The 57,671-nt window shown below is 65.0% G+C and carries 53 protein-coding genes (1 of these 53 cut by a window edge); 42 read left to right on the forward strand and 11 right to left on the reverse strand.

From position 1 onward, the window contains the following. Positions 1-126 precede the first annotated feature (126 nt). The gene (locus tag A9Z00_RS09115) at positions 127-744 is read right to left on the reverse strand and encodes a DedA family protein (RefSeq protein WP_296976155.1); all 618 of its coding nucleotides are present in this window, start codon (positions 742-744) and stop codon (positions 127-129) included. Between the two features lie 206 nt (positions 745-950). Here A9Z00_RS09115 and A9Z00_RS09120 point away from each other — a divergent pair, with 206 nt between their 5' ends. From A9Z00_RS09120 to A9Z00_RS09135, 4 genes are all read left to right on the forward strand, one after another. Continuing rightward, on the forward strand, positions 951-1,328 hold the full coding sequence (locus A9Z00_RS09120; RefSeq protein WP_296976156.1) for a DUF6220 domain-containing protein: 378 nt from the start codon (positions 951-953) through the stop codon (positions 1,326-1,328). 126 nt (positions 1,329-1,454) lie between these two features. Beyond that, on the forward strand, positions 1,455-2,522 hold the full coding sequence (gene uxuA, locus A9Z00_RS09125; RefSeq protein ID WP_296976159.1) for a mannonate dehydratase: 1,068 nt from the start codon (positions 1,455-1,457) through the stop codon (positions 2,520-2,522). A 4-nt stretch (positions 2,523-2,526) separates the two neighbouring features. Then, positions 2,527-3,372, forward strand: coding sequence for an SDR family oxidoreductase (locus tag A9Z00_RS09130; RefSeq protein ID WP_296976163.1), 846 nt, complete (start codon positions 2,527-2,529; stop codon positions 3,370-3,372). Between the two features lie 83 nt (positions 3,373-3,455). Continuing rightward, positions 3,456-4,292: a GNAT family N-acetyltransferase gene (locus A9Z00_RS09135; protein ID WP_296976166.1), complete on the forward strand. Its 837-nt coding sequence runs from the start codon at positions 3,456-3,458 to the stop codon at positions 4,290-4,292. Between the two features lie 52 nt (positions 4,293-4,344). On the opposite strand, the gene A9Z00_RS09140 is transcribed toward A9Z00_RS09135, so the two are convergent. Then, positions 4,345-5,286: an amidoligase family protein gene (locus A9Z00_RS09140; RefSeq protein ID WP_296976168.1), complete on the reverse strand. Its 942-nt coding sequence runs from the start codon at positions 5,284-5,286 to the stop codon at positions 4,345-4,347. Positions 5,287-5,683: 397 nt separating this feature from the next. On the opposite strand from A9Z00_RS09140, the gene A9Z00_RS09145 reads away from it, so the two are divergent. The 10 genes from A9Z00_RS09145 to zapA all read left to right on the forward strand — a co-directional run bounded on the left by A9Z00_RS09145 (position 5,684) and on the right by zapA (position 18,465). After that, positions 5,684-6,667 carry a diaminopimelate dehydrogenase gene (locus A9Z00_RS09145; protein WP_296976171.1) on the forward strand — a complete coding sequence of 328 codons (984 nt, stop codon included), beginning with the start codon at positions 5,684-5,686 and terminating at the stop codon, positions 6,665-6,667. 243 nt (positions 6,668-6,910) lie between these two features. After that, positions 6,911-8,287 carry an NADP-specific glutamate dehydrogenase gene (gene gdhA / locus A9Z00_RS09150; RefSeq protein ID WP_296976174.1) on the forward strand — a complete coding sequence of 459 codons (1,377 nt, stop codon included), beginning with the start codon at positions 6,911-6,913 and terminating at the stop codon, positions 8,285-8,287. Between the two features lie 186 nt (positions 8,288-8,473). Beyond that, positions 8,474-8,689: a cold-inducible protein YdjO-related protein gene (locus A9Z00_RS09155; RefSeq protein ID WP_296976176.1), complete on the forward strand. Its 216-nt coding sequence runs from the start codon at positions 8,474-8,476 to the stop codon at positions 8,687-8,689. A gap of 129 nt (positions 8,690-8,818) precedes the next feature. After that, positions 8,819-10,468, forward strand: coding sequence for a copper resistance CopC/CopD family protein (locus tag A9Z00_RS09160; protein WP_296976179.1), 1,650 nt, complete (start codon positions 8,819-8,821; stop codon positions 10,466-10,468). Between the two features lie 59 nt (positions 10,469-10,527). Then, the gene (locus tag A9Z00_RS09165; protein WP_296976182.1) at positions 10,528-11,370 is read left to right on the forward strand and encodes a sensor histidine kinase; all 843 of its coding nucleotides are present in this window, start codon (positions 10,528-10,530) and stop codon (positions 11,368-11,370) included. Positions 11,371-11,386: 16 nt separating this feature from the next. After that, positions 11,387-12,379, forward strand: coding sequence for a response regulator (locus tag A9Z00_RS15875; protein WP_483316289.1), 993 nt, complete (start codon positions 11,387-11,389; stop codon positions 12,377-12,379). 223 nt (positions 12,380-12,602) lie between these two features. Then, positions 12,603-13,268, forward strand: coding sequence for a YcnI family protein (locus tag A9Z00_RS09180; protein WP_296976185.1), 666 nt, complete (start codon positions 12,603-12,605; stop codon positions 13,266-13,268). Positions 13,269-13,728: 460 nt separating this feature from the next. Continuing rightward, positions 13,729-14,763: a phenylalanine--tRNA ligase subunit alpha gene (pheS, locus tag A9Z00_RS09185; RefSeq protein ID WP_296976188.1), complete on the forward strand. Its 1,035-nt coding sequence runs from the start codon at positions 13,729-13,731 to the stop codon at positions 14,761-14,763. A gap of 22 nt (positions 14,764-14,785) precedes the next feature. Continuing rightward, positions 14,786-17,224, forward strand: a complete 2,439-nt coding sequence (gene pheT / locus A9Z00_RS09190) for a phenylalanine--tRNA ligase subunit beta (RefSeq protein WP_296976191.1) — start codon at positions 14,786-14,788, stop codon at positions 17,222-17,224. 149 nt (positions 17,225-17,373) lie between these two features. After that, complete coding sequence (zapA, locus tag A9Z00_RS09195) at positions 17,374-18,465, forward strand: cell division protein ZapA (protein ID WP_296976194.1); 1,092 nt, start codon at positions 17,374-17,376, stop codon at positions 18,463-18,465. Between the two features lie 89 nt (positions 18,466-18,554). Here the strand turns inward: zapA and A9Z00_RS09200 are convergent, their stop codons facing one another. Further along, entirely contained in the window at positions 18,555-18,947 is a 393-nt protein-coding gene (locus tag A9Z00_RS09200; RefSeq protein WP_296976205.1) for a cupredoxin domain-containing protein, read from the reverse strand. A gap of 370 nt (positions 18,948-19,317) precedes the next feature. Next, the gene (locus A9Z00_RS09205; protein ID WP_296976208.1) at positions 19,318-19,680 is read right to left on the reverse strand and encodes a phage holin family protein; all 363 of its coding nucleotides are present in this window, start codon (positions 19,678-19,680) and stop codon (positions 19,318-19,320) included. Between the two features lie 219 nt (positions 19,681-19,899). On the opposite strand from A9Z00_RS09205, the gene A9Z00_RS09210 reads away from it, so the two are divergent. The 4 genes from A9Z00_RS09210 to A9Z00_RS09225 all read left to right on the forward strand — a co-directional run bounded on the left by A9Z00_RS09210 (position 19,900) and on the right by A9Z00_RS09225 (position 24,851). Further along, positions 19,900-22,248 carry an endonuclease MutS2 gene (locus tag A9Z00_RS09210; RefSeq protein WP_296976211.1) on the forward strand — a complete coding sequence of 783 codons (2,349 nt, stop codon included), beginning with the start codon at positions 19,900-19,902 and terminating at the stop codon, positions 22,246-22,248. A 43-nt stretch (positions 22,249-22,291) separates the two neighbouring features. Beyond that, a complete protein-coding gene (locus tag A9Z00_RS09215; protein WP_483316290.1) occupies positions 22,292-22,723 on the forward strand; it encodes a DUF350 domain-containing protein in 432 nt (143 codons plus the stop codon). A 154-nt stretch (positions 22,724-22,877) separates the two neighbouring features. Further along, on the forward strand, positions 22,878-23,453 hold the full coding sequence (locus tag A9Z00_RS09220) for a hypothetical protein (protein ID WP_296976217.1): 576 nt from the start codon (positions 22,878-22,880) through the stop codon (positions 23,451-23,453). 51 nt (positions 23,454-23,504) lie between these two features. Further along, positions 23,505-24,851, forward strand: coding sequence for an MFS transporter (locus A9Z00_RS09225; RefSeq protein WP_296976220.1), 1,347 nt, complete (start codon positions 23,505-23,507; stop codon positions 24,849-24,851). A 114-nt stretch (positions 24,852-24,965) separates the two neighbouring features. Here A9Z00_RS09225 and A9Z00_RS09230 read toward each other — a convergent pair whose 3' ends face one another. After that, positions 24,966-26,144 (reverse strand): CotH kinase family protein, encoded by a 1,179-nt coding sequence (locus A9Z00_RS09230; protein ID WP_296976223.1) that lies wholly within the window; start codon positions 26,142-26,144, stop codon positions 24,966-24,968. A 935-nt stretch (positions 26,145-27,079) separates the two neighbouring features. On the opposite strand from A9Z00_RS09230, the gene A9Z00_RS09235 reads away from it, so the two are divergent. From A9Z00_RS09235 to A9Z00_RS09280, 10 genes are all read left to right on the forward strand, one after another. Further along, positions 27,080-27,745: a hypothetical protein gene (locus A9Z00_RS09235; RefSeq protein WP_296976225.1), complete on the forward strand. Its 666-nt coding sequence runs from the start codon at positions 27,080-27,082 to the stop codon at positions 27,743-27,745. A 106-nt stretch (positions 27,746-27,851) separates the two neighbouring features. Further along, positions 27,852-28,004, forward strand: coding sequence for a hypothetical protein (locus A9Z00_RS09240; RefSeq protein WP_296976227.1), 153 nt, complete (start codon positions 27,852-27,854; stop codon positions 28,002-28,004). Then, complete coding sequence (locus tag A9Z00_RS09245) at positions 27,997-29,421, forward strand: arsenic transporter (protein WP_296976230.1); 1,425 nt, start codon at positions 27,997-27,999, stop codon at positions 29,419-29,421. Before A9Z00_RS09240 ends, A9Z00_RS09245 begins: the two co-directional genes overlap by 8 nt. A 16-nt stretch (positions 29,422-29,437) precedes the next feature. Then, positions 29,438-30,097, forward strand: coding sequence for a DUF2642 domain-containing protein (locus tag A9Z00_RS09250; RefSeq protein WP_296976233.1), 660 nt, complete (start codon positions 29,438-29,440; stop codon positions 30,095-30,097). 227 nt (positions 30,098-30,324) lie between these two features. Continuing rightward, positions 30,325-30,819 carry an Lrp/AsnC family transcriptional regulator gene (locus tag A9Z00_RS09255; RefSeq protein WP_296976236.1) on the forward strand — a complete coding sequence of 165 codons (495 nt, stop codon included), beginning with the start codon at positions 30,325-30,327 and terminating at the stop codon, positions 30,817-30,819. A gap of 12 nt (positions 30,820-30,831) precedes the next feature. Then, a complete protein-coding gene (locus A9Z00_RS09260; protein WP_296976238.1) occupies positions 30,832-32,052 on the forward strand; it encodes an aminotransferase class I/II-fold pyridoxal phosphate-dependent enzyme in 1,221 nt (406 codons plus the stop codon). 54 nt (positions 32,053-32,106) lie between these two features. Beyond that, a complete protein-coding gene (locus A9Z00_RS09265) occupies positions 32,107-32,340 on the forward strand; it encodes an aspartyl-phosphate phosphatase Spo0E family protein (protein WP_296976240.1) in 234 nt (77 codons plus the stop codon). A gap of 113 nt (positions 32,341-32,453) precedes the next feature. Then, complete coding sequence (locus A9Z00_RS09270) at positions 32,454-33,041, forward strand: cob(I)yrinic acid a,c-diamide adenosyltransferase (protein WP_296976241.1); 588 nt, start codon at positions 32,454-32,456, stop codon at positions 33,039-33,041. Between the two features lie 18 nt (positions 33,042-33,059). Beyond that, positions 33,060-34,016: an RluA family pseudouridine synthase gene (locus A9Z00_RS09275; protein ID WP_296976394.1), complete on the forward strand. Its 957-nt coding sequence runs from the start codon at positions 33,060-33,062 to the stop codon at positions 34,014-34,016. 27 nt (positions 34,017-34,043) lie between these two features. Beyond that, complete coding sequence (locus tag A9Z00_RS09280) at positions 34,044-34,418, forward strand: Spx/MgsR family RNA polymerase-binding regulatory protein (protein ID WP_296976244.1); 375 nt, start codon at positions 34,044-34,046, stop codon at positions 34,416-34,418. Positions 34,419-34,458: 40 nt separating this feature from the next. Here the strand turns inward: A9Z00_RS09280 and A9Z00_RS09285 are convergent, their stop codons facing one another. The 3 genes from A9Z00_RS09285 to A9Z00_RS09295 form a co-directional block, all read right to left on the reverse strand. Then, the gene (locus A9Z00_RS09285; protein WP_296976247.1) at positions 34,459-34,734 is read right to left on the reverse strand and encodes a hypothetical protein; all 276 of its coding nucleotides are present in this window, start codon (positions 34,732-34,734) and stop codon (positions 34,459-34,461) included. Positions 34,735-34,786: 52 nt separating this feature from the next. After that, a complete protein-coding gene (locus A9Z00_RS09290) occupies positions 34,787-35,080 on the reverse strand; it encodes a DUF3055 domain-containing protein (RefSeq protein WP_296976249.1) in 294 nt (97 codons plus the stop codon). Between the two features lie 137 nt (positions 35,081-35,217). After that, positions 35,218-37,533: a helix-turn-helix domain-containing protein gene (locus tag A9Z00_RS09295; RefSeq protein ID WP_296976252.1), complete on the reverse strand. Its 2,316-nt coding sequence runs from the start codon at positions 37,531-37,533 to the stop codon at positions 35,218-35,220. 126 nt (positions 37,534-37,659) lie between these two features. Between A9Z00_RS09295 and A9Z00_RS09300 the strand changes: the two genes are divergently transcribed. From A9Z00_RS09300 to A9Z00_RS09330, 7 genes are all read left to right on the forward strand, one after another. Next, on the forward strand, positions 37,660-39,192 hold the full coding sequence (locus A9Z00_RS09300) for an extracellular solute-binding protein (RefSeq protein ID WP_296976256.1): 1,533 nt from the start codon (positions 37,660-37,662) through the stop codon (positions 39,190-39,192). 164 nt (positions 39,193-39,356) lie between these two features. Then, entirely contained in the window at positions 39,357-40,928 is a 1,572-nt protein-coding gene (locus A9Z00_RS09305; RefSeq protein ID WP_296976257.1) for an extracellular solute-binding protein, read from the forward strand. A gap of 112 nt (positions 40,929-41,040) precedes the next feature. Continuing rightward, a complete protein-coding gene (locus tag A9Z00_RS09310; protein ID WP_296976260.1) occupies positions 41,041-41,994 on the forward strand; it encodes an ABC transporter permease in 954 nt (317 codons plus the stop codon). A gap of 34 nt (positions 41,995-42,028) precedes the next feature. Then, positions 42,029-42,907 carry a carbohydrate ABC transporter permease gene (locus A9Z00_RS09315; RefSeq protein WP_296976263.1) on the forward strand — a complete coding sequence of 293 codons (879 nt, stop codon included), beginning with the start codon at positions 42,029-42,031 and terminating at the stop codon, positions 42,905-42,907. A gap of 8 nt (positions 42,908-42,915) precedes the next feature. Next, positions 42,916-44,031: a prenyltransferase/squalene oxidase repeat-containing protein gene (locus A9Z00_RS09320; RefSeq protein WP_296976266.1), complete on the forward strand. Its 1,116-nt coding sequence runs from the start codon at positions 42,916-42,918 to the stop codon at positions 44,029-44,031. 57 nt (positions 44,032-44,088) lie between these two features. Then, positions 44,089-45,162 carry a glycoside hydrolase family 88/105 protein gene (locus A9Z00_RS09325; RefSeq protein ID WP_296976396.1) on the forward strand — a complete coding sequence of 358 codons (1,074 nt, stop codon included), beginning with the start codon at positions 44,089-44,091 and terminating at the stop codon, positions 45,160-45,162. Positions 45,163-45,308: 146 nt separating this feature from the next. Beyond that, positions 45,309-46,301: an HRDC domain-containing protein gene (locus A9Z00_RS09330; RefSeq protein WP_296976268.1), complete on the forward strand. Its 993-nt coding sequence runs from the start codon at positions 45,309-45,311 to the stop codon at positions 46,299-46,301. Positions 46,302-46,308: 7 nt separating this feature from the next. On the opposite strand, the gene A9Z00_RS09335 is transcribed toward A9Z00_RS09330, so the two are convergent. Continuing rightward, positions 46,309-47,328 carry a zinc dependent phospholipase C family protein gene (locus tag A9Z00_RS09335; RefSeq protein ID WP_296976271.1) on the reverse strand — a complete coding sequence of 340 codons (1,020 nt, stop codon included), beginning with the start codon at positions 47,326-47,328 and terminating at the stop codon, positions 46,309-46,311. 194 nt (positions 47,329-47,522) lie between these two features. Between A9Z00_RS09335 and A9Z00_RS09340 the strand changes: the two genes are divergently transcribed. The 6 genes from A9Z00_RS09340 (at position 47,523) to A9Z00_RS09365 (ending at position 54,741) form a co-directional block, all read left to right on the forward strand. Continuing rightward, positions 47,523-48,305, forward strand: coding sequence for an SDR family NAD(P)-dependent oxidoreductase (locus A9Z00_RS09340; protein WP_296976272.1), 783 nt, complete (start codon positions 47,523-47,525; stop codon positions 48,303-48,305). Between the two features lie 60 nt (positions 48,306-48,365). Next, positions 48,366-49,820 carry a DEAD/DEAH box helicase gene (locus tag A9Z00_RS09345; RefSeq protein WP_296976275.1) on the forward strand — a complete coding sequence of 485 codons (1,455 nt, stop codon included), beginning with the start codon at positions 48,366-48,368 and terminating at the stop codon, positions 49,818-49,820. 132 nt (positions 49,821-49,952) lie between these two features. After that, positions 49,953-51,182: an S-layer homology domain-containing protein gene (locus A9Z00_RS09350; protein WP_296976278.1), complete on the forward strand. Its 1,230-nt coding sequence runs from the start codon at positions 49,953-49,955 to the stop codon at positions 51,180-51,182. Between the two features lie 174 nt (positions 51,183-51,356). Then, entirely contained in the window at positions 51,357-52,112 is a 756-nt protein-coding gene (locus tag A9Z00_RS09355; RefSeq protein ID WP_296976280.1) for an ABC transporter ATP-binding protein, read from the forward strand. Further along, a complete protein-coding gene (locus tag A9Z00_RS09360) occupies positions 52,102-53,343 on the forward strand; it encodes an ABC transporter permease (RefSeq protein ID WP_296976283.1) in 1,242 nt (413 codons plus the stop codon). The genes A9Z00_RS09355 and A9Z00_RS09360 overlap by 11 nt, the downstream gene beginning before the upstream one ends. Positions 53,344-53,673: 330 nt before the next feature. Continuing rightward, on the forward strand, positions 53,674-54,741 hold the full coding sequence (locus A9Z00_RS09365; RefSeq protein WP_296976286.1) for an aminopeptidase: 1,068 nt from the start codon (positions 53,674-53,676) through the stop codon (positions 54,739-54,741). Positions 54,742-54,918: 177 nt separating this feature from the next. Here A9Z00_RS09365 and A9Z00_RS09370 read toward each other — a convergent pair whose 3' ends face one another. Continuing rightward, entirely contained in the window at positions 54,919-56,226 is a 1,308-nt protein-coding gene (locus A9Z00_RS09370; RefSeq protein WP_296976399.1) for an aminotransferase class I/II-fold pyridoxal phosphate-dependent enzyme, read from the reverse strand. A 212-nt stretch (positions 56,227-56,438) separates the two neighbouring features. Here A9Z00_RS09370 and A9Z00_RS09375 point away from each other — a divergent pair, with 212 nt between their 5' ends. After that, entirely contained in the window at positions 56,439-57,224 is a 786-nt protein-coding gene (locus A9Z00_RS09375) for a helix-turn-helix domain-containing protein (protein WP_296976289.1), read from the forward strand. 36 nt (positions 57,225-57,260) lie between these two features. Here the strand turns inward: A9Z00_RS09375 and A9Z00_RS09380 are convergent, their stop codons facing one another. After that, positions 57,261-57,671 carry the 3' portion of a pyridoxamine 5'-phosphate oxidase family protein gene (locus tag A9Z00_RS09380; RefSeq protein ID WP_296976292.1) on the reverse strand. It continues 210 nt past the right edge of the window, so 411 of the gene's 621 nt are visible here — the last part of the coding sequence; its start codon lies beyond the right edge, outside the window; it ends in the stop codon at positions 57,261-57,263.

Consider the following 57,671-nt stretch of genomic DNA (forward strand, 5'->3'; position numbering starts at 1 on the left):
GCGAAACCGGGCCGCATGCGGAGCGGGACGGAAGAAGGCCCTGCCGACGGTTCCGCGCCCGATCCGATCCGCCCGGTCCGCCTTCCGATCCGCCCGGCGGCCCGGCCGCCGGACCATCCGTCCGGATCACGATCCGACCGACCGGTCGGCGGCGTGCCGCCTCGCCGCGCGCCTGCGGTGCCATTTCCACCCGATCCAGGCCGCGGTCAGGAGAATGAACGCCGCGAGGACGTAGGCCTGATACTCCTCGATCGCTTCCATCGCCTTGTCCCGTTCTCCCGGGTAAAATTTGCCGATGCTGAGCAGCACGAACGTCGACGGCGCGATGCCGAGCATCGTGAGCAGCGTGTAGAGATGCAGCTTCATGCGCGACATGCCCGCGACGAACGGCACCGCGTTTCCCAGATGGAGCGGACTTGCGATCGCGACGCTCCAGACGCCGTACCGGCTGAAGGCGGCGGACGCCTGCTCGAGCTGTTGCCGGCGGGCAGGGCTGAGCCGCTTCATGAGGCTGGTGCCCAGCGCGTAGCCGATCGCATACGGGATGTAGCTGCCGACGGCGTACAGCAGGCTGCCGGCCGCGGAAATCCAGACGATCTCCAGCCAGGTCAGGTCCATCACGAAGCCGACCGTCACGATGAAAAAGGTTCCGATGAACGGAAACGCGCTGCCTTCGATGAACAGCGAAGCGAGCACGCCCCATATGCCCCAATCCTCTAGCCAATCAAAAAGCGTCTCCGCCAAGCGCGCCCACCCTTCCATCGACCGCACGGTCCGCGCGGAATTTCACCTTCCCAATTATAGTATAGCGCGGCCCGGACCGCATCCGCCACGGGTCCGGGCCGGCGTCGGACCGGAAGCGGCGGGTCCGGCCTGCCGCACTTTTTACAAATTCGCCGCAATTTTCTGCTATGATAGAATCATCACGATTTCGGAGGGTGATGCACGACATGCAAAGCCATATTTCGGCGGGCAAAGGCCATCGCGCGGTGCGGAACGTGTTCGCCGTTCTCGCCTGGCTGCTTACCGCCTGCATCGCAATTCAGGCGCTGCTGGCCGGCGCGGCGGTGTTCCACGATCCGAAGTTCTGGCAGATGCACAATCGGTTCGTCCCCATGTTCGAATGGCTGCCCCTCGTGATGCTGATCCTCGCCTTTCCGGGCAAATTCGCCGCTTCGGTCAAATGGAGCGCGGCGGCGCTGTTCGTGCTGATCGTCCTGCAATACGTGACGGCGAACTTTACGGGGATCGGCATGCTGCATACGGTGATCGCGCTGTTCATGTTCCTTCTCGCGTACCGGACGGCCGTGTCGTCGCTCAGGGCATAAGGTCCTCCCGTCATCGCAATCCGGTATAAATGATGGGCAATTCCGTATGGGTATGCGGCGGCAGAAACGCTATAATGGAAGTTGTGGCCGAATCATGCAGCAACATCTAAGGGAGAGAGAGATGCCGTGAGGATGACGTTTCGCTGGTACGGCGAAGGCAACGACACGGTCACGCTGAAGCAGATCCGGCAGATTCCGGGCGTCGAAGGCATCGTCTGGATGCTGCACGACGTGCCCGCCGGCGAAGTGTGGCCGATGGACAAGATCCGCCATTACAAGAAGCTGGCGGACGAGTACGGCTTCCACATCGAGGTGGTGGAAAGCGTCAACGTCCATGAGGACATCAAGATGGGCCTGCCTTCGCGCGACCGGTACATCGAGAATTACATGCAGACGATCCGGAATCTCGCGGAAGTCGGCGTGAAGGTGATCTGCTACAACTTCATGCCGGTGTTCGACTGGCTGCGCACGGACCTGTCCAAGGAGATGGAGGACGGTTCGACGGCGCTCTTCTTCGAAAAGGCGAAGATCGACAGCATGGACTACCGCGAGCTGATCCGCATGATCGCCGAAATTCCGGGCTTCACGATGCCCGGATGGGAGCCGGAGCGGCTGAAGCAGGCCGGTCCGGTGATCGAGGCGTACCAGAGCATCACGGAGGAGGATCTGTTCCGCAATCTCGAGTATTTCCTGAAGGCGGTCGTGCCGGTCGCGGAACAATATGACATCAAAATGGCGATCCATCCGGACGATCCGCCGTGGTCCGTGTTCGGCCTGCCGCGCATCATCACGAATCAGGAAAACATCCGCCGCGTGCTGAAGATGGTCGACAGCCCGTACAACGGGGTGACGCTGTGCAGCGGTTCGCTCGGAGCGAACCCGGCGAACGACATTCCGGCGATGATCCGGGAATTCCGGGACCGCATTCCGTTCGCGCACATCCGCAACGTGCGCGTCTACGATAACGGCGATTTCATCGAAACGTCGCACCGCTCAAGCGACGGCTCCGTCGACATCGCCGAGGTCGTGCGGGCCTACCACGAGATCGGGTTTACGGGCTACGTCCGCCCGGACCACGGACGGCACATCTGGGACGAGCGGTGCCGGCCCGGCTACGGCCTGTACGACCGCGCGCTCGGCATCATGTATCTGTGGGGAGCCTGGGACGCGCTCGAACGCGTGAAGAAGGGATGAGAGCATGCTTCCGATTCACGAAAATCTGAAGGGCAAGGTCGCCGTCATCACCGGCGGCAGCGGCGTGCTCTGCTCGGCGATGGCGCGGGAGCTCGGCCGGCAGGGCGTGAAGGTCGCGATCCTGAACCGGACGCCGGAGAAGGGCGAGGCGGTCGCCGAATCGATCCGCGCCGCGGGCGGCGAAGCGATCGCGGTCGCTTGCGATGTCGTGAACGCGGCGAACGTCGCGGAGGCGGCGGCCGTCGTCGCGGAGAAGCTCGGCCCGTGCGACATCCTGATCAACGGCGCGGGCGGCAACCACCCGCAGGGGATTACGACGAACGAGACGTTCCGGCCGGAGGATCTGGAGAAGGAAGGCGTGACGACATTTTTCGACCTGACCCGCGAGGGGATCGAGTTCGTCTTCAACCTGAACTTCCTCGGAACGCTCATCCCGACGCAGCATTTCGCGAAGCAGATGATCGGCCGGGGAGGCGTCATCATCAACATCTCGTCGATGAGCGCGCCGTGCCCGATGACGAAGGTGCCGATTTACAGCGCCGCGAAGGCCGGCATCGAGAACCTCACGCAGTGGCTGGCGGTCCATTTCGCCGAAGCCGGCATCCGCGTGAACGCGATTGCGCCGGGCTTCTTCCTGACGGAGCAGAACCGTAGTCTGCTCACGAATCCGGACGGTTCGCTCACGGAGCGCGCGCACAAGATCCTCTCGCACACGCCGATGCGCCGCTTCGGCGAGCCCGACGATCTGCTCGGGGCGCTGCTGTGGCTGGTCGACGACACGACGTCGCGCTTCGTCACGGGCATTACGGTGCCCGTCGACGGCGGTTTCCTGGCCTATTCCGGCGTCTGACGCGGCATGCGGCCGGTCCGGCATGCGCCTGCGGAATCCGCGTGCCGCGGTACGATTTCCGGCGAACCTCATTTCGGCGGAGGTTGGACGGTACGATGCTCGTCGCGCTGCGATCCCGGGACGAGGCGCTAGCCCGTCCCGCGTTTCTGGCGGATGAGGCCCGCTTCCATCCGCTGGGCCAGATCAGCGGTCAGGCGGACGCGCTCCGGATCAAGTCGGACGACGGCGCGCTGCTGTTCGTGCAGGCGCCGGGGCGGAACGCCTGGCTGTGGGTGGACCCCGGCGCGCCGGAGGAAGTGCGCGCGGCACGCATCCGCGAGCTCGCGGAGCGGCTTGACGACGGCGGATTGCCGGGCGTGTTCGGCGATCCCGGACCCGCGCGGACGTTCGCCGAGGCCTATTCGGCGAAATGGCGGATCGCGTGGACGGAGCGGATGACGCTCGTGCCCTATGTGTGCCGGGAGCTCAAGCAGCATGCGGCGGCGGAAGGGGAACTGCGCCGCGCGGACATCGCGGACCGCTACACGGCCGCACGGTTTCTCGCAGGGTTCTCGCGGGACGCCTACGGCGAGCGCGTCGCCGCGTTCACGCAGCTTCCGGCGGCGGACCGGATGATCGAGCGGGATGAGCTGTACTTCTGGACCGTCAGAGGCGAATGCGTGGCGATGGCGAACATCGCGCACCGGTCGGCGCGGCACGGACGCATCAGCGCCGTCTACACGCGGCCGGACGCGCGCGGGCGCGGCTACGGCGGCGCGATCACGGCGGAACTGACGCGCCGGCTGCTGGACGAAGGGCTGACGCCGATGCTGTACGCCGACGCCGGCAATCCGGGATCGAACCGGCTGTACCGCCGGCTCGGCTACGAGCCGCTGCGCCCGATCGTCGAGATCGCCTTTCATCGGGAATGGACGGCATGACGGAAAGAGGAGGCCGCTTGAGGCGGCCTCCTCTTTCGTGTCAGGACGGAATTCAGGCTTTCCGCGGACGACAAGTCCCGTCTTCCCCGGGCGGATCCCCGAGTTCCCATCCGCCGGCGGACGCGCGGGCTTCGAACCGGCGGACCCGTCCTTCCCCGTCCTCGGCTTCGACGATCAGCCGTCCGCCCATGGCGGGCCGGATCGTGTGGATCTCCCCGTCCGGCATCCGCTCCCCGACAAGCGGCGCAAGGACCGGGATGAGCATGTCCTCGAGCCACATGCGCTCGAGATGCCAGAGGGGCGGCTCGAGCGGCGGCGGATAGCCGTCGGACGGCGCGCCGAGCGCGCGGGCCAGCGCTTCGGGCTCGTCCGGCAGCATCCTGCCCGCGCCGACCGCCGCGGTCCACCGCAGGCAGAGCTCGACGGTCCGCGCGATCTCGCCGTAGTCGAGCGTGCCGTTCGCATAGCGGATCTCGACGGTGCCGTTCGCGTACCAGGCGCGGGCGTTGATGCCGCACCGGTGGGACTGCGGCCGGCCGGGATTGTGCAGCGCGGGGCTGCCGGGGTTCGCCGCGTACCGCGCGCGCATCTCCGGCGTCACCGGCGGGCAGAATAACAGCCGGTGTCCGGCCGTGCGGAACAGCCGCCGCAGTGCGTCCTGCGTTCGCAGCGCCGCATCGAGGAGCGGCGCGACGATCGTCTCGCCCCAGGCCGACAGATCGACGTGCACATGGAGGCCGCAGCTCCAGTTCACATACGCGCCGGAGCGTTTCAGCCGTTCCGCCGCCAGACGGATGCTCTCCCGCTCGTCCCAGGCGAGCGGCGGCGATGCGAGTTCCGCGCCCGAACGGGCCCCCCTTTCGTCGAAGAGCAGTTCCTCGGGGTGCAGCGTCCAGCCGGGCGGAAGCTCCCGTTCGTCCGGCTTGTCCCCGACGAACTCGAGCTCCACGCCGAAACGGAGATCGGTCCATTCGACCTCAAGCGGCCAGGTCATTCAGGCATCTTCCTCCCCGTGTCAGAGATGTTGCCATGACGGGCAGGCCGGGGAGGCGAACGGGATCACCAGGGGATTTTCAGGACCGGCATGGCGTCTCCTCCCGCGACTTCGGAATTTCTTCCATGGTTTTCGCCGCGCGGCGTTAAATTCCTTTTTGGTAACAAACGGCCAACAGGCGTTTTTCGCATCCGTGCGGGACCCGCCCGATGCTACGACGGCCGAGTGATCGGCCTGAAGCGCCGGATCGGGAAAACGCGGCCATGCCCGGGCCGCGTTTTTTGCATGCGCGTTTCCATCCATCTCCTGATCCGGACGGTGCGGAAACGATTGCGGCGCGCCGGGCGCGTCAGTTATACTAGGTACGGCATTTTACCTTTTAATGGAGGATAGCAACATGACTGACAAAATCAGACTCGGCGTCGTGGGATACGGCAATCTCGGACGCGGCGTCATCCAGGCGATCGGACAAAATCCGGACATGGAGCTCGTCGCGGTGTTCACGCGGCGCGATCCTTCGCGGCTTGAAGGGGAAGCGGGCGTTCGATTTGAGCATATATCCGCCGCCGAGCAATACAAGGGCCGCATCGATGTCATGATCATGTGCGGCGGGTCCGCGACGGACTTGCCCGAGCAGACGCCGGCGATGGCGGCGATGTTCAACACGGTCGACAGCTTCGACACGCATGCCCGGATTCCGGAATATTTCGAGAAGGTGGACGCGGCGGCCCGCAAGGCCGGCACGGTGAGCGTCATTTCGACCGGGTGGGATCCGGGTCTGTTCTCGCTGAACCGCCTGCTTGCGGAAGCGGTTCTGCCGCAGGGCAAGGAATACACGTTCTGGGGCAAGGGGGTCAGCCAGGGCCATTCCGACGCGATCCGTCGCGTGCCCGGCGTGAAGGCCGGCGTTCAGTACACGATTCCGTCCGCCGAGGCGATCGAGCGCATCCGCGCAGGCGAAACGCCGGACCTGACGACGCGCGAGAAGCACACGCGCCATTGCTTCGTCGTGGCGGAGGAAGGCGCGGACAAGGCGGAGATCGAGCGCGCGATCGTCACGATGCCGAACTACTTCGCCGACTATGACACGACCGTCACGTTCATTACGGAAGAGGAACTGCGCCGGGACCACGCCGGCATGCCGCACGGCGGCTTCGTGATCCGCAGCGGCATCACGGGCAAGGGGACGAAGCAGATCATCGAGTTCAGCCTGAAGCTCGAGAGCAACCCGGAATTTACGGCCAGCGTGCTGACCGCCTACGCGCGGGCGGCTTACCGCCTGCACCGGGACGGCGTGACGGGCGCGAAGACGGTGTTCGACATTCCCTTCGGCCTCCTGTCGCCGAAGTCGCCGGAGGAGCTGCGCGCAACGTTGCTGTAAAACGGTATTTGCGGTAGGTTTTCTTACACAAATTTGCATTTGTTGTGAACCAAAGTAACCGGACCGCGTTACTTTGGTTCACGTTTTTATGGAAAAAATAGTCATAAATTCATTTAATCGTGTTACAAAAAAAGATTTATTGGCGCAACGGCGATCAATGCGTTAGACTGTTGACTATCGCTGCGGAAGTGCAAAGGTTCAGCGTGAAAATGCAAAGGCAATTCGTCAAAGGAGAGTGAACGGATGGCGACGATTCTGTCGGAAGAAAGTCTGACGCAGGCGAAGGAGTACGTTGACCGGGTCTACAAGACCGTCATCGCCCGCAACCCGCACGAGAGCGAATTCCATCAGGCCGTGAAGGAGATCTTCGAATCGCTCATTCCCGTGCTCGCGAAGGAGCCGCACTATATCAAACACAACATCCTGGAGCGGATCGTCGAGCCCGAGCGCTTCATCACCTTCCGGGTGCCGTGGGTCGACGACAACGGCAACGTGCAGGTGAACCGCGGTTTCCGCGTGCAGTACAACAGCGCGCTCGGTCCCTACAAGGGCGGCCTGCGCTTCCATCCGTCCGTCAACGCGAGCATCATCAAGTTCCTCGGTTTCGAGCAGATCTTCAAGAACGCGCTCACCGGCCAGCCGATCGGCGGCGGCAAGGGCGGATCGGACTTCGACCCGAAGGGCAAATCCGAGAACGAGATCATGCGGTTCACGCAGAGCTTCATGACGGAGCTCTACAAGTACGTCGGTCCGGATGTCGACGTCCCGGCGGGGGACATCGGCGTCGGCGCCCGGGAGATCGGCTACATGTACGGCCAGTACAAGCGCATCCGCGGCAGCATCGAGGCCGGCGTCCTGACGGGCAAGGGCATCGGCTACGGCGGCAGCCTGGGCCGCAAGGAGGCGACGGGCTACGGTCTCATCTATTTCGTCGAGGAGATGCTGAAGTCGAAGGGGCTCGGCTTCAAGGACGCGACGGTGGTCGTCTCCGGTTCCGGCAACGTCTCGATCTACGCGATGGAGAAGGCCCAGCAGCTCGGCGCGCGCGTCGTCGCGTGCAGCGACTCGAACGGCTATGTCTATGACCCGCAGGGCATCAATCTTGAAACCGTGAAGCGGATCAAGGAAGTCGAACGGAAGCGGATCCGCGAATACGTGAAGGAGCATCCGCACGCCACCTATACCGAGGGCTGCGAAGGCATCTGGTCGATTCCGTGCGACATCGCCCTGCCGTGCGCGACGCAGAACGAGATCTCCGAAGCGTCCGCGCGGCTGCTCGTCGCGAACGGCGTCAAGGCGGTCGGCGAAGGCGCGAACATGCCGTCGACGCTCGAGGCGATCGACGTCTTCCTGAAGAACGGCGTTCTGTTCGGGCCGGCCAAGGCGGCCAACGCCGGCGGCGTCGCCGTCTCCGCGCTCGAAATGTCGCAGAACAGCATGCGCCTCTCCTGGTCGTTCGAGGAAGTCGACGCGAAGCTGCATCAGATCATGAAGAACATCTACCAGAGCAGCGTGAAGGCGGCCGAGGAGTACGGCTATCCCGGCAACCTGCTCGTCGGCGCGAACATCGCCGGCTTCAAGCGGGTGGCGGACGCCATGATCGCGCAGGGCGTGGTATGATCCTCTAAGATCATAGGAATCCGTACGGGTGCGGTTGACGGCCGCACCCTTTTCTGTTATGGTCGGGTTGGCAGGGGCATTCCGCCGCGCGGCGGAATGCCTTCGTCCATCTCGAGCATCTGGTGGAGGGGATTCGGATGAGGAACATGCTGCAGCGATCGCATGCTGCAAAGGACGGGATCTACCATGAACCATAGCGCTCGGATTCCTTCGCGTTCGGGTCGGGAACATGCGCAGCCGCTCTACCCGACGGAAGTCTGGGAATGCACGAATGAGGACTGCCCGTGCTGGATGCGGAAGGGACTGACCTTCGAGGAACAGCCGAAATGTCCGATGTGCGGTTCGGAGATGATGCCGGGCGAGCGGATGCTGCCCCGCGTCAGCGACAAGGAACCGCGATAGGACGGGGGCGCGGAACATGTGGACCTGCCGGCGGCGGGTCTTTTTTTTCGTTCGGGACGGACGGACGGGCGCTGTTGCGGTTCCGCGGGTGATTATTTATAGTGGTAGTGATCGGAAGAGGGGAAGAAGATGACGGGAATCCGTGTTTCACCGTGGCCGGCCGTGCTGCTGGCCGCGCTGCTGGCCGTCCTGGGGCTCTGCGGGCGGGCGGAGGCGCACGCCGTGCTGGAGCGTTCTTCGCCCGCGCCCGGCGAACGGCTGGAGGCGGGACCGGATGAAGTCCGGCTGGAGTTCAACGAGCCGGTCGACGCGAAGGTCGGCTACGTGAGGGTGCTGGACGGCCGATCCGGGCGGGTCGCGGACGGCGATCCGGAAGCGCTGGACGCCGGCCGCACCCTTCGGTTGCCGCTGCCGCGGCTCGGAGAAGGATTGTATACGGTCACCTACCGCGTGGTGTCGGCGGACGGGCACCCGGTGGAAGGGTCCTACGTGTTCGTCGTCGGCGATCCGCCGGAGGCGATCGACGCCTCCGCGTTCGATCTGCACCGGCAGCTCGGCCACGAAGGGCACGGCGGAGGCGCTGCGACGCAGCTCACCGCCCGGGAATTTCTGATCTATGCCGCGCGGGCGTTCTATTACGGCGCGCTGCTGATCGCGGCCGGCTGGTTCGTCTGGTCGGCGTGGGCGCCGCGGCGCTCCGCGTCGTTCGGAGAGGCCTTCCGCGATTGGAGCGGCCGGTGGGGGCTGTGGGCGACGCGCGCCTTCCTCGTCGCGGCGCTGGTCCATGTGTTCTTCCATGCCGTGGAGCTGACGGAGGGACTGCCGCTGTCCGAATGGGGCAGGCTGTTCACGGCGACGGACATCGGGCGGGCGTGGACCGTCACGCTGGCGCTCGCGCTGATCGGGCCCCTGGCCCGGACCGCTTCGCGTCCGGTCGGGTGGCTCTGGGCCGGCGCGCTGCTGCTCGTGGAGAGCTTTTCCGGGCATGCCGCAGCTTACGAACCCGGGTGGCTGACGATCGGGCTCGATTACGTCCATCTCGCGGGCGCTTCGATCTGGGCGGGCGGGCTCGCGATGCTGGCCGGCCTCTGGTCCAGAGACCGGAAGGAGGCCGCGCGGTTTGCCGCGGTGTTCAGCGGGCCGGCCCTCTGGGCGATGGCGGCGATGGCGGCGAGCGGGCTGGCAAGCGCGTGGGTGTTCCTGCCGGGGCCGGCGTATCTCTTTTACACCGCATGGGGCTTCCTGCTGCTGGTGAAGACGGGGCTTGCGCTGCTGGCCGTGCTGGCGGGCGGCCTGATCCGGCTGCGGCTCCGGCGGGGAGGCATGCCGCAGGGCGCGCTGCTCAAGGCCGATGCGGCGATTCTGGCCGCGATCGTCGTCATCGTCGGGCTGTTCACCTACATCAGCCCGCTGCCGGCGAACGAACCGGTCTACGCCCACAAAATGGGCGAGGACATGCACCTGACGCTGCGGATTACGCCGAACGTACCGGGTGAGAACACCTTTATCGTCAAGGTGTGGCTGCCGGAGCCGCTCGGCGAGCCGAAGTCGGTCGCGCTCAGGCTCCGTTCGGAGGACCGGCCGGACGCGGGGCCGATCGACGTGCCGCTCGAGCCGTACGAGGATACGGAGATCGACAATTTCTCCGGTTTCGTGAAATCGACGTACCGGGCGGAGGGGCCGTATCTGCCGTTTCCGGGGCGGTGGACGGCGGAGATCCGCGTGGTCGACGCGGAGGACAACGAGAAGGTCCACCGCGAACCGTTCCGCAATTATTGATGCGGCGCGAAGACTGTTCCGGCGTGAAGTTTATCCGGCGCGTATCGCGGGGTGTTTCGATGAAGCTGTCCTACCGGACGATCAAGCATTTGATCCTCTGGACGCCGACGGTCACGATCGGGCTGTGGGAGTATGTGCGGCACACGGTGCTCCTGCCGTATGTGTCGATGGATCTCGGCAACCTGCTCGCGCCCCTGATCGTGCTGCTTGTATCGGCCACGCTGCTGAGGAAATTGTTCGCGATGCTCGAGGCGACGCAGGAGGAGTTGCAGCGGGAGCGCATGCTGAAGGCGGCGCTCGAGGAGCGGGAGCAGCTCGCGCGGGAGCTGCACGACGGCATCTCGCAATCGCTGTTTCTGCTTTCGGTCAAGCTGGACAGGCTGGACCGGACGGATTGCGACGAGGAGGCCCGCGCGGTGACCGCGGCCATCCGCGAGACGGTGCGGCGCGTCTACGACGACGTCCGCCAGTCGATCGCGAATCTGCGCAGCATGCCGATGCCGGGCGATTTCTCCTGGATGGCATCGATCGAGGCGCTCGGCGGCGAGGTGGAGGACGCGGGCATCCGGTTCGAGTGCGCGGGAAGGCTGCCGGACCGGCTGCTCACGAACAGGGAGAAGGTCGAGCTGCTCGCGATCGTGCGCGAGGCGGTGCTGAACGCGCGCAAGCATGCGAACGCGCGGACGATCCGCGTCGCGATGGAGCCGACGGCGGGCGGAGGCTTCCGGTGCGAGATCGCGGACGACGGCGTCGGGCTGGATGAGTCGAAGCTCAAAGCGTTCGACCGGTTCGGCATCCGGATGATGCGAAGCCGGGCCGGCGAGATGGGCTGGAAGCTGGACATCCGTTCCGGGCCCGGCGGGGGCACGGCGGTGTTGGTGGAGAAGCCGGATCCTGAGTGAAAGGCGGAAGGTCGGAATGGCGGACAGGTACGTGGATGAAGAGCGGTCCGGCGGGGAAGGACGGATCCGCTTTCTGATCGTCGACGATCACCCGCACGGGCGCGAGGGGATGCGGGACATCCTCGAAATGGAGCCGCGGTTTGCGGTCGTCGGCGAGGCCGCATCGGGGGAAGAGGCGCTGGAAGCGGCGCGGCGCCTCAAGCCGGACATCGTGCTGATGGACGTCAACATGCCGGGCATGGGCGGGCTGGAGGCGGCCCAGCTCGTAAAGCGGGAGCATCCGGACATGCGCATCGTGATGGTGACCGCCCACGACGAACCGGCGTTCCTGTTCGAGGCGCTGCGCTGCGGGGCGCAGGGGTTCCTGCCGAAGAACGTCCGGCCGTCCGTCTGGGTGGACTATCTGCACGCGATCGCGAACGACGAGACGCCGCTGTCCTCGGAGATCGCCCGGATGCTGCTGAACACGTTCACCGTCGGCGGAGCGCGGGATGGCGATTCGGAAGGCGGCTTCGGAGCCGCCGGCATCCGGCATCGGAGCGAAGGGTCGGAGCAGCGCGGAGTTTTGACGGTTTCGGGGCGCGGCGGAGATGCCGCGGTTTCGGGCCGGTCCGGGGACGCGGCCGGAAACGCGGCGTCGGCGGGCCGGCCGGCGCGGCGGTCGTGGCTTTCCCGCAGGGCCGATTCACCTTCCGCAGCTTCCGTTTCCGCGGACGCCGCGTCCTCGCCCTTCGCGCCGCCTTCCGTTTCATCGCGGCCCGTCGTCCGTCGTTCCGTCGGGATTCTGACGCCGCTCACCGCGCGGGAACGGGAAGTGCTCGAGCGCGTCGCGAACGGCGAGTCGAACCGCGAGATCGCGCAGCATCTCGGCCTGTCGGAGCATACGGTCAAAAACCACCTGAAGAACATTCTGCAGAAGCTGCATCTCGACAACCGGGTGCAGCTGGCGCGGTACGCGTACGAGACCGGCATCGTCGGCAGGGAAGGGGATCGGGACGGAGCCCGGTGACGAAACACGGGCCCGTCGGCTTCATGCAGGCGAAGGACCGGACCGGGACGCCGGCGGAACGGATGGGGAATGCATCGCGCTGCGGCGCGGAGCATGTGGTGAACAGGTGACCGGCACGAGTTTATAAATTGTTCAATTTTATAGCCCTTTCGCGTCATGTCGCATCCCGTCCGCCGCGCTAGAATCGAAACCGATTCTACCGGAAAGGACGGGATTCGATTTGATGAAGCGAATCATCGCGGCGGCGGCGGCTTTCGCCCTGTTCCTGACGGCGGCATGGCCGGCCTCGGCGCATGTGACGATCTCGCCGCAGGAAGCGGTCCAGGGATCGTATATGGTATTCACGGTGCGCGTGCCGAGCGAGAAGGAAGGAACCGAGACGACCGCGGTGCGCGTCGTGTTCCCCGAGGGCGTGTCCGTCAGCCGGTTCGAGCCGAAGCCGGGCTGGACGGTCGCATTCGAGCGCAATGCCGATCAGGCGATCACCGAAGTGACCTGGACGGCCGAACCGGGCCACGGGCTCGACGTCACCGAGTTCACGGAGTTCCGCATGTCCGGGCGCGTGCTGCCCGACGTGGAGCCCGGCACGCGGCTCGTCTGGAAGGCGTACCAGCATTACGCGGACGGCAGCGTCGTCGAATGGATCGGCGCGCCGGACACCGATTCGCCCACTCCCGCGCCGGTCACCGTCGTCGTGCCCGGCGATCCGGTCGACGACGGCCACGGCGGAACGCAGGGCGCCGCTTCCGCGGCGAACGACGGGGACGGCGGTTCCGCTGACACGCGCATGCTCGTGATGCTGATCGTGTCGTGGATATTGTCGATTACGGCGTTCACGCTTTCGCTGGTCCTCTACCTGGAAAAAAGAAAACAGCGGGCCCGGAACTGACGGCATCTTGCCTGCGACGCCCGCGCCGCACTTGCAAACCGTATCCAATTGTCTATAATAGATATCAATGCAATCCGGTCGAAATGCGATGACGGAGACGAGTAAGCAGTCACAGGGGCGCACAGGGAAGGGACGCCGGAGACTGAGAGCGTCCCCGCGTCAGCCGGCTGCCGAAATTCCCTCCGTAGCAGGCCGCTGAACGGGATGCCGCATGGTGAAAAAGCCCGCGGTTCCCCAGTAGGCTGTGCCCGGCGCGGTCCGTTATCCGCACAATGAGCAGCCGCCGGCTGCGATCGCCTCGTGCGTCGCCGGCCGGAAGGCGCGCGGAAGCGCGGCATGAATCGCGCGTCCGTTGCCGCCGCGGCTGGAAGAAGGGTGGTACCACGGTCCTCTCGTCCCTTTCGGGGCGGGAGGATTTTTTGTTGAAGCCCAAGACAGCACAAGTCCGGAGGTAATCGCGATGAAGGAACGTCTGGAAGCGCTCCGCGAGGAAGCGCTGCGGGAGCTGGCGGAGGCCGGCGACCCCGCCCGTCTGAACGATCTCAGGGTCAAATATCTCGGCAAGAAGGGCGCGCTCACCGAAATTTTGCGCGGCATGGGGGGCCTCACGGCCGAGGAGCGGCCGGTCGTCGGCCGGATCGCGAACGAGGTGCGCGCCGCGATCGAAGGGATGATCGAGGAGAAGCTGCGTCAGCTCCGGGAGGAGGAGACGGCGCGCCGGCTCAAGGCCGAGACGGTCGACGTCACGCTGCCGGGACGGAAGCCGCCGGCGGGCGCGATCCATCCGCTCACGAGGGTGACGCGCGAGATCGAGGACGTGTTCCTCGGCATGGGGTACACGATCGCCGAAGGTCCGGAGGTCGAGACGGACTTCTTCAACTTCGAGGCGCTCAACCTGCCGAAGGACCATCCGGCGCGCGACATGCAGGATTCGTTCTACATCACGGACGAGATCCTGCTCCGCACGCAGACGTCGCCCGTGCAGATTCGCGCGATGCGGGCGATGAACGGGCGGACGCCGCTCAAGATCATCTGCCCGGGCAAGGTGTACCGTCGCGACGACGACGACGCGACGCACTCGTTCCAGTTCAACCAGGTCGAGGGCCTCGTCGTCGACCGGAACATCCGCATGAGCGACCTCAAGGGGACGCTGCTGGAATTCGCGCGCGCGATGTTCGGCCCGCAGACGCGCATCCGGCTCCGGCCGAGCTTCTTCCCGTTCACCGAGCCGAGCGTCGAGGTCGACGTCACCTGCGTGCAATGCGGCGGCAGCGGCTGCCGGATGTGCAAGCACACCGGCTGGCTCGAAATTCTCGGCGCCGGCATGGTGCACCCGCGCGTCCTCGAGTACGGCGGATACGATCCGAACGAGGTGAGCGGATTCGCCTTCGGCCTCGGCATCGAGCGCGTCGCGCTGCTCAAGTACGGCGTGGACGACATCCGGAATTTCTACCTGAACGACATGCGGTTCCTGCGCCAATTCGCGCGGATGTAGGGAAAGGGGCGGCTCAATCGCGATGAAAGTCTCGTATCAATGGCTGAAGGAATACATCAACCTGGAGGGCATTGCGCCCGAAGCGCTGGCCGAGATGTTGACGCGCGGCGGCATCGAGGTCGACACGGTGGAGCAGCGCAACAGGGGCGTCTCGAATGTCGTCGTGGGCCATGTGCTGGAAAAACAGAAACACCCGGACGCGGACCGTCTCAGCGTCTGCAGGGTCGATGCCGGAACCGGCGAGATTCTCCAGATCGTCTGCGGCGCGCCGAACGTCGCCGCGGGGCAGAAGGTGCCGGTCGCGCTGATCGGCGCAAAGCTGCCGGGCGGCGTCACGATCAAGCGGGCGAAGCTGCGCGGCGTCGAATCGCAGGGCATGATCTGCTCCGCGAAGGAGCTCGGCATCAACGACAGGCTGCTGCCGAAGGAGATGCAGGAGGGCATCCTCGTCCTGCCGGAGGACAGCGTGATCGGCACGCCGATCACGGAGGTGCTCGGCCTCGACGACGCGGTGCTTGAGCTGGATCTTACGCCGAACCGCGCCGACTGCCTCAGCATGATCGGTGTCGCGTACGAGACGGCCGCGCTGACGGGCCGCGCGGTGAAGCTGCCGGATGCGGGCGTGACCGCCGGGCCGGTCAAGGCGGCCGACAGGATCGCCGTCACGATCAGCGCGCCGGATCATTGCTTCCGCTACGCGGCCCGGTACGTGCAGGGGGTCAAGGTCGGCCCGTCCCCGCAATGGATGCAGAACCGGCTGATCGCGGCCGGCATCCGTCCGATCAACAACATCGTTGACATCACGAACTACGTCATGCTGGAATACGGCCAGCCGCTGCACGCGTTCGACGCCGACAAGCTGGGCGGCCGGATCGACGTGCGGCTCGCGCGGCCGGGCGAGACGATCGTGACGCTCGATGACCAGGAGCGCAAGCTGGACCCGGACATGCTGCTCATTACGGACGGCGAGCGCCCGGTGGCGCTGGCCGGCGTCATGGGCGGCGCGAACACGGAGGTGACGGACGGGACGGTGAACGTCGTGCTGGAATCGGCCGCGTTCGACGCCGCGTCGGTGCGCCGCACGTCCCGCCGCCTGGGGCTGCGCTCGGAGGCGAGTCTCCGCTTCGAGAAGGGCGTCGACCCGTCGCGCGTCGTGCCGGCGGTGGACCGCGCCGCGCAGCTCATGGCGCGCTACGCGGGCGGCACGGTCGCGGAGGGCGTCGTCGAGGCCGTCGTGCGCGAGGGAGAGCCGGCCGTCGTCCGCGTGCCGCTGGCGAAAATCAACGGCCGCCTCGGCACGTCGCTGTCCGCGGAGGAGGTGGAGGGCATTTTCTCGCGGCTCGGGTTCGAATCCGGGCTGTCCGCGGACGGCGTTTTCACCGTCAAGGTGCCGACCCGGCGCGGCGACATCTCCATTCCCGAGGACCTGATTGAGGAAGTCGCGCGGCTCTACGGTTACGACAACATCCCGGCGACGGCGATCGAAGGCAGCACGACGGCCGGCCGGCTGACCGGACCGCAGGCGATCCGCCGGGCGCTCCGGGAAAGGCTGGCCGACGCGGGCTTGCAGGAGACGTTCACCTACTCGCTCACGCATCCGTCCCGAACGCGCATGTTTACGCTGCTCGCCGAGGGCGCGGTGCCGATCCGGGTCGCGATGCCGATGAGCGAGGACCGGAGCGAGCTGCGCACGAGCCTCGTGCCGAGCCTGATCGATGCCGCGATCTACAACCGGAACCGGAAGAACACGGATCTCAGGCTGTTCGAGATCGGCAGCGTCTTCCTCACGAACGAGGAACGGCTCACGGGGCTGCCGCGGGAGAGCCACCGGATCGCGGGCCTGCTGACCGGCAGCCGGACGGACGCGCAATGGAACGTCAAGGCGGAGCCGGTGGATTTCTACGACGCGAAGGGCGTCGTCGAGCTCATCTTTGATCTGCTCGGCCTGAGCGGGCGGGTCCGCTACGAAGCGGCCGCGCCGGACAACCTGCATCCGGGCCGGGCCGCGAAGATCTGGCTCGACACCGGCGCGGGCGAGGCGCTGGTCGGCTACGTCGGCCAGCTGCATCCGGACCTCCAGCGGAAGGAGGAGCTGGACGACACCTACGTGTTCGAGCTCGCGCTGGATGAGCTGTACGCGCACGCGGATACGGCGATCACCCAGCAGCCGCTGCCGCGCTATCCGTCCGTCGAGCGCGACCTCGCGGTGCTCGTCGACCGCTCGGTCGAAGCGGGCGGCCTGCTCCGGGCGATCCGCGAAGCGGGCGGCGATCTGCTCGAGTCGGTCGACGTGTTCGACGTGTACGTTGACGACCGGCTCGGCGCGGACAAGAAGAGCGTCGCGTTCTCGCTTGTCTACCGCCATCCGGAGCGGACGCTGACGGACGAGGAAGTGAACGATCGCCACGCCGCGATCGTCGACCGGCTGGCCCGCGCGTTCGGCGCCGAATTGCGCAAGTAGGCGGCCGGCAGGCAGGAAACGGTCAAAGCCGCATCGAAGTAATGACGTCGGATATTCGGTGCGGCTTTGTGCTTGGATGCCGCATGCTCTGCGCCCCGACAGGCGCGGCGCCGCCGATCGCAACGACACGAAGGGAGGAGCGACCGATCATGGAGGCCGAACGCACCCGGGTGACCGTCGATATATTCGGGCAGCAGTACCGCCTGACCGGCCATGCCAGCGCAGAGCACATCCGGCGCGTGGCGGAGGCGGTGGACGATTACATGAACCGGATGGCCCGCCAGTTTCCCCGGCTGGACATGCCGCGGATTGCCGTGCTGACCGCCGTTCACATGACGGACGAGGTCATCCGCCTGCGCGAGGAGGCGGCGAGGCTGCGCCAGGAAGCGGAACGGCGCCGGAAGGCGGAGGAGGAGCTCGCGGAAGCGCGGGCGGAGATCGATCGGCTTCTGGCCGAGCGGGAGCGCCTGCGGCAGGAGATGGCCGCCGAGCGGCAGCGGGCGCAGGAGGAAGCGGCGCAGCGCCGCCGCGAAGCGGATCAGCGGCTGGCGGCCGCCGAGGCGGACTGGCGGCGGATGTACGAGGAACGGGAAGCCGAACTGCGGCGGGAAGCCGAGGCGAGGGAAGCCGCCCTTGAGCAGCAGATCGCGGAGCTGCGGCGGGAGGCCGAGGAGCGGGAACGCGAGGCCGCCGGATTGCGCGAACGGGCCGAGGCGGCGGAGCGCGAGGCGGAAGAGCGGCGCAACGATGCGGAGCAGGCCGGGCGGGAGGCCGGCGAACTGCGGGGCCGGGTCCGGCAGCTCGAGCAGAAGCTGCGCGAGCTCCAGGGAAGCTTCGAGCGCCTGACCCGCGAGCGCGACGAGCAGGCGGGGCGGGCCTTGCGGCTGGAGGAGCGGATCCGCGAGCTGGAGCTTGCCGCCGCGGAAGCGGAGGAGTGGCGCGCCCGCGCCGGGGCGCTCGAGGAGGAGCGCCGGCAGGCGGACGCGCGCGCGGCCGAGTGGGCGGCAAAGTTCGAAGCGGAGGCCGGGCGCGCCCGCGCGGAAGCGGACGCGCTGCGCGGGAAGCTGGAGGCCGTCGAGGAGCAGCTCAGGCAGGCGAAGGACGGCGCCGAGAGCCGGATCGCGGAGCTCGAGGAAGCCTACGATCGGCTGAACGTCGAGCACACCCGGCTCAAGGAAGAATACGCGAAGCTGCAGAACGAGTTCAACGAATGGATCGAGCTGATCGAATCGAACGGCTGAAACGAAAAGGTCGGTCGGGATGCACGGATCCCGACCGACCTTTTTCCCGGAGAGGGCTGAAGCGAGGCATCCCCGGCCCCGTCGCCACATCACGCCTCGACGATCAGCTTCGCGAACATTTTCGCGTGGCCGACGCCGCACGGAATGTTGCAGATGATCTCGTATTCCCCCGGTTGCTCGAACGTGACCGTCACCGTCTGGCCGTCCCGGAGCTCGATGCCGGTCTTCGGCACTTCGATGCCGTGCACCCCTTCTTCGCTCACGAAATGGAACCGCACGGCTTCGCCGGACTTCACGCGATACTCGGAACGGTCAAATTCGAAATTCCTCGCCCTGACTTCCAGCACGCTGTCCGTCTGCGTCTGGTTGGATTTGTCGATGATGATGCCCTCCGGGGCTTTGTTCCCGCCGTTTCCGCACGCGGCAAGCACGCAGGCCAGCGCGAGCGCCGCGGCCGCGGCCGCCGGAAATCGTATCCGCATCCCGCTTCCCTCCGAATCGGACCGAAAAAATTTCACGGTTTGTGACATTTATCATTGTAACGGATTTTTCAAAGCGGGACGTGACAAACTGTTGGATGAAGTTTGACAAATGCGTGAACGCGAAAACAGCTTTCCCCCCGGAAAGCTGCATCGAAAGCGGCTCCGTCCGAACGGCGGTGAAGCGGGCGAAGGCCGGCGTTCGCGGAGAAATTCGCGGAAAACGATCCGCGGCATGCCGTCCGCCGGATGGCGCGGCGGCCGGGCCGGAACCGGGTCGTCTTCCGCGCTGCCTCCGGCCGCGGCGGGGCGTATGCCCGGGGCGCCTCCGGCGGAACGCGGGCGCCGTCGCGTGTCCGTGCGGTCGGGATATTCAGGATTTCTTGCCCGCTTTGCCCGCTTCGTACGGCGAGCCGATCGGGATGAACAGGTCGATGATCCCGATCACGAGTGCGGCCAGGATGGCGCCGAGCCAGGACACTTCCACGTTGCCGACGATGAACTGGGCGATCCAGATGACCGCCGCGCTGGCCAGAAATCCGACAATCCCCCGTCCGAACGGCGTAACCTTCTTGCCGAACAGGCCTTCGACGATCCAGCCGAGCACCGCGATCACGATGGCAAGGAACAGGGCGCTCCAGAACCCGCCCACGTCGAAACCCGGAACGATCCAGTCGACGACCATCAGGACGAGCGCCGAGACGACGAAACGAACGATGGTTCCGATGATGTTCATCGCAATTTCCTCCTTGGGATGGGATGCGAGATGCGAATAAAGGCTGCGCTTCCGCCTCGAAATGATGCGGGTTCGGCGTTAGTGTTCCCGCAATCGGAGGGTTCATGTTTGGCAGGTTTTGCATCGCGCTGACGAAATCCGTCCCGCACATCGTGAGCGGCTCGATGGCACCCGTCCCGCGCATCGGCTATAATAGGGGGCTGAGAGGAGTTGTGACGGGTGGACGGCAAACTCTTGCACATCCTCGAGTACCCGAAAATCATCGAGCGGCTCAAGGCGCATGCCGAAACGTCGCTCGGCGCGGAACTGTGCGGAAGCCTGAAGCCGGCCGGCGACCCGGAGGAAGTCGGCCGGAGGCTCCGGGCGACCGACGAGGCGTTCGCCGCCGAACGGCTGAAGGGAGCGCCGCCCTTCGGCGGCATCGCGGATGTCCGCGCCGCCCTGAAGCGCGCGAAGATCGGCGGCGTGCTGAGTCCGGCGGAGCTCCTGGAGATCGCCGGGACGGCGCGCGGCGGCCGGCTCGTGAAGCGCCACATCGCGCAGATTCACGGCGAACATCCGCTGCCGCTTCTCCATGAACTGGCCGAACGGATCACCGAACATCGCGAGCTGGAGGAATCGATCGCCCGCTGCATCGACGAGCAGGCGTACGTCGTCGACCAGGCCAGCCCGGAGCTGGCGGCCATCCGCAGGGAGCTCAAGGGAGGAGAGGCGCGCATCCGCGAGAAGCTCGAACAGCTCATCCGCACGCCCTCCGTCCAGAAAATGCTGCAGGACGCGATCATCACGATCCGCAACGACCGGTACGTCATCCCGGTGAAGCAGGAATATCGGGCGCATTTCGGCGGCATCGTGCACGACCAGTCCGGCTCCGGGGCGACGCTGTTCATCGAGCCCGAGTCGATCGTGCAGATGAACAACCGGCTGCGCGAGCTGAAGATCGCGGAGGAGCGCGAGATTGAGCGCATCCTGATGCGGCTGACGGCCGAAACGGCGGATCACGCCGATGATCTGTCCGCGAACCTCGAGCTGCTCGCGGCGCTCGATTTCGCGTTCGCGAAGGCGCGGCTCGCCCGCGAGATGCGGGCTTCGCTTCCGCGGATGAACGACCGCGGCTACCTCAAGCTGAAGCGCGCGCGCCATCCGCTGCTTCCGCCGGAGTCGGTCGTGCCGCTGGACGTGGAGCTCGGCGGATCGTACACGGCGATCGTCATCACCGGCCCGAATACGGGCGGCAAGACGGTCACCCTGAAGACGATCGGCCTGCTCAGCCTGATGGCGATGTCCGGGCTGTTCGTGCCGGCGGATGACGGCAGCGAGCTCAGCGTGTTCGACGCGGTCTACGCCGACATCGGCGACGAGCAGAGCATCGAGCAGAACCTGAGCACGTTCTCCGGACATATGAAGAACATCATCCGCATGCTGCGCGGAATGACGCCGAAGAGCCTCGTGCTGCTCGACGAGCTGGGCGCCGGCACCGACCCGGCCGAAGGTTCGGCGCTCGCGATCGCGATCCTCGAGCACATCCACCGGATGGGCTGCCGGATCGTCGCGACGACGCACTACAGCGAGCTGAAGGCATACGCCTACAACCGCCCCGGCATCATCAACGCCAGCATGGAGTTTGACATCCGGACGCTCAGCCCGACCTACCGGCTGCTCGTCGGCGTGCCGGGCCGGAGCAACGCGTTCGCGATCGCCGAGCGGCTCGGCCTGCCGCGATCGATCATCGAGCGCGCCCGCGGCGAGGTGGGCGAGGAGGAACGGCGCGTCGAGAACATGATCGCGTCGCTCCAGGAGGACCGCCGGAGCGCGGAGGCCGAGCGCCGGACCGCGGAGTCGCTGCGCGCCGAGATGGAGCGCCTGAAGGAGCGGCATGCCGCCGAGCTTCGCAGGTTCGAGGAGCAGCGCGACCGGCTGCTGCGGAAGGCGCAGGAGGAGGCGCGCGAGGCGGTCGCGAAGGCGCGCCGCGAGGCGGAGGCAATCATCGCGGACCTCAGGCGAATGGCGATGGAGGAAGCGGCGTCGCTGAAGGAGCACAAGCTGACCGAGGCGCTCCGCCGCCTCGACGAGGCGGTGCCGGATCTTGCGCCGAAGCCGGACGCGCGGCGCGACCGGAAGCCGGCCCGCGTCGAGCCGGGCGACGAAGTGACGGTCGTCAGCCTGAACCGGAAGGGGACGGTGCTCGAGGTGGAGGAGTCGGAAGCGCTCGTCCAGCTCGGCATCATGAAAATGAAGGTCGCGCTTACCGACCTGGAGAAGGTGCAGCCGGCGAAAGCGAAGGAGCTGCAGCCGGCGGCGAGCCTGAAGCGCACGCGCGGCGACCTGCGCATGGAGCTGGATTTGCGCGGCAGCACGCTGGAGGACGCGCTGCTCGAGGTCGACCGCTTCCTCGACGAAGCGTACCTGGCGAACCTCGGGCAGGTCACGATCATCCACGGGAAGGGAACCGGCGTGCTCCGCGCGGGCATCCGCGACTTTCTGCGCAAGCACCGCCTCGTCAAATCGTTCCGCGACGGCACCTACGGCGAAGGAGGAATCGGCGTGACCGTCGCCGAACTGAAATAGCCGCCGGGCCCGGACGGCTCCGGGCACGGGCGCGTAAAGGGGGATGATCACGGTGGAGCAGGCTTTGGACCAATGGCTCGGCAATCCGTACTTCGCGTTCGTCGCCTATTTTTCGGTTGCGATCATCGCGCTGATCATCTTCCTCTACTGCTTCGAATTGGTGGTCCGGTACAAGACGTGGGACGAGATCCGGAACGGCAACCTGGCGGTGGCGATGGCGACGGGGGGCAAAATTTTCGGCATCTGCAACCTGTTCCGCTTCTCGATCCAGTCCGGCGATTCGCTGTACCAGTCGATTCTCTGGGCGGCTTTCGGCTTCGTGCTGCTGCTCGTCGCCTATTTCCTGTTCGAATTTTTCACGCCCGTGTTCCGCATCGACGACGAACTGAGGCGGGATAACCGGGCGGTCGGCTTCATCGCCATGATCATCTCGATCTCGCTCTCTTATGTCATCGGCGCGACCGTCCTGTCATAAGCGGCAAGCGCCGGCGGGGAGGAACGAGCGTTGAAGTATCTGTGGGGGACGCTGCTGGTCATTGCGGCGATCTTCATCATTGCGGGCGTTGTGTATTTGATGTGATGCGATACTTCCGCCCGGAGGCGAATCAGGCTCCGGAGCGGCCGGGAGGATGTCGGATCGGATGGAGCACACGACGATATGTCCATGGTGTCAGACGGAGATCGCCTGGGACGAAGAGACCGGAGAGGAGAACATTTGCCCGTATTGCGAAAATGAGCTCGGCGATTACCGGACGATCAGCGTGGAACTGGAGCGGAACGAAGGTCTGGCGGACGAAGGCGAAGGCGGAGAGCAGAAGAGCGCGGATTCGGAGGACCGCGGCGACCGCGGCCGGTTCGCGGGCGATTCGGACCTGGAGGGCTTCCGTCCGGTCAACCTGCGGCTGATCGCGCTGGCGGGCAAGCTCGAGAAGATTTTGATCGAACAGTTGGAAGTGCCGGAATGCCCGTCCTGCCGCGAGTACATGATCGAGGCGGGCACGCAGACCGTGGGCGCGGAAGGCTGGCAGCCGACCGTGCCGCCGGCGTTGAAGCGGGCGCTCCTGCCCGCGCCGTTCCGCCTGATCTGGTACGTCTGTCCGAATTGCCACCAGATGCACACCCTGCTCGCCCCGGAAGACCGTGAGCGGCTGCTCGACAATCTCGGCGGCGACGACGAAGACGGCGGCGAAGCGAAACGGGATTGACCGAAGGATCGAACGGCGGCGCCCTGCGCCCGGGCCGGGATCCCGCATGACATGACTTCCCGCCCGAACGGGCAACTTAGGGAAGACGGAGTCTACGGGAGGCTGGCGATGGCGCAGGGCAAATTTATTTCCGTGGGCCGCACGGCCCCATTTGCGCGCTCGCCGCGCGCGCTGGCCGGCCGGGTGCGCGGCGGCGATCCGCACACGTCCCGGCCCGCGCTCGGCCGGCAGGCGGTATTGCTGCTGGCGGTGCAGGGCATGTTCGCCGCGGCGGGCGCGCTGTCCGGCACGTTCGTGCCGGTCTATCTGTGGAAAGCCAGCCAGTCCCACGCGGCCGTCGGCTGGTTCGCGCTGGCGCAGCATCTTGCGTCGGGCTGCGCGTTCTGGCTCGCCGGAGCCTGGGTCAAGCGGCATGACAAGACGATTGCGCTTCGGGCGGGGCTTGCCGCATCGGCCCTTTTTTATCTGGCCGTGCTGCTGCTCGGCGACGCGGCCGCGGGGTGGACGGCGGCGCTCGGGGCGCTGAACGGGCTGGCCGTCGGCCTGTTCTGGCTGGCTTACAACGTCGTCTATTTCGAGATCACCGACCGCGAGAACCGCGACCGGTTCAACGGCTGGGCCGGCCTTCTCACGTCGCTCGCCGGAATGGCGGCCCCGTGGCTGTCGGGCACATTCATCACCCTGTCCGGCGGCACCAGGGGATACCGGATCGTGTTCGCGACGTCGCTCGCGATGTTCGCGGGCGCGGCGCTGCTCAGCCTGTTTCTGGAGAAGAGGCGAACGGGCGGCGCGTTCGACTGGTCCTACGGCCTCAGCCAACTGCGGACGAAGGACAACCCGTGGCGCTCCGCCGTGCCGGCACTCGCCGCGCAGGGGCTCCGGGAAGGCGTCTGGCTGTTCCTGCTCGGACTGCTCGTCTACTTCGCCACGGGCCGCGAACAGAGCGTGGGCGGCTACAATTTCTGGACCTCGCTCACGGCGCTCGGCTCCTTCTGGCTGGCCGGCCGGCTGCTGCGCCCCCGCTTCCGGCGCGCGGCCATGCTCGCGGGCGCCGCGGCCGTGTCCGGTCTGCCCGCGATTCTGCTCGCGGACACCGGATACGCGGCGCTGCTCGCCACCGGCGTCGGCACGGCGCTGTTCATGCCGCTGTACATCATTCCGATGACTTCGGCCGTGTTCGATCTGGTCGGCAGGACGGACGAGGATGTGGAGCGGCGCGAGGAGCTGATCGTGCTGCGGGAGACCGGGCTTTGCGCGGGAAGGGTGCTCGGCCTGGCGATTTATCTTGCCGTCGTCGCCCGGGAGCAATCGCCCGCCGCGCTCGCCTGGCTGCTGCTGGCGGTAGGCGCCGCTCCGCTCGCGGGCTGGCTGTTCATGCGCCGGCAACTGTCGGCCTGACACGGCAGGCCGTCCGCCGGCGCATCTCCGCCTGCCCGGGCCGCACGCGGCATCGCGCCGGCGCGTTTGCCGGGCCGGGTCCCGCTTTGCCGGTTCCCGGCGTCCGTCCTGCTTTCACAGCGCCGGCATGTCCGCGCGCCTGCCGCGGATTCCGGGCCGGGCTCCGTTTCGCGGTCCCCGGGTTCCGTTTGGCTTTCCGGGCCGCCCGGCCGCCGCGACGCGGGCCTGCCCGCCCGTCAGGCGGGCGAGCTCGCGCAGCACGAACGCGCGCCGCTCCCGGATATAGCGGCGGATGATCCGCGGCTCCCTCAAGAACTCGCGGTAATCGTATTTGCGCGTGTCATCCTCCCGCACGGCCGCCGCAATGTTGTTCATCATCCGGCGGACGACGGGCATCAGCCTGCGCTCGGTGAAGGGACCGGCCAGCAGCCTGCGGAGCAGCCGGAAATAGCGCTCCCGGTACTCCCGGAAACCGAGCAGCTTCGCGGTCAGCGTGTTGTACCCCGTGATCCGCACCTGGCTGGCCGGACAGATCTCCCCGTAGCAGTTCCTTCCCCAGGTCCCCTCGTAATCCCACGGCAGCATGCGGTATTTCCCCGAAGGCAGATGCTCGTAGAGCGCGTAGTTTTGCTCGAATCCGTCGTAATTGCCGGTCAGGACGGCGCCCGCCAGCCATTTCAGATAGTGGTCGACGTCCACGCGGCGGGCGAGCAGCCGCTTCAGCGCGGCACCCTTGAGCCGGTTCAGATCGCGGATGAACGCTTCCAGCCGCTCTCTGGCGGCTTCGCCTCCGGCCACCAGCTCGTAGCCTTCGAACAGCGAGCGCTTCGGGTTTCCGGTTTCGGGCGATTCCAGCCCGAAGTGGGCGCTGTCGTTCGCGGCGTACATGATGGAGCGGTACCGGATGTTCCGCGCGCGGAAGAATGCGGGCACGACCGCCTCGATCTCGAGATAGACGCCGAGCGGACGATCGTTGACATACAGGAGGCAGTGGGTCGTCTTCGGAGCCGGCAGGCCGATCAGATTGAAAAAATAGAACGAAAGCGCGTTGCGGATGAGCGACGGATCGTCGTATTCGGCGTTCCAGTGGAACGTGTGGCCGCCCGTGACGCGAAGCTCGTAGGACGGCTTGGGATAGCTCCGGGTGTGGCCGCCGCGGATTTTCAACCTGGCGGGAATGTTGCCGTCGACGAGCACATCCGCTTCAAGGTCGTCCCAAGGATTGCGGTGCAGTGCCTCCCACCAGGCGGGGTCGACGCGGAGGCGCCGGCTGGGCAGGGATGCGGATGGCATGGACATCGTCCTCCCGGCATGCGTTCGTGCGGTCCGAACATGATGAAAGCCTATCGTCATGCGACGATAGGCTATTCTCATTGTTACGCTATGCTGCCGGGGCCGTCCCGGTCACCTCCGCCGTTTGCCGGGAGCGGTGATATACCAGCCGTCCGGCCAGTAGCTCCCCGTATACGGCCAGTCGGTCCCGCGGACCGCCGGCCGGCCGCGCGTTGGAGCGCCGGCTTCGCCTCCGTCTCCGGCCCCCGATTCGCCGGTTCCCTGATCCTGATCGCCGGCGCGAAGACCGAGCGTGCGCTGACCCGCCGTCCGTCCGGGCGTGCGGCCGCGCGTGCGACGACCCGCTGTCCGTCCCGGCGTGCGGCCGCGCGTGCGACGTCCGGGTGTGCGTCCTTCGGCGGCGGGTTCAACGGCGGTGTTTCCGCCCGCGTTGCGCTGACCCGCCGTCCGTTGCCCGGGCGTCCGCAGTCCGGCGGTTCGCTGTCCGGGCGTGCGGCCGGCCGTACGCTGACCCGCCGTCCGTCCGGGCGTACGTCCTTGTGTGCGTTGACCCGCCGTCCGTCCGGGCGTACGTCCCTGTGTGCGTTGACCCGCTGTCCGTTGCCCGGGTGTCCGCGGTCCACGCGTCCGCCGGCCCTCGCCATTGGTTTGTCTGTCCGGCATGCAGATCCCTCCTTCTTGCCGTGAGCTAATACAAGCTATGACCGCACCGTCCGGTCGGACTGGCCTTGAACACAATTTGACGCGAAATGGTTGTTCAACCAGTACCGCTTGTCAACCGGCCACATAAGCTTGTATTACATTTAATCCTTCATGACGCCAGACAGGGGACAAGGACAGGAGGGATGTCCGCACTTACCGGATCGAAGGAGGGTGGCATTCGTTCGACTGTCCGGAATCCACGCGTCCACAAGTCTTTAATGGAGGGATGAAGCATGTTCTATCCGATGTTCCGTTACGGCGGGCATCATGTCAGCTACCTGCTGTCGTTCATCGGCAAGACCATCAAGATCAACCGCGGCGGTCCGGAATCGATTGTCGGCAAGCTGATCGCCGTGCATGCCGATTACATCGTGCTGCTCACGAAGGACGGCGTCGTCTATGTGAACACGCACCACATCAAGAGCATCACGGAGGGCAAGACGAACCAATCGATCGGGCGCACCATCGGCCGGACGGGGTATATCGTGGCACACAGCTTCCATGACGTCCTCCGCCGGCTGACAAAGCATTTCGTGCAGATCAACCAGGGCGGTCCCGAAAAGGTGACCGGCTTCATCGTCGAGGTCGGACCCGACACGCTGCTGCTCGTCTCCGGCAAGGAGGTCATCCGCATTCCGCTGTTCCATATCCGGACGGTGAGCCTGGCGCGGCGGGACGGCAGCGACGACAAGTCCAAAGACGACAGCCAGCGTTCGCAGGGTCAACGTTCGGGCGGCCGGGATTCCGGCAGCGGCAGCGGATCGCAGGCCAGCCGGGGGCGCCAGGCGAGCCGGGGACAACAGGGCAGCAAGGGGCGTCACGGCAGCCGCGGCGCCGGCGCGGGGGCGGCGCCGGCCACAAGCGATAATGCGGCGGTGACGATTTCGGCGCCGCTTTGATTCGGCGCAAGCGATATCGCATTTCCGCCAACATCGGCATTTCTCGGTTTCATCATCATCCATTTCGGGCCGGCCCGTCGGCCGGCCCCGCAAGGGGGGAATCCGCATGATCACGGCTCTGCTCATCATCCTGGCGGGCATTCCGCTGTACGCGCTGATGAAGCTGCCCGCGGACAGCAGACCCGAACCGGCCGCCGCCGCGCTCCGGGCGGATCGACTGGAACTCGCCGTCCCGAGCGAGGCGCGCGATCATGCATGAGATTCAGACGTACAGCGCGTATGCGATCTTCGTCGCCACCATCACCCTGCTCATCTGGCGGCCGAAGGGGATGAGCGAGGCGTATCCGGCGGCCGGCGGTGCGCTGGCCCTGCTCCTGATCGGCATCGTCAAGCCGCAGGAGATCGGCGAGGTGTTCGGGATCGTCAGCGGTGCCGTCGTCACCATCCTGTGCACGATCGTCATGTCGATCGTATTGGACAGCATCGGCTTTTTCCGGTGGTCGGCGTACAATGTGATCCGGTATGCGCGCGGCTCCGGCATAAGGCTCTACTGGGTCATCATGGCGCTGTGCTTCCTGATGACCCTGTTTTTTAACAACGACGGCAGCATCCTGATCACGACGCCGATCATCATCCAGGTCGCAAGGCTGCTCAGGCTCAAGGTCCACCAGCAGATTCCCTACCTGATCGGCGGCGCGATGGTCGCGACGGCCGCGAGCGCGCCAATCGGGGTCAGCAATCTTGCGAACCTGATCGCGCTGAGGATCGTCGGTCTCGACCTGAACACGTACGCCTTGCTGATGATTCCGCCGTCGTTGGCCGGCATCGCGGTCATCGCCCTGGTGCTGCTTCTCATCCATTGGCGCGCGATCCCGAAGCGCATCGCCGTGCTGCCGGAGGGAAGCAGGCAGGCGGGCGGCGCACACGAAGACGGCAACTTGATCGATCCGCGTGCCGCCGCCGGCAGATGGCTTCCCGAATCGGCGATCGAGTCCGGCAGGACGCCGTTCCATCCGCTTCGCGATGCCGGCGGCGACTTGCCCGACTGGCGCCTCTTCCAGACGTGCATCGCGTTCGTCGTGCTGATCCGCGCGTCCCTCTTCGCCGGAGAGGCGGTCGGCATCCCGATCGAATGGATCGCGGTTGCCGGTGCGGCGTCGCTTATTTTTATACGCTGGAGATGGACGGGCATCGGACCTGCGGATCTGATCCGCAAGACGCCCTGGCATATCCTCCTGTTTGCATTCGGCGTCTACGTCGTCGTCACGGGCATGCGGAACGCGGGGTTGACGGACTGGATCACCGCGCAGGCCGCGCCGTACATCGCGGCCGGGGGACTCATGTCGATTATGTGGACAGGCGGGTTGCTCACGCTCATGTCAAACCTGATCAACAACCTGCCGTCCGTCATGATCGGGACGATGGCGCTGACGGACATGGGATTGGACGGGCGCACGCTGCAGATCGCCTATCTGGCGAACATCATCGGCAGCGACGTCGGGTCGCTCTTGACGCCGCTCGGCACGCTGGCCGCTCTCGTCTGGATGTTCATTCTGAAGCAGCACGGCATCCGCTTCGGATGGGGAGCCTGGGTCCGGACCGCGCTGCTGGTCATTCCGCCGGGGCTGTTCGTCAGTCTGGCGGCGCTTCATCTCTGGACACAATGGATCGGATAGGAAGGAGGAATGCGGCATGAGCCATCCGCTGACAGGCAAACCCGTCGAAGTGGAGCTGTCGGGCAGAGCGGTTCCGGTGCAAGGCGTCCTGCTCGAGACGGGCCCGGACATTCTCGTCATCCGCAGCGAGAGCCGGTATTACTATGTTCCGATTGTCCACGTGCAGCAGCTCAGGCCGGGCGATCCGGAAAGCATCTCGGACACGCCCGCCGAACCGCCGTTCGAACCGCAGTCCGAACCGATTTCGTACCGCAAGGTGCTGCTCAACGCAAAGGGCATGTTCTCGGAGCTGTTCATCACGGGCAGCCAGACGATCCACGGCTATGTGACCAGCGTGATGAACGACTACTTCGTCTTCTATTCGCCCGTCTACCATTCCGTCGTCGTCTCGCTCGATCATCTCAAATATCTCGTGCCCTATCCGCCGCAGTCGACGCCGTACGGCATGTCGCCGGAACAGTTCCCGCTCAAGCCGTCCCCCGTCTCGCTTTCGCGCACGTTCGAACAGCAGGTCCGCAAGCTGATCGGCGAATTCGTCGTGCTCGACCTCGGCGAGCATCCGAACCGGATCGGCGTGCTGAAGGGGCTGGACGGCGGGCTCCTGGCCATCGCGAACGCATCCGGCCAGACGGTCTACATCCATTTCAATCACGTCAAGACGATCCATCTGCCGTGAAGCGGAAGGGCGGTGACGGAGCGCGGCACCGCCGCTGGCGAGCCTCGCGCGGCAAGCGGGGGCTCGCCTTTTCGCGTCGTCCGGGTTATACTGGTCATATGGCACATGTTCCCGGGTGACCTTCCAACGGCCGGAATCGCCGGCGGTTATTTTTTTGTTTTACAGAACAAGCGGATTGGGTGTATGATATATCATTATCATCCGCTTCGGTCCGGGGAGGGTCTGGAATGGTCGACGGGTTCAAACTCAAAATCCTCGAACTGCTGAAAGAAGACGCGCGAAGGTCACCGGCGCTCATCGCGACGATGCTCGGCGCCTCGGAGGAGGAAGTGGCGCGGGCGATCGAAGAGCTCGAGCGGGATCATGTGATCGTCAAGTACTCGGCGGTCGTGAACTGGAGCAAAGTCGCGGATGACAAGGTGACGGCGCTGATCGAAGTGCAGATCACGCCGGAGCGCGGCCGCGGCTTCGAAGGCATCGCCGAGCGGATCTATCAATATCCGGAAGTGAAGTCGGTCTTCCTGATGTCGGGGGCCTACGATCTGCTGGTCGAAGTGGAGGGCAAGACGCTCCAGGACGTCGCATCCTTCGTGTCGAGCAAGCTGTCTCCGATCGACGCCGTGCTGTCGACGAAGACGTTCTTCATTCTGAAAAAATACAAGCAGGACGGCATCATCTTCGAGGAACGCGAAGGTGATCAGAGGCTCGTCATCTCGCCGTGAGGAGTGTCGCTTGTGATCAGGGACAGGGAGCAGACGACCACGATCAGCCGACCGGTCCGCAGATCCATGTCGGACTATCTGTCGAACGGCGTTCGCAGCATCAAGCCTTCGGGCATCCGCAAGTTTTTCGATCTCGTCCAGGGCCGCAAGGATATCATTACGCTCGGCGTCGGCGAACCGGATTTCGTGACGCCCTGGCACGTGCGCGAAGCGGCCATTTACAGCCTGGAGAAGGGGAAAACGCAGTACACGTCCAATGCCGGCATGCCGGAGCTGCGTGAGGCGATCGCCGCCTATCTGGCGGACCGGTTCGGCCTGCACTACGATCCGGCGCGCGAAATCTTCGTGACGATCGGCGGCAGCGAGGCGATCGACCTGGCGCTGCGCGCGCTGATCAATCCGGGAGACGAGATTCTCGTGCCGGAGCCTTGCTACATCTCGTATTCGCCGATTACGTCGCTCTCCGGCGGGGTGCCGGTCGGCGTCGAAACGTATGCCGAGGACAGCTTCAAGCTGCGCGCCGACAAGCTGGAAGCGGCGATCACGCCGCGCACGAAGGCGCTCATCCTGTGCTATCCGAGCAATCCGACGGGCGGCATCATGACGTACGAAGATTGGCTGCCGATCGCACGGATCGTGGAGAAATACGACCTGATCGTCATCGCCGACGAGATTTACGCCGAGCTGACCTACGGCGCGCGGCATGTCAGCTTCGCGTCGATTCCGGGCATGAAGGACCGGACGATTCTGGTGAGCGGATTTTCAAAAGCGTTCGCGATGACCGGATGGCGGATGGGCTACGTCTGCGGCCATCCGGAACTGATCGGCGCGATGCTGAAAATTCACCAGTATACGGTCATGTGCGCGCCGATCATGGGCCAGATCGCGGCGCTCGAAGCGCTGACGAACGGACTGGAAGAGATGGAGCGCATGGTCGAGTCCTACAATCAGCGCCGCAGGCTCGTCGTCCAGGGGTTCCGCGAGATCGGCCTCGATTGCCACGAGCCGCAGGGGGCGTTCTATGCGTTCCCGTCCATCCGTTCCACCGGGCTCGATTCCGAAACGTTTGCGGAGCGGCTGCTCATGGAGGCGCAGGTCGCCGTCGTTCCGGGCAACGTGTTCGGCCGCGGCGGCGAAGGGCATGTCCGCTGCTCCTACGCCACTTCCGTGGCGCAGCTCACCGAGGCGATCGAGCGGATCGGCCGGTTCGTCGAAAAATTGAAACGGGGTTGAGGGACGGCGTCGTGCCGGAAGCGACCGGGCTTCGGGTGAGGGGGAGGAACGCAGATGGCCGGCGGCGCAGGATGTTCCGACAGTCAGCACGACCAGCAAGCCGTTCGGCCGGCGGCTTCCGCCGATTTGCTCAAGGACGAGATCTGCCGGTTGCGGAGGCGAATGGAATTGGTCTATCTGGAAGAACATTCGCTGCGTTCGGAACGCGTGATCGAGGCCAGCCGCAAACTGGACAAGAAGATCAACGAGTACATGCGGCACAAGCGTCGAAGCACGGACGGATCATGAGGGCAGCCGGCGGTATGCGCCGGCTTTTTCCTTTTGGCTTCCTTTTGGCGGCGTCCGGGATTGTGGTATAGTGGTGCATGACGCGGAATCTTGGGCACAGGACGGGAATCGGCATGAAGTGGTATACGCGAAAAGGCGATTCGGGCCGGACGGGCATCATCGGCGGACGCGTCCGCAAGGACGACGTCCGGGTGGAGGCGTACGGCACGATCGACGAATTGAACAGTTTCATCGGCCTGGCCGCGGCCGCGCTGCGGCGCGCGGACGGGCTCGGCGACATGGCGGACGAACTCGCCGAAATCCAGCAGGAGCTCTTCGATTGCGGATCGGATCTTGCCTATGCGGAGAATCCGGAGTTTTTCAAGATGGGCGAGGAGCCGGTGGAACGGCTCGAGCGGCGGATCGACGAGCTGGACCGCGAGGCGCCGCCGGTCGCCCGGTTCATCCTTCCGGGCGGATCGGAGCCGGCCGCGCTGCTGCACGTCTGCCGGACCGTCTGCCGGCGGGCGGAGCGCCGCGTCGTGGCGCTCGCCGCGGTTCATCCGGTGAACGAGGCGGTGCTCAGGTACCTCAACCGGCTGTCGGATTGGTTCTTCGTCGCGGCCCGCGCCGCCAACGCGCGCCTCGGCGTCGCCGATGCCGAGTACGCGCGCGGCGCCGTCGTGTTCCGGGGAACGAATCATGAGCATCCGAGGAAGTGAAAGGCGTTGGACGACAGGATGCAAGGCGACGTGATCGAGCTGGTCGTTCGGAAGGAGGACGCCGGGCAGACCGTCCGGACGGTGCTCAAAAATCGGCTCGGCGTCTCGCGCCGGCTGTTGGCGCGGCTCAGGCGGACCGAAGCGGGCATTACGGTCAACGGCAGACAGGCCTGGACGTCGGACCGCGTGGCGGCGGGCGACCGGATCAAGCTGCGCATGGAGGCGGAAGCGCCGGACGACGTGCCGCCGCGCGAGATGCCGCTCAACATCCTGTACGAAGATCCGCATCTGCTCGTGCTGGACAAGCCGGCGGGCATCGTTGTACATCCGACGAAGGGCTATTACGACAACACGCTCGCGAACGGCGTGATCTACCATTGGATGAAGCGGGGCGAAGCGCACCGCTTCCGCCCGGTGCACCGGCTGGACAAGGATACGTCGGGCGTCCTCGCCGTCGCGAAGAACCCTTACGTGCACCAGCAGCTGGCGGAGCAGATGAAGCGCGGCCGCATCGGCAAGCGCTACATCGCCTTTGTCCGCGGCGTGCCGTCGCCGGTCCGCGGCACGGTCGATGCGCCGATCGACCGGGATCCGGCGGCGCCGCACCTCCGGATCGTGACGCCGGACGGCTACCCGTCCGTCACGCATTACAACACGGAAGCCGTCTACGGCGGCGGCCGGGCCGCCAAGGTGGTCCTCACGCTCGAGACCGGCAGGACGCACCAGATCCGCGTCCACATGCGGCACATCGGCTGCCCGCTCATCGCGGACGAGCTGTACGGCCCCTGCGGTCCGGATGATCCGGAATGGCTCCGGGAAGCCGCGCGGACGGCGGGACGCCAGGCGCTGCATGCGGCCGAGCTGGAACTGAGGCACCCGATGACCGGGGAGTGGATGCGGTTCGTGTCGCCGCTTCCCGGGGATCTGCTCGGTCTGGAACGGCTGCTCGCATCGCTGGATGATCGCGGGACCTGATGGTTCCGGAAAGGGGAGGAATGTTCCGTGGCGAACGACAGGGACGAGACGCTGAAGGTCTACTACTATCCGAAGTGCGGGAGCTGCCGCAACGCCCTGAAATACCTTCAGGCGAGGGGGCGCAGGCTCGAACTGCGCAATCTGTACGAGCAGCCGCCGACCGAGGAGGAAATCCGGGAGTGGCTGCGCCTGAGCGGACTTCCGGTCCGCGCCTTCTTCAACACGTCGGGAGAAGCCTACCGCGAGATGAAGCTGAAGGAGAGGCTGCCGGAGATGGACGAGGACGCACAGATCCGGCTGCTCGCGTCGAACGGACGCCTCGTGAAGCGGCCGGTCGTGACGGACGGCCGCAAGGTGACCGTCGGATGGAAGGAAGAGACGTTCGGGGAGAACTGGGGTTGAACCGGAGCGGCATGAGCCGGACGAATGGCGGCCGGACCGATCATCCTTCCGGGTCCAATTCGTCCGGCTTGCCCTGATCGCCGGGATAGCCGCGCTCCATCCCTTCGTGAAACGCCAGATCTTCGTAGTTGAACGGCCTCGGGGAGCGCTGGTCGATCCGGTGCGGCTCGCTCTTGCCGAGCGATTCGGTCGCAAGCGGAGAACCGTACGGTCCTTCGGGGAACTCTTCGGCGGTCAGGTCGTTGCGCTGCGATTCCACGACGGCGAGATCGGTTTCTTCCTGGCGATCTTCCGGTTTGAAACCTTCCCTGGCCACGGCGGATGCCTCCCGGATTTGGAATCGTCTGCCGCCTACAGTATGGCCCGCGTCAGTCCGGGCTATGCGCCGGCCCGATCACCGTCCGCAGGAACGTTTCCAGTTCCGCCGCTTCCTCTTCCGTCAGCCGGAACGTCTCCGCGAGGTATCCCTCCTCATCCAGATCGTCCGTTCCGATGATGGCCGTGATTCCCCGCTGCAGGTCGGTGACGAGCTTCTTGCCGTAGAAGCGGTTCGTCCTGGTGACGGCCAGATCGAAGCGGTTCAGGTTCGGCGTGATGAACGTCACGAACCGCGTCTCGGTCTGCTCGGTCGAATCCGAGATGAAATCGAAGTTCGGCAGCATCGCCGTCCCTCCCATCGCAAGGCATATCGTTTATTATACCGTACGGGGACGGCCGCGGAAACGGATGAAGGACGCACGGCGCCGCGGGACAGGAAAAAGCACCCCTCGCGGGAAGAGGTGCCTTTCGGACGGCGCGTTCATCCGCCGGGCTGCGCGTATTTGCTCCGGTACTGGCCCGGCGTCATGCCTTCCATCTTGCGGAAGAACCGGATGAAGTTCTGCGGATTGTTGTAGGTCAGCCGTTCGGCGATTTCCCTGATCGACATGTCCGTCTCGACCAGCCAGCGCTTCGACACGTTCAGCCGGTATCGGGCCAGATATTCGCTGAAGGACATCTGGGTCTCCTTCTTGAACACGCTGCTCAGATAAAAGGTATTGTAATGGAGACGCGCGGCGCAGGCTTCCAGGGTCAGGTCGGTGTCGTATTCGTTGCGGATGATTTCGATGATCTGGTCCGATATTTTTTTGTACTGGGATTGCTGGCGTTCACGGAACACTTCCATGATGGGCCGGATCAACCGCGTCCGGAACCAGTTTCCGATCTCCGCGCGCACGTGGAGCTGCAACAGCTCCTCGTACGGGGATTTGTCCCCGATGTTCAGCCGGCTCGGCGAAATGCCCGCTTCCTGCATGACGATCATCATATCATTCAGCAGCCGGATCAGCGAAATCTGGTACTCGTCGGGCGAGCGCTCTTTGCCGAAGACTTCGTCCAGCCATTTGTCGAACAGGTCGAAGGCCTTCGCCTCGTCGGCCAGCTTGATCGCGTCGATCAACTCGTGATGCAGTTGGTTCGGATAGTAATAAATCCGGGTATGCTTGCCGGCGTTGAGGCTCGCATACGGAATGATGACGCCTTCGCCCAGTATCAGGCGATGTTTGAGCGCCTCCAGGCCTTCCTGGTACGCCCTTGCCGCCTTGGTCAGGCTCTGGAACGGCAGGCTGATGCCGATGCTGACTTCGAGGTCCAGATATCTTCGCATGTTGCGCTGGATGTCCTCGGTCAGTTTGTAGACGTAATCGCTGAAGTCCCCGGCCGAAACGCCGCTCCGTCCCACCAGCGTCACGTGCGTCTGGTCGATCATGACGGAGGGAAGCCGTTCGTCCGGCGGCACCATTTCTTCGATGATGTTGGCGATCGCGAACATGAGCAGGTCGACGTCCTGCCGGCTGTACCGCGTCCGTTCCAGCGCATCGATCTGCAGCGTGAACACGGCCATGTGATCCCACGGATCGGCCTGCCGCGAGAAGCCGTAAAATTCCAGCTTCTCCCGGATCTCGGCGGGATGGATCTGGCCCAGGTACAGCCGGTGCAGGAAATAGGCGAGCATCTGCCGGCTGTTCTGGCGGAGTTCGCGCTGAAGTCTGGAATTGGACGCGAACAGGTCGCTGATCTGCTCGTGGATGACCTGCAGTTCGTTTTTCGCGTTCGCCTTCGTTTCCGGCAATCGCTGCGCGATTTGCTCGAAGATTTGCCGGATCGGGGAGTAGACCCGCCGGCTGCCGATCCAGACGAGAAGGACGCTGATCAGCAGGATGGCAGCGCAGACATAGAGCGTAAAGAGTCCGATCTGCCTCGATTCCCGCCGGAATGCCGACATTTCCGTGAAGGAGACATAGATCCATCCGTTGAAATCGGAACGGACGTACGTCACCGAAACCGGCCGGTTGTCCAGCTTCGTTTCGAACTGGCCGAACGGTTCGGCGAATCGGGAAAGGTCGGACTCCTGCAGTTCCTTGGAATATGTAAGCGGTTTCCCCACCAGACGGGAATCGGCATGGATCATGACCGTATGGTCCGGAGCGAGGACCATCGTCTCCCTGGAGAAGGTCCGGTCGTCCATCATCTCGGCCAGGCGGCAGCCGGGAATCATGGCCATCGCGATGCCGCGCTTGTCCGCCGCGCGCAAAGGCAGCTTCTTGATGAGCGCGATCGTGTACGGACAAGCGTAGCTCTGCGTGTCGCTCGAGCCCAGTTTGTCCGTCTCCAGCAGCACCCATTGGGTATAGCTGCCGGAATCCATCAGCTGCTCCAGGGTTTCCCGGGCGCCATGCCTCGAAAAGGCGTAGAGCCCCTGGTTGTTGATCAGCCAGTCGTATTCGGAGTTGGCCAGGATGACGTCGGTGACCTTCGTTTCCGGAGATTGCAGCAGGCCGAGTTCCTGCTTGAGCTCGTTGTACAACTGGAAATCGTAGAAGGTAAGCGGACGTGTAAGCGCTTCCTGAAGCTGTCTCGTGTTGATCACATAGTTCAGCGTCGAGTCGACGGTTCGAAGCACCTGCTCCACGCCGTCCTTCGACTGGCGCATCATCTGGATGCTGCTTTGGCTGACATGCCGCTGAATGGATGCGGAGGACTTCATGTAGGAGAAGAAGCCGACCGCCAGAATCGAAGTGATGCATATGGCGCAACCGAAAACGATCATCCGGATGTACATGCTCGACTTGGACATGAAGCTGCATTCTCCTCCGATGCGATGTAGTTTCATTTTATTTGGGATCCGGTTGCGCGTTCAACAATCATCCATAATCATTTTATCATGTCTCTTTCCATTAGGCCGATTCCGGAGGTGAACAGGATGGGCAAATTCGCGCGTTGGATCGGCTGTCTTCTGCTCCTGGCCGGATTGCCGGTTCTGGCGGCCGGCTGTGCCGGGAAGCCGGCGGCCGGACGGATGGCGGACGGCGGGCCGGACCGGACGCGGATCACGATTTTCGCCAACCTGCATACGGAGGAGGTGCCGGATCCGCGGATTGAAGAACGGGTGGAAGAGCTGACGAACGTCGATCTCGAGATCCATTGGATACCCGACGGCAGCTATGATGAAAAAGTGAACGCCGCCATCGTGACGGGATCGCTGCCGCATGCGCTTTTCCTGAAGAACGCGGCTTCGCTTCAGGATTTCCGGGACGAGATGCGAAGCGGCATGTTCTGGGAGATCGGTTCCCGCCTGCACCGGTATCCGAACCTTTCCCGCCTGAAGCCGGACATGCTGCGCCACCTGTCGGTCGACGGCCGCATTTACGGCCTGTACCAGGAGCGCCCCCTTTCCCGGCAAGGCGTCATCTATCGCAAGGACTGGGCGGACCGGCTGGGTCTCAAGGCGCCGGAGTCCATCGGGGATCTGTACGAGATGCTTTGGCGCTTCACCCATGATGATCCGGACGGCAACGGCCTGGACGACACGATCGGCCTCGCCGACCGGGGCGACCTGGTCTACGGCGCGTTCAAAACGGTCGGCTCGTACCACGGCGTGCCGAACGGATGGGGCGAGAAGGACGGCATGCTGCTTCCCGAGTTCATGTTTGAAGAATATATCGACACGATGCGCTTCTTCCGCAAGCTGCACGAGGAGGGCCTGATCAACCGGAATTTCCCCGTGACCGGCAAAGTCGACCAGCAGGCGCTCCTGACCCGCGGCACGGCGGGCGTCTACATCGGTGCGATGGGGGACGTCATCACGCTGCAGGCAAAGCTTCGGGAGACGGATCCCGATGCCGAGCTCGATGTGGTCAACCGGATCGCGGGCCCGCATGGTTACCGGATTTGGGCCGGCGAAGGGTACGGGACGGCCGTCCTGTTCCCGAGGGCATCGAACCGTACGGAAGCGGAGCTGGACGCCGTCCTGTCTCTGTTCGACCGGCTCATGTCGGCCGAACTGGCGAATCTGCTCTACTGGGGCATCGAAGGCCGCCACTATGAAGTGCGGAACGGAAAGGCGTACATTTCCGGGGACGTCGGTTTGACCACGAAGGAAGTAAAACCGTACAACGCGCTCCTCGTCGGCGGCCGGGACACGATTCCGGGCCTCCTGAAACCGGAGTTCGGGCTCGCGGTGAGGGCGAAGGCGGAACGTCTGATCGAAGACAACGCCGCATTTGCGGTGCATGATCCGACGACCGCGCTGGATTCCCCCACCCGGAACGAGCGGGGCGAATGGCTCCGGCGGATCATCGACGACGCCACCTGGCAGTTCATCCTCGGCATGATCGACGAGGAAGGCTTCCGGCGCGCGGTCGACCGATGGCGGGAGGAAGGCGGCGATCGGATCATCCGGGAAATCAATGAAGCCCATCGGCGTTCGTCGGACGGACATGGAACGCCTCCATAATCATCCCCTTCCGGAATAATCCCTGCATTGGATGTCGCCGCCGAAGGCCGGAATTTGCCGGATCGGCGGGAGGCAGCAAATGCCGGGATTATGTTCGTAACGGCGGGCCGGGCGTTATGCTGATGACGCGGCAAGCGAAAAAGCGAAAAAAGGAGGTCATCGGCATGGCGAAAAAGCGTCTGCTTGCGCTGCTCGCGGCCATCACGGCCGTCGCCGTCATCGCGGCCGGATGCGGCGGGGGCAAGGGCGGAAGCAACCAGGAGCCGGCCGGCAGCCGGCAGGGACAGACGCAGCAACATGACGGCGGGGGAAAGCAGGAAGCGAAGAAGGAACCGGTCAAGATCACCATCATGGCCAATCTGCACACCCCGGAAGTTCCTTCGGACAAGATCGAAAAGCTGCTCGAAGAAGCGACCAACACGGAACTCGAGATTCAATGGGTGCCGGACGGAAGCTACGATGAAAAAATGAACGCTTCCATGGCCACCGGCACGCTGCCCAAGGCGGTCTACATCAAGAACCAGTCTTCCTACATCCTGCTGCGCAGCGCCATCCGCAGCGGACAATTCTGGGAGATCGGGCCGCTGCTCAAGGATTATCCGAACCTGAGCCGGCTGAATCCGGACGTGCTCCGGAACACCGCGGTGGACGGCAAGATTTACGCCCTCTATCAGGAGCGTCCGCTGTCGCGGCAAGGGCTCATTTACCGGAAAGACTGGGCGGACAAGCTGGGACTGTCGGCGCCGAACAACATCGACGAGTTCTACAACATGCTGAAAGCGTTCACAGAACAGGATCCCGACGGCAACGGCCTGAACGACACGATCGGTCTGACCGACCGCAACGACCTCGTGTACGGCGCGTTCAAAACGGTCGCCTCCTGGTTCGGCACGCCGAACAACTGGGGCTTCCAGGACGGCAAGCTGCTGCCGGAGTTCATGTTCCCGGAATACGTGGAAACGATGAAATTCTTCCGCAAGCTCCATCAGGAAGGCCTGATCAACCAGGAGTTCCCGGTGACGAGCAAGACGGACCAGCAGAACCTGCTGATCACCGGCAAGGCGGGCGCCTACATCGGCTCGATGGCCGACGTCGGCACCCTGCACAGCAAAATCATCGAGGTCAATCCGAACGCGGTGCTGGACGTTCACCACAAGATCGCCGGGCCGAAGGGCACCTACCAGGTGTGGGCGATTCCGGGTTACGGCTCGCTCGTGCTCTTCCCGAAATCGGCGGTGAAGACGGAGGAAGAGCTGAGGGACATTCTCGCCTTCTATGACCAGCTGATGAGTCCGGAACTCGCCAACCTGATCTATTGGGGGATCGAAGGCGAACACTATACGCTCGAAGACGGGCTTGTGGTGCCTTCGGAAGACGTCGCGCTCACGGACCGGGAAGTCAAGCCCTATCAGGCGCTGCAAATCGGCGGCGTATCGACCATCGAAGGGTTCCTGCAGGCCAAGCATTCGCCCCCCTCGAAGGCGAAGGCGGAGGAACTCATTCTGGACAACAACAACTATCTGATCCACGATCCGACCGCGGCCCTCGATTCCGAAACGTACACGCTCGATGGCGTCCGGCTCGGCGAAATGATCACGGATGCGACGTACAAGTTCATCCTGGGCGATATTGACGAAGACGGCTTCCAGGCCGTCATCGACAACTGGCTGAAACAGGGCGGCCAGAAGATGATCGACGAATTCAACGCTTCGTATCAGCAATCGCAGTCGAATTGATCACGCGGGCGGGAGGCCGCCGGATTGGCGCCGCGGCGGCCTCCGCAATCCGGATGCGCCGGCGCCGGAGGAGGGCGCCGGCCGTCCGCCCGATGCGGAAAGGAAGATGCTCATGCACGAAGCTGCCGCCCCGAAACCGATGATCGCGGACCGGAAAGCCGGTTCCGGACTGTGGAAACGGATCATCAAAAATCATGCGCTTTATCTGATGATCCTTCCGGGATTTCTGTACTTTGTCGTATTCAAATACGTGCCGATGGGCGGGCTGGTCATCGCCTTTCAGGATTACCAGCCGTATCTCGGCATTCTGAAGAGCGAATGGGTCGGGCTGAAGCATTTCCAACGGCTGTTCAACGACCCGCAGTTTTTCATGATTTTGCGCAACACGCTCATCCTGTTCGGGATGAACCTGCTGTTTTATTTCCCGGTGCCGATCATCCTGGCGGTCATGCTGAACGAAGTGCGGAAGGAACTGTTCAAGCGGACGATCCAGACGATGATCTACATCCCGCACTTCATGTCGTGGGTCATCATCGTGTCGATCTCGTTCGTCATCCTGTCCATGGACCGCGGGATCCTGAACGAACTGCTGGTGATGATGGGCTTCGAGAAGATCAATTTTCTGATGAGCAAGGAATGGTTCCGGCCGGTTTACATCCTCCAGGTCATCTGGCGGGAGGCCGGATGGGGGACGATCATCTACCTGGCAGCCATGGCGGCGATCGACCCCGAACTCTACGAAGCGGCCCGCATGGACGGAGCGAGCCGTTTCCGTCAAATCTGGCACATCACCCTGCCGTCGATCCGCAACGTCATCGTCGTGCTGCTCATTCTGAAACTCGGGGATGTGCTGGAACTCGGCTTCGAACACGTGTATCTGCTGCTGAACGCGATGAACCGCGAAGTGGCGGAAATTTTCGATACGTACGTGTATACGGCGGGTCTCAGGCAAGGCCAATTCAGCTACAGCACGGCGGTCGGATTTTTCAAGTCGGTTGTCGGCCTGATCCTCGTCATGACCGCCAACTGGCTGGCCAAGAAAGCCGGCGAGGAAGGCATTTATTGAGCGATACGCCGGATGCGCAAAGGTGGAATTTCGCATGGTGCAAGACAAGTCAATCGGCAGTCGCCTGTTCGACATCGTGAACTATACGCTGCTCGCGCTCATCGGGCTGGCCTGCATCCTGCCGTTCATCCATGTCATCGCCGGGTCGTTCACGACGGTGGCGGAGCTGGCGACCAAGCGGTTCGTGCTCATTCCGACCAAATGGTCGCTGGACGCCTACCGCTTCATTTTTTCCACGAACACCATCTTCCGCGCGATGGCCGTATCCGTCGGCGTGACGACGCTCGGCACCGCCTTCAGCATGCTGCTCACGTCGCTCATGGCCTACGGGTTGTCGCGGCGGGATCTGGTCGGGCGGAGCGGCCTCATGTTCATGGTCCTGTTCACGATGCTGTTCAGCGGCGGCATGATTCCGACGTTCCTCGTGGTGAAATCGCTGTGGCTCATTGACACGTACGCCGCACTGGTCGTTCCGACGGCGATCAACGCGTTCAACCTGATCATCCTGCGCAACTTCTTCCAGAACTTGCCGGAAGGCATCCAGGAATCGGCCAGAATCGACGGTTGCAGCGACTGGGGCATCCTGTTCCGCATCGTCATTCCGCTCTCCATGCCGGCGATCGCGACGATTTCGCTCTTTTACGCGGTGACGTACTGGAACACGTACCTGCCGGCCATTCTGTACCTGAACGACGCGAACAAGTGGCCGATTCAGGTCATTCTGCGGCAGATCGTCATTCTCGCGAGCGGCCTGACGGCGGATACGAGCGCACTCGAAGACTATGTCAGGCCGCCGGAGCAGACGATCAAGATGGCCGTCATCGTGGTGGCGACGGTGCCGATTCTGCTCGTCTACCCGTTCCTGCAGAAGCATTTCGTCAAGGGCGCGCTGCTCGGCTCGATCAAAGGGTGAATCGCGCGATGGGCCGGAACCGTCGACTGGAGAAGCTGCTGGAGGATGGCGACCGCTGGTTTGAAGGCTTTTTCGAATGGCTGGACGGGCAATACGACGTTGCGAGCGGCGGCTTCTACTATGCCGCCAGTTCGCGGCGGACGAACGTTTACGGTCCGGATATCGAATCGACGGCGCAGGCGCTGAACATTCTGGAGCGAACCGGACTGATCGGACGATGGAGCGACAGGATGCGGCGGAAGGCGGTTCGCTTTTTCCAGGCGAGACAGGACCCGGACACCGGCCTGTTCTACCATGCCGATCCGAACATGCGGCTTGACGGGGTGTCGGTGGCCCGGGCGCTGGGCTACAGCCTCGGAGCGCTGCGCATGCTTGGCGCGGAGCCGCTTCATCCGGTTCCGGAGCGGAGTCCGGCGACGCCGGCCTATATGGAATCGCCCGCGGCCTACGGGGAATGGCTTCGGTCGGTCAGCTTGTCCAACAGCTGGCGCGGATGCGATATCATCGCGTCTTCCGCCGTCCATCTGCTGGCGCTTCCGCCGGAAAAGCGCGCTCCCTATGTGCGCGAAGCGTTCGCCCATCTGAACCGCATCCAGGATCCGGAAAGCGGGCTGTGGGGGGAAGGTACCCGTTATGTGCGCATTTCCGGCACGTTCAAGCTGCACATCTTCTACGAACGGTTCGGCGTTCCCCTGCCCCGCAAGGCGGAGATTTACCGCTCCATTCTGGAGACGCTGCGCGAAGACGAAGCGACGGACATGTGCTACATCCGGAACCCGATCAGCCTGCTGGCGTCGATGCGGCTCGCCATTCCGGCGGAGGAGCTGGAGGAAATCTGCGAGATGACGCTGCGGAACATGGGACGGCTGAAACAGGGCGACGGGGGTTTTTCCCGCGAGCTGGGGCATTCCGTGCCGGCTCCGAACGTGGCCCAGGTGAAGCCCGGCGAAGCCTACCCCGACATGCCGCCGCCGATCGTGCTCGGGCTCGGCCTGGCGGAAGGCGACATGAACGCCGGCACGCAGGCCGTACTGATCCGGTATGCGCTGCGGGAACTGGCCGGCCTGCCGGTGAAGCATTTCGCGGTGGCGGATCATCTGTTTACGGACCGATGGGAGGAATGAATGGTGGAGAATCCGAACGACAGCCGGACGGAAGGGAAGCGTCCGCTGCAATACGCGATGGAGGCCTGCGACGCGCTGATCGACCGCTACGCCCCGCAGGAACTTCCGCCCGCCGGCCGCTGGCATTATCACCAGGGCATTTTCCTGCACGGCATGCTGCAGCTCTGGAAGGCGACCGGGGACGAGCGGTATTTGCGCTATCCGAAGGCGTATGCGGACCACCTGATCGACGAAGCGGGAAATTTCCTGTTCGCCCGGGACGAGCTGGATGCGATCATGGCGGGACTGATCCTGTTCCCGCTGGAAGACGAGTTCGGCGAGCGGCGATACCGGATCGCGGCCGACAAGCTGCGCGGCCTGTTCCGCACGCTCAACCGCACGACGGAAGGCGCGTTCTGGCACAAGGACAAATACCCGTACCAGATGTGGCTGGACGGCCTGTACATGGGCGGCGTGTTTGCCATGCAGTACGCCCGCCGGTACGGCGATGAAGCATTGATCCCGATGGTGCTCGAATGGGAGAAAACGATGCGGCGTCGCATGACCGACGGGCGCACCGGGCTGCTGTACCATGCGTGGGACGAGAAGCGGGCGGCGCCGTGGGCGAATCCGGAGACGGGCTGTTCGCCGGAGTTCTGGGGGCGGTCGCTCGGATGGTACGGCATGGCGCTGGCCGATTTTCTCGATTGGCTTCCGGAGGGCCATCCGGGCAGGGATGAGCTGAAGCCGGCGCTCGGCCGCTTCGTCGACGCGCTGATCCGTTACCAGGACGGCGCGAGCGGCCTGTGGTACCAGGTGGTGGACAAGGGGGACCGGCCGGACAACTGGCTCGAAACTTCCTGTTCCTCGCTGTTCGTATACACGATCGTCAAGGCGGTCCGCCACGGCTGCGTCGGGGAAGACCGGCTCGAGGCGGCATGGCGGGGATACCGCGGCCTGACGGAGCGGGTGCGGTATGACGAGCGGGGACGGTTGGTCGTGCCGGACATCTGCGTCGGCACTTCGGCGGGCGACTACGCCCATTACGTCGCGCGGCCGGTCAGCGACAACGACCTGCACGGCGTGGGCGCCTTCGTCCTGGCCTGCGTCGAGATCAGCCGGTCGGGCGTCCGCACGGCCGATCCGGCGTGACGCTTGCCGCTCTTTGCACAATCTGGTATAGTATAGTCAATCGGATAACCGGTCGGGAGGAAGCACCTCGCATGCATGCGGGGTGCTTTTTGTGTTTGTCCGCACGCCGGCCGGGCGTTCCGAACATCAAGCGGAGGTGCATGGACATGCAGCTGGTCTTTCTGAACACGCTGGAGAAGCGGACGGATGAGGGGCGGGTCGTCGCGGCGCAGGTGTCGATCGGCGAGTCGCAGGGGCGCTGGTCCGTCGTCTGGACGGAGCCCGGCGGCGGATCGGTCCGGACGGACATCTGGTATGAGGGGGCCTCATGGGAGGAGATGCTCTCGACCTTCCGGCACGGCGTCGCCGTCAAGCTCGGGGAAGGGTACGAGCCGGTGCTGGACGGCATGCTCGAGGACCGCAGGGCCCCGGCGGGCAGCTACGTGTCGATGCTGCAATGTTACGGCGAGCTCCATTGCCGGGAGGACCTGTACAACGCGCTGCGGGAATGGCGGCGCGCGCGGGCCGCGGCCGAGCGGAAGGCGCCGTACGCGATCGCGCGGAACAGCCTGCTCATGATGATCAGCGCGTTCGTGCCGCAGACGGAGGAGGAGCTGCGCCAGATTCCCGGCTGGGGCAAGGCGAAGTCGTCCTTGTACGCCGGGGATGTGCTGGCGATCACGCGCGGCTTCGAGCGGCGGACGACGTTCCCGCTCACCTGGGTGCAGGAGGTGCTCGATCCGAAGGCCTACCGGAAATGGCTGTACAAGCAGAAGGAACTCCGGTACAAATCGGAGATGGAGCGTCACCGCACGACGCGCGTGATCCTGCAGGCGGTGCGGGACGGCCTGGGGCTCGACGAGCTGGCGCAGACGCTCGGCATGGAACGGCGGCGGCTCGTGGAGCGGATCGAGCAGCTCGACCGCGAGGGCTACGACATGAGCCCCCTGCTCGACCGCGAGATCGCCCGGCTTCCGGAGGAAGAGCGGGAACGTATCCAGGCCGCGATCCGGGAGGTCGGCGACCGGTATCTGAAGCCGATCCTGCGGCAGGTGTATCCGGAGGCCGACCTGGAGGGCAAGCCGCTCGATTCGATCTACGAGAAGCTGCGCCTGATGCGGATGCGGATGCGCAAGGCGCAGGCGCGCGAAGCGATGTGAAGCCCGCTCATGCCGGCGGCGCTTCTTCGGGCCGGGCTCCGCAGCCGTCCGGCCAGATCGGGTCCGCGTACCGGATCACGGCCGCGCCGCAGTCGAGACCGGTTTCGTAGGACCGGTTGCCGATGAGCACGGCCGTCCGCCCGCGCCATTCCGCGGCGCGGGCGGAATCGCGGCCGGCATCCGCCTCCCCCGACTCGTGCCGCAGCCATTCGAGCGCGGCGCGCAGGATGTCGACGCTTTCGTCCATCGCGCGATCCCACAGCTGGTCGAAGGTGTCGGCGCGGCGGGTCATGCCGTCCGTCGGATCGAGCCACGGCCGGCCGGCGTCGTTCAGCACGTCGAGATCCGGAAGCCTTCGCCTGTACACGAACGGCCCGATTTTGCCGAATGTGAGCAGGCGCCGGATGCCGGTCGGATCATGGAACAGCCGCTGTGCGCCGATCATGTCGCGGCAGGCCCGGTTCCAGTCTTCCCGGCGAATCGTTGCGGCCAGTTCGGGATAGTACCGGGCGGCAATCCGTTCGAAAGCGTCGACGATCGCTTCCGGGAGCGCACGGCCCGCGTCCAGTTCCCGCCACACCGGCGTCCGCCATGTCTCGATGCCGCGCTTCCGGCGCATGACGATCGTATCCATCATCACTTCGAAACGCTGGTGGTCCCATTTCCGGAATCCGGAGCGGCTGAACACATAAGGGTGCACGTTCCGGTCCAGCGTATGATGCAACACGAATCCGAGCGCATAGACGACCGCGTCGTCCGGACTCGTGCGGTCCGCGGAGCGTCCCGCCACGCCGTCCAGCAATTCCATCAGCACGGGACCGCAGTGCCGGTCGTGCATGGCTTCGCCGAGCCGGTTCATCGCATCCCCGCGCTTCCACGGCAGAAAATGGTGATAGAAAAGAAAATCCGGTCCCTGGCAGCCGAGCTGGAACAGCCTTCGTTTCCGTTCATCCCCGATCATGGCCCCTTCGCCGATCCGATCCAACGCTTCCACGCCGAACAGGATGTGCGTCCATACGTTGGGCATTTTGTACCCTCCCGTCGCTTCGGCCGGTCCGGCTTCCGTCCCCCGGACGTCCGTCGATCGTCCCTGCAACAGGCATCGTATCATGAATCCGTGTCCGTGTGGAGTCCCGCCTGCGGCGCCGGCCTCCGCGTTCCCCGGGTCGGCTTTGCCATTCGGACGAGGTTGCAGTACACTGTTCGCAGGAGGCGACGGCCATGCTGAAGGACAAGATCGTCTGGATCACCGGTGCGGGCAGCGGCATCGGGGCCGAGACGGCGAAGCGGCTCGCGGCCCTGGGAGCGGTGCCGATCCTGACCGGCCGGAACATGGACAAGCTCGAGAAGACGGCCGCGGATATCGCGGCGGCCGGGGGCAGATGCGGCGTCTACCGTCTGGATGTGACGGACAACGACCAGGTGCAGGATGTGGCGCGGCGGATCCAGGCGGACTTCGGTCCCGTCGACGTGCTTGTCAACAACGCGGGATTCGGCATTTTCGAGATGTTCAGGGACGCGCCGCTCGACCACTTCGAGGCGATGATGGACACGAACTACATGGGCATGGTCCGCTGCACGAAGGCGGTGCTGCCTTCGTTCCTTGCGAGGCGGACGGGCCATATCGTCAACATCGCGTCCATCGCCGGCAAGTTCGCGACGCCGAAGTCGACCGGTTACTCCGCCTCGAAGCACGCGGTGCTGGGCTTTACGAACGCGCTCCGGCTGGAGCTGAAGGGGACCGGCATCGCGGTGTCGGCGGTCAATCCCGGACCGATCGACACGCCGTTCTTCGAGATCGCCGATCCGGAGGGCCATTATGTGCGCAACGTGCGGTGGTTCATGATGCGGCCGGAGAAGGTCGCGGCCCGCATCGTGAAGGTGATCGAGACGCGCAAGGCGGAGGTCGATATGCCGCTGCCCGCGGCGATCGGCGTCCGGCTGTACCACCTGTTTCCGCGGATCGGCGATCGTGTGGCCGGCACGTGGCTGAACCGGAAATAGAAAGAAGATCGAAGCATTCAGAAGAACCGATCGGATTGCGTCGAGGGGGACTTGTCGGATATGGAGTGGACATCGATCGGCGTGCGGCCTTCGCTGGCCGAGAGGCTGCAGGCGGCGGGAATGGCCGGACCGGCGCCGGTGCAGGCGGAGGCGATTCCGGCGATGCTGGAGGGCCGGGACGTCTGCGTGCGGTCGCACACGGGCAGCGGCAAGACGCTGGCCTATTTGCTGCCGGCGATTCAGCGGATCGAGACGGACCGGCCGGAGCTGCAGGTGCTCGTCATGACGCCGACGCAGGAACTGGCGATGCAGATCGTGCGCGAGGCGGAGCGGTTCGGCGGTCCGGAGGGCGTGCGCGTGCAGCAGTTGATCGGCGGAGCGTCGGTGACCCGCCAGATCGAAGGTTTGAAGCGAAAGAAGCCGCATCTTGCGGTCGGGACGCCGGGCCGGCTCGGTGAACTGCTCGCGATGAAGAAGCTCAAGTTGCGTGCGGTGAAGCTGCTCGTGCTGGACGAGGCCGACCAGATGTTCGCGCTCGGCTCGACGAAGGAGCTTGACGCGGTGCTCGAAGCCGTGTCCGCCGAACGGCAGCTGGCGTTCTTCTCGGCGACGCTGCCGCCGGAGACGGTGGCGCTCGCAGAACGGCTGATGCGGGATCCGGTGCGGATCGACCTGGCCGGAGACAGCCGGCTGCCCGCCTCGATCCGGCACTACGCGCTGCGCGAGGAGAGGCGGAAGTGGTTCGAAGCGACGAAGCGGCTGCTCCATGCGCTGCGCCCGTCGTCCGCCCTGATCTTCATCGACCGGACGGATCAGATCGCGCACTGGGAAGCGCGGCTGCGCTACGAGGGATTCGCGGCCGGCTCGCTGTACGGCGACGCGGACAAGCTGACGCGCTCGCAGACGCTCGAGCGGCTGCGGGACGGGAAGCTGAACGTCGTGGTGACGACCGACGTCGCGGCCCGGGGCATCGACATCCCGGATCTGGAACTGGTGGTCAGCCTCGGCGTGCCGGAAGATCCGGAGCGTTATGTTCACCGCGCCGGCCGGACAGGCCGGATGGGCCGCGAAGGGACGGTGGTCACGCTGGCCGGGCCCCGCGATGGGCAGCGGATCGGAAAGCTGTCGCGCAGGCTCGGCATCGTCATCGAGGAGCGCGAGCTGTACGCCGGGCAATTGGTCGATCCGGCCGAGCGGCGGAGAGGAACCCGTTCCGAGGCGGCATCCACCGCCGGGCGGCGAGGCCCGCGGTCCGGGGCGGCGGATGGTTCCGCCGGGAAGCGGAAGCAGGATGCGGAGGCAGCGGCGTCCGGATTGCGGGTTGCGAAGGCGGCCCCCGGGGCGGACGCGGACGGCATGCGGACGACGCATCCGGCCCCGGCTGCGGGACCGGGTGAAGCGCGGACGACGGGCAAGAAGAAGCGGCGCGAGCGGGAGATCGACCGGAAGAACAAGGGAGCGCCGCGATGGCTGAAGGCGATATGGGAGCGCGAGGCCCGGTCACGGGAAGAATGAATTTTTCTTCATTTTTCTCGGATGGCCGATCCCCCCTGAAACGATCGAACGGTTCCGAATGATGTAGGCGTACGACACGGCGCGCCGGTCGATTGACCATCACCGTTCGATCGGAAGGAGGATGTTTGAGCCATGCGAAGCTCCGCATGGAGGAAAATCGCCATTTCGGCCCTGGCCATCCTGATGCTGTTCGGCGGCGCCGCCTCGGCCTTTGCGGACGGCAAGGGCAAAGGGCCCGCGAAGGGCGGCAAGGGCGAGGAAAGGCGCCATGAGGTCAAGAAACAGCCGGACCGCGTCGGCCCGAACGAAGTGGTCATCCGGCTGCAGTTCAAGGATGAGGACGAGCTGAAGTGGGCGCTCATTCCGATCATGCGCCTCGCCTCGAAGGGCGTCTTCACCGGATATGAAGACGGCACGTTCAAGCCGCACCGGACGGTCACGCGCATCGAGGCTCTGACGGCCGCCGTCCGGCTGATGGGGCTGCGTGACCAAGCCGAGTCGGAAGAGGAAATGCGGACCCAATTGCAATTCAAGGACGCGGACAAGCTTTATAAAAAGTATCCCTGGGCGGTCGGTTATGTGGCGGTCGCGGTGGAGAACGGCCTGTTCTCCGAAACGGAGGACAAGGTGCATCCCGACAAGCCGGCCGACCGGCTGTGGGCGACCATTCTGCTCGTGAAGGCGCTCGGTCTGGACAAGGAAGCCAAGGCGAAGCACAACACCTCGCTGCCGTTCCGCGATGCGAAGAGCATTCCGGCCGGCTCGGTGGGCTACGTGGCCCTGGCCGTCGAGAAGGGGCTCATCACCGGCTATCAGGACGGCACGTTCCGTCCGAACCGTCCGGTGACGCGGGCGGAACTCGCGGCGCTGCTGGACCGCACCGACAGCCATCTGCCGGATAACCGGGACGATCGCACGGTGACGGGCGTGGTGAAGACGGTCACGTCCGGCACCATCGTCGTGACCCGTCCGGACAACACCGACGTCGTGCTGCCGATCGCCGCGAATGCGTTCATTTTCCGGAACGGGGCGAAGGCGGACGTTTCCGCGCTGCGGCCGGGTGACCAGGTGTTCGTCCTGACCGCGGGCGGCGAGGCCGTCTTCATCGAAGTGACGAAGTCTGCGCCGCAATCGAACGCGTTCACGGACGCCGGCGTCGTGAATTCGGTCACCCTGAACGGACAGGGGCGCCTTGCGACGATCTCGCTGACGAAGCAGACCGACGGCGGCACGCTGGCCGTCATCTACAACGTGTCGCAGGACGTCCAGATCGTCGGAGACGCTTCGCTGCTCACCGTGGGCCGCTATGTCGAGGTGTCCGGTACGAATTCGACGGTGACGAAGATCGTGATCAAATCCTGAGGCCGCATCCGTGCCGAACGGATGCAGGAGGGCCGACCGTCTGCCGTCCGCTTGCCGCGGACGGGACGGAGCGGCCCTTCTCGCGTTTGGCGGGCTGTCCCTGCCATTCGGCACCGTCTTTTTGAACCGGCTGTCCCAGGTCCGGTATAATGGGAAGACAAGGCAGGTGATCCGATGGAGCCGATCGTCGAGGTGAGGGATCTGTCGGGCGGATACAGCCCGCGGCGGCCCGTGCTGCGCGACCTGACCTTCGCGGTCGCGCCGGGCGAGATGGTCGGGCTGATCGGGCTGAACGGCGCCGGCAAGAGCACGACGATCCGTCATCTGCTCGGACTGATGAAGCCGTTCAGCGGCACGGTCCGGATCGGCGGCGTCACGCTGGAGGAGGATCCGGAGCGGTATCGCCGGTCATTCGCCTATGTGCCGGAGACGCCGATTCTTTTTGACGAGCTGACGGTGCAGGAGCATCTGCGCCTGACGGCGATGGCATACGGAATCGACGAATCGCGGTATGCCGAGCGATCGGAGCGGCTGCTTGGCGAATTCCGGATGGCGGACAAACGGTCCGCGTTTGCGGCGCATCTGTCCAAGGGCATGAAGCAGAAAGTGATGATCATGAACGCGCTGCTCGCGTCGCCGCCGCTCTATGTGATCGACGAGCCGTTCCTCGGGCTTGATCCGCTGGCCGTGCGGTCACTGCTCGAACGGCTGGACGAGGAGAAACGTTCCGGTTCGGCCATTCTCGTGAGCTCCCACATCCTCTCGATGCTCGAGGGCTATTGCGACCGCTATCTGCTGCTGCACGACGGCCGGCTGATCGTTTCGGGCACGCTTGACGCCTTGCGGGAGGCGGCCGGCATGCCCGGCGCTTCGCTCGAGCGGCTGTTCTTCCGCTTCATCGCCCCGGAAAGGGATGCCTATGGAACATGATCTGGAAGCGTTGCGCCGGGCGCGGGCGGAAGACTGGCGCAAGGCCGTGGCCCCGTATGTCCGCGACATGGCGCGGAGCGGGTTTCCCTCGTTTGTCGTGTTGGCTGTGCTCGTGGCGCTGAGCAGCTATACGGCGTTTCTGGAGGAAGTGCCGCCGGATTTTCCGACGGCCGCCGTCGGGACCGCGCTGATGGCGCTGCTGCTGGTGCGGTCGCCGCTGCGCACGTACCTGCGGCCGGCCGACGCCGTCTTCCTGATGCCGCGCGAGCACGAGATGCGGCGGTACATGAAGGCCGCGTGGCGCAACGGGTATGTTGCCGGCAGCGCGCTGCTGCTCGCCGCCTGGCTGCTCTTCGCGCCGCTCTACGGGAAGAGCGGTGCGCCGACGGGGGCGGCCGCGCTTATCCCGGTTCTGCTTGCCTTGAAGGCGCTGGAAGACGCCGGCGCATGGCAGGAGCGCCGCATGGCCCGCGGATATGCGCGGCTGCTGTGCCGGCTGCTCCGCGCCGCGCTGACGGTGGCGGCGGTCTACGCGCTGCTTGTGCAGCCGCTGCTCGCCGCGCTCGGCTTCGCGGCTGCCGCCGCCGCGCTTCAGGCCGCCGTCTGCCGCCTGCCGGTCCGGCACCGGTTCCCCTGGCAGCGGCTGTTCGACGAGGAGGCGGAGACGCGGCGGCGGTACGAGCGGTTCTTCCGCTCCTTCACCGATATTCCGGCGGAGGGCGCGGCGCCGGCCCGGCGGCCGTACCTGGCCTGGATCGCCGGTTATATCGGACACGGCCGGGACCATACATATTTGCTGCTCTATACGCTGACGCTTGTCCGCACCGATCTCGGCGGCATGCTGATCCGGTTGACCGCCGTCGGCGGGCTGGCCGGCGCGGTCGTCGGGAAGGCCGGCGTCCTGGCGGGCTGGGCGGGGGCGATGATCGCCTGGCTGTTCGCGCTGGCGGCCGGGGTGCAGGCCGGCACGGTGCGCGATGCGCACCGGCACACGGTATGGCGGCATCTGTACCCGCTGCCCGAGGCCGGGCGCCGGCGCGCCGCCTTGCGCGTCGCCACGGTCGCGCACTTCGCCTGCGCCGCGCCGCTCGGCCTCGCCGCCGGGCTGCCCGCGGCGTTCGCCGGCCACTGGGTGCCGGCGGCTGCCGCGCTTGCCGGCTGCCTGACGCTCGTGCCGGCGATGGCGCTCCGCCTGCGCCGGAGCCTGGCGCGCGAGACGACGGGGGACTAGGCCGCGCGGCCGGCGTGTGCGCCGTCGTCGTTCCGGCGGCGCGTGCAACGGTGCGGCGTACCGTTGGCGGGATGGTTGGCGCGTCCGGGCGTGCAGTAGCGGTACGAAGTACCGTTCATGGCGCCGCTGACCGACGGTTGCGCCGGCGATGCGCGGCCCATAACGGCACCTGGTGCCGTTAACGGGCCCGGCGACGGGGGGATTCGGGCAAAGAACGGCATGGGGTGCCGTTCATCCGCCGCTGCCAAGCCCGTAGCGGCCCTATCAGCCAATAACCGGCCATACCGGCCACCATACCCAATATACCTGCAACGAAAGGGAGGCGTTCCCATGCGTGATCCGCGAGTGGAACAGTTGGCGAAGGTGCTCGTCGGCCATTCGATCAAGGCGAAGCCCGGCGAGCGGGTGCTCATCATCGGCAACGCCGAGACGGCGCCGCTGATCAAGGAGACGTTCCGCGAGGTGCTGCGGGCGGGCGCCCATCCGATCCTGCAGGTCGGACTGGCGGAACTCGACAAAATCTTCTTCGACGAGGCGAACGACGAGCAGCTTCGGGACATCGAAGTGATGGAGTGGCTGTATCACAAGGCGGACGCCGTCATCCGCATTCTCGGCGGCGCCAACAACAAGGAGCTGACCGGCGTCGATCCGAAGCGGCTCACCGAACGACGCCGCGCGACGGCAAAGCTGTCCGAGTACCTGATGAAGGGCGGCGCGCGCTGGGTGCTGACGCTGTTCCCGACGCAGGCGCAGGCGCAGGACGCCGAAATGTCGCTCGAGGAATACGAGGACTTCGTCTTCTCGGCGACGAACGTCGACTACGCGGAAATGGAGCGGTCCATGAAAGTCGTTGCCGAGCGGTTCGACCGCGCGAGCAAGGTGCGCATCGTCGGGAAGGAGACGGACCTGACCGTCGACATCGCAGGCCGCAAGGGCGTCATCTGCGCCGGAGAGCACAACGTGCCGGACGGCGAAATCTTCTACTCGCCGAACCATCTGCTCACCGAAGGCCGCATTTATTACGACTGGCCGACCGTCTACAACGGCCGCGAGATCAGCGGCATCCGGCTCGTGTTCGAAAAGGGCAGGGTCGTCCAGGCGTCCGCCGAGAAGGGCGAGGACGCGCTGCTCGCCGCCCTTGACACGGACGAGGGGGCGCGCTATCTCGGCGAACTCGGCATCGGCATGAACTTCGGCATCACGCGTCCGACGAAGGATATTCTGTTCGACGAGAAAATCGGCGGCTCCGTCCACCTCGCGCTCGGCCGCGCCTATGAGGAGGCGGGCGGCGGCAACGAGTCCGCGATCCACTGGGACATGGTGAAGAACCTGAAGGACGGCGGCGAGATCTACCTCGACGGCGAACTGGTGCAGAAGGACGGCAAATGGCTCTTCTGACCGCCGTGCGGGCGGGGGACAAAAGAAAACCGCGCAGGCAACGGTCAACGGCAACCACGGGAAGAACGCCGGGAACCGGAAAACAAAACCCGCAGCGAGCGAAGCGCCTTTACGGGCTGACATCCCGCGAATGCGCTCCGCCCTGCGGGTTTTTCGGTCTTCCGGTTATGGCAGGTTTCACGCCCGGCCTTCCTTCACGTCGAGCACGGCCTTGTGGATCGAGTCGAACAGCTCCTCCAGATGTTCCTCCTCGATGCACGAGAACGCGACGCGCAGATCCGTCTCGCCGAGCGCGATCGTGCCGACGCCGTAGGCATCGAGCAGCCGCTTCCGCACCTGTTCGGCGGAGACGCCGTTCAGCTTCAGGCACATGAAATAGCCGGAATTGAACGGGTAATATTCCCACGCGCCCGCGTACCGGCCGCTGTCGAGCAGCTCCTTCACGCGGTTCGCGCGCCGCTTCATGATGTTGAACTTTTCGAGCCTCTGCCCGTCGAATTCCGGAGATTGCAGGGCGCGCAGCACGAACGTCTGCGACGGATGCGGGCCGCTCGAGATCGTGGCGCGGATGATGCCGAGCGTCTTTTGCTCGAGCGCGGCGAGCAGCTCTTCGGACTCCGACGCGTACGTGATGAAGCCGACGCGGAAGCCCCAGACGTACTCCTCCTTCGTGGCGCCGTCGATCTTGACGGGAAGGACGCGCGGATGCAGGCCGGCCAGCTTGCCGAACAGCGACTCGCGCAGCGAGTCCTCGAAGAACAGCGCGAAATAGGCGTCGTCCGTCACGGCCACGACGTTCACGCCGGCCTCGGCCGCTTCCCGGATCGCGGCGACGATCTCGTCGCCTTCCGCGTTGCCCGGCGTGTAGCCGGTCGGATTGTTCGGGAAGTTCAGGATGACGATCGCCTTGCCGCTCCGGTCTTTGCGGGACAGGATCGCGTCGCGCAGCCCGGCGCTGTTGAACCGGTTCCGCGCGTCATACAGCGGATATTGCACAATCTCCGCGCCGCGGCGGACGCCGAAGGTCAGCTCGTAGTTCTCCCAGTTCTTGTCGGGCAGAATCACCGCGTCGCCGGGGTCCGCGAACAGGTCGGCGACGATGCTGAGGCCGTGCGTGAGCGCGTTCGTCGCGATCGGCAGGCCGAACGATTTGCCCCGAAGCGACGGGTTGTCCTTCAGCATCTTCTCGCGCCACGCCTTGCGCAGCTCGGGCTTGCCGGCCGGCGGGGCGTAGTCGTACAGGTCCTTCGGGTCGTATTCGGACAGCGTCCGCTGGATGACTTCGAGATGCATCGGCTGGCCGTTCTCGAGGGCGATGCCGATCGTCGCGTTGAAGCGTTTCGCCTTCGCGCGCGCTTCGGCCGACTGGCTCAGGATCCCCACCTTCGGAAAATAGATCGCCCGACCCAAATCGGACAGCATGGCGTAGACGTGGGGGTTCTCGCGTTCAATCGTCTCGTTCAGTTGTCTGGCCAACGGATGAATCGTCAATCGTTCCTCGCATCCTTTCCGTATAAGCTCATGTCCGGGCAGCCGGACGTCGTCCATTGCCCGAATATTATATCATCACGGGTTCACCATTGCCATGACAAACGTACTTGTGGCCGCGTGCCGCGCGCACCGGTCCGTGTTGCGCGATTTTTCGGCACTGATGTATGATGGGGGCAGAACGCTGCGGACATGAAGGAGGTGGCGACATGCTGAAACTGTCACCGAATTCGCTTGTGCTGCTGCCGTGGGTGGCCAAAATCAGCTGCGAACCCAACTGGCGCTGGGCGAAAAGGGAAAAGCCGCTGCCCAACTACGATCTGTTCTACGTCTGGAGCGGACAGGGATGGCTGGAGCTTCACGACAAGACGTACGAGATCGGCCCGGGAAGCTGCTTCCTGTTCCGTCCGGGCGACCACCCGACCGCGACGCACAATCCGCAGAAACCGCTCACCCTGACCTACATCCACTTCGACGTGACGGAACCGGTCGAACTCATCCCGAAATCGTACCGGGTGATCCGGGAGACGGTCGAATTCGAGCATCTGCTGTCCCGGTACGTGCGCAGGTTTCTGTTCAAAACCTACGCGTACGAGGAAGAAGCGAGACTCCTCCTCAAGCTGCTGCTCATCCATTTGCTGCGCGAGGACTACGGCCAGCCGCAGGAGAAAAAGACGAGCAACCACCTGACCGAGACGATCCACGAGATCGCGAACTATATCCGCCAGCATCCGGGCATGCAGCACCGCGTCGAGGATCTGGCACGCCGCGCCAACCTGTCGCCGCGTTATTTCTCGATCAAGTTCAAGGAACTGATCGGCATGTCGGTGCAGCAATACCTGATCCGATCCCGGATCGAACGCGCGCAGCATCTCCTGATGCACACCGGGATGAACGTGACGGAAGTGGCGGACGCCCTCGGATATCGGGACATCTTTTTCTTCAGCCGCCAGTTCAAACAATATACGGGCAAGAGCCCGTCCGAAGTGCGATAGGGCGAAGCCGTCCGCCGGACGGTCCGGCGGGCGGCTTCATGTCTTCGGCTCCCGCGGCCGGTACCGTTCCATCAGCTCCGTCGTCTCCGCGTCGAGCGGCAGGCCGCGCTCCCTGAGCCGCCCGGCGATTTCCGCGCGCTTCTCGTCCGTCAGGTTCTGGCCGAATTTGAACTTGGCGGTGACGGATTCCGGCACCAGCTTCAGGACGGCGACGCCCTTCAGGCGCGGCGCGTACCGCGGATCGTCCGGGCGGATCGGGTCGTAGCCGCCCTCCGGCTGCAGCTTCCGCATCAGCGCGCCGAGGGCCGCGGCTTTCTCCGTTACATCTTCAACGACCTCGATGCGGCCCGAAATGACCACCGACTTGAAATAGGCGGACGCCGGACAGGCCAGCTCCGGATCGGTAAAATAGGACGGAATGATCGCGTATTCCCGCGCGACGGCGAA

It is taken from the genome of Thermobacillus sp. ZCTH02-B1, from assembly GCF_002159085.1.
Lineage (GTDB): Bacteria > Bacillota > Bacilli > Paenibacillales > Paenibacillaceae > Thermobacillus.

Coding starts and splice junctions, on each gene's coding strand:
- A9Z00_RS09350 (WP_296976278.1), top strand. CDS start 49,953: ATGCGAAGCTCCGCATGGAGGAAAATCGCCATTTCGGCCCTGGCCATC.
- A9Z00_RS09365 (WP_296976286.1), top strand. CDS start 53,674: ATGCGTGATCCGCGAGTGGAACAGTTGGCGAAGGTGCTCGTCGGCCAT.
- A9Z00_RS09230 (WP_296976223.1), bottom strand. CDS start 26,144: ATGCCATCCGCATCCCTGCCCAGCCGGCGCCTCCGCGTCGACCCCGCC.
- A9Z00_RS09255 (WP_296976236.1), top strand. CDS start 30,325: ATGGTCGACGGGTTCAAACTCAAAATCCTCGAACTGCTGAAAGAAGAC.
- A9Z00_RS09165 (WP_296976182.1), top strand. CDS start 10,528: ATGAAGCTGTCCTACCGGACGATCAAGCATTTGATCCTCTGGACGCCG.
- A9Z00_RS09145 (WP_296976171.1), top strand. CDS start 5,684: ATGACTGACAAAATCAGACTCGGCGTCGTGGGATACGGCAATCTCGGA.
- A9Z00_RS09325 (WP_296976396.1), top strand. CDS start 44,089: ATGGAGGCCTGCGACGCGCTGATCGACCGCTACGCCCCGCAGGAACTT.
- A9Z00_RS09270 (WP_296976241.1), top strand. CDS start 32,454: ATGAAGTGGTATACGCGAAAAGGCGATTCGGGCCGGACGGGCATCATC.
- A9Z00_RS09235 (WP_296976225.1), top strand. CDS start 27,080: ATGTTCTATCCGATGTTCCGTTACGGCGGGCATCATGTCAGCTACCTG.
- A9Z00_RS09155 (WP_296976176.1), top strand. CDS start 8,474: ATGAACCATAGCGCTCGGATTCCTTCGCGTTCGGGTCGGGAACATGCG.
- zapA (WP_296976194.1), top strand. CDS start 17,374: ATGGAGGCCGAACGCACCCGGGTGACCGTCGATATATTCGGGCAGCAG.
- A9Z00_RS09320 (WP_296976266.1), top strand. CDS start 42,916: ATGGGCCGGAACCGTCGACTGGAGAAGCTGCTGGAGGATGGCGACCGC.
- A9Z00_RS09215 (WP_483316290.1), top strand. CDS start 22,292: ATGATCACGGTGGAGCAGGCTTTGGACCAATGGCTCGGCAATCCGTAC.
- A9Z00_RS09290 (WP_296976249.1), bottom strand. CDS start 35,080: ATGCTGCCGAACTTCGATTTCATCTCGGATTCGACCGAGCAGACCGAG.
- A9Z00_RS09265 (WP_296976240.1), top strand. CDS start 32,107: ATGGCCGGCGGCGCAGGATGTTCCGACAGTCAGCACGACCAGCAAGCC.
- A9Z00_RS09340 (WP_296976272.1), top strand. CDS start 47,523: ATGCTGAAGGACAAGATCGTCTGGATCACCGGTGCGGGCAGCGGCATC.
- A9Z00_RS09305 (WP_296976257.1), top strand. CDS start 39,357: ATGGCGAAAAAGCGTCTGCTTGCGCTGCTCGCGGCCATCACGGCCGTC.
- A9Z00_RS09315 (WP_296976263.1), top strand. CDS start 42,029: ATGGTGCAAGACAAGTCAATCGGCAGTCGCCTGTTCGACATCGTGAAC.
- A9Z00_RS09335 (WP_296976271.1), bottom strand. CDS start 47,328: ATGCCCAACGTATGGACGCACATCCTGTTCGGCGTGGAAGCGTTGGAT.
- A9Z00_RS09295 (WP_296976252.1), bottom strand. CDS start 37,533: ATGTCCAAGTCGAGCATGTACATCCGGATGATCGTTTTCGGTTGCGCC.
- gdhA (WP_296976174.1), top strand. CDS start 6,911: ATGGCGACGATTCTGTCGGAAGAAAGTCTGACGCAGGCGAAGGAGTAC.
- pheS (WP_296976188.1), top strand. CDS start 13,729: ATGAAGGAACGTCTGGAAGCGCTCCGCGAGGAAGCGCTGCGGGAGCTG.
- A9Z00_RS09345 (WP_296976275.1), top strand. CDS start 48,366: ATGGAGTGGACATCGATCGGCGTGCGGCCTTCGCTGGCCGAGAGGCTG.
- A9Z00_RS09180 (WP_296976185.1), top strand. CDS start 12,603: ATGAAGCGAATCATCGCGGCGGCGGCGGCTTTCGCCCTGTTCCTGACG.
- A9Z00_RS09220 (WP_296976217.1), top strand. CDS start 22,878: ATGTCGGATCGGATGGAGCACACGACGATATGTCCATGGTGTCAGACG.
- A9Z00_RS09300 (WP_296976256.1), top strand. CDS start 37,660: ATGGGCAAATTCGCGCGTTGGATCGGCTGTCTTCTGCTCCTGGCCGGA.
- A9Z00_RS09200 (WP_296976205.1), bottom strand. CDS start 18,947: ATGCGGATACGATTTCCGGCGGCCGCGGCCGCGGCGCTCGCGCTGGCC.
- A9Z00_RS09225 (WP_296976220.1), top strand. CDS start 23,505: ATGACTTCCCGCCCGAACGGGCAACTTAGGGAAGACGGAGTCTACGGG.
- pheT (WP_296976191.1), top strand. CDS start 14,786: ATGAAAGTCTCGTATCAATGGCTGAAGGAATACATCAACCTGGAGGGC.
- A9Z00_RS09330 (WP_296976268.1), top strand. CDS start 45,309: ATGCAGCTGGTCTTTCTGAACACGCTGGAGAAGCGGACGGATGAGGGG.
- A9Z00_RS09205 (WP_296976208.1), bottom strand. CDS start 19,680: ATGAACATCATCGGAACCATCGTTCGTTTCGTCGTCTCGGCGCTCGTC.
- A9Z00_RS09375 (WP_296976289.1), top strand. CDS start 56,439: ATGCTGAAACTGTCACCGAATTCGCTTGTGCTGCTGCCGTGGGTGGCC.
- A9Z00_RS09140 (WP_296976168.1), bottom strand. CDS start 5,286: ATGACCTGGCCGCTTGAGGTCGAATGGACCGATCTCCGTTTCGGCGTG.
- A9Z00_RS09130 (WP_296976163.1), top strand. CDS start 2,527: ATGCTTCCGATTCACGAAAATCTGAAGGGCAAGGTCGCCGTCATCACC.
- A9Z00_RS09240 (WP_296976227.1), top strand. CDS start 27,852: ATGATCACGGCTCTGCTCATCATCCTGGCGGGCATTCCGCTGTACGCG.
- A9Z00_RS09355 (WP_296976280.1), top strand. CDS start 51,357: ATGGAGCCGATCGTCGAGGTGAGGGATCTGTCGGGCGGATACAGCCCG.
- A9Z00_RS09120 (WP_296976156.1), top strand. CDS start 951: ATGCAAAGCCATATTTCGGCGGGCAAAGGCCATCGCGCGGTGCGGAAC.
- A9Z00_RS09310 (WP_296976260.1), top strand. CDS start 41,041: ATGCACGAAGCTGCCGCCCCGAAACCGATGATCGCGGACCGGAAAGCC.
- A9Z00_RS09360 (WP_296976283.1), top strand. CDS start 52,102: ATGGAACATGATCTGGAAGCGTTGCGCCGGGCGCGGGCGGAAGACTGG.
- A9Z00_RS09245 (WP_296976230.1), top strand. CDS start 27,997: ATGCATGAGATTCAGACGTACAGCGCGTATGCGATCTTCGTCGCCACC.
- A9Z00_RS09160 (WP_296976179.1), top strand. CDS start 8,819: ATGACGGGAATCCGTGTTTCACCGTGGCCGGCCGTGCTGCTGGCCGCG.
- A9Z00_RS09275 (WP_296976394.1), top strand. CDS start 33,060: ATGCAAGGCGACGTGATCGAGCTGGTCGTTCGGAAGGAGGACGCCGGG.
- A9Z00_RS09250 (WP_296976233.1), top strand. CDS start 29,438: ATGAGCCATCCGCTGACAGGCAAACCCGTCGAAGTGGAGCTGTCGGGC.
- A9Z00_RS15875 (WP_483316289.1), top strand. CDS start 11,387: ATGGCGGACAGGTACGTGGATGAAGAGCGGTCCGGCGGGGAAGGACGG.